Annotated in this window: 50 protein-coding genes and 2 tRNA genes (2 of these 52 running past the window's edge); 21 read left to right on the top strand and 31 right to left on the bottom strand. The window is 72.9% G+C overall.

Going from position 1 to position 55,743, the window contains the following annotated elements; translation table 11 throughout:
* A protein-coding gene (locus tag ACIP9H_RS10225; protein WP_401580541.1) for an SOS response-associated peptidase crosses the window boundary here: on the bottom strand, window positions 1-123 show its beginning. 693 nt of this gene lie to the left of the window's left edge; the window shows 123 of its 816 coding nt (coding positions 1-123); the start codon lies at window positions 121-123; the stop codon falls past the left edge of the window.
* 54 nt (window positions 124-177) lie between these two features.
* On the opposite strand from ACIP9H_RS10225, the gene ACIP9H_RS10220 reads away from it, so the two are divergent.
* The 4 genes from ACIP9H_RS10220 to ACIP9H_RS10205 all read left to right on the top strand — a co-directional run bounded on the left by ACIP9H_RS10220 (window position 178) and on the right by ACIP9H_RS10205 (window position 3,713).
* Window positions 178-873 (top strand): M50 family metallopeptidase, encoded by a 696-nt coding sequence (locus ACIP9H_RS10220; RefSeq protein ID WP_401958596.1) that lies wholly within the window; start codon window positions 178-180, stop codon window positions 871-873.
* Window positions 874-971: 98 nt separating this feature from the next.
* The gene (gene aroA / locus ACIP9H_RS10215; RefSeq protein ID WP_401580545.1) at window positions 972-2,318 is read left to right on the top strand and encodes a 3-phosphoshikimate 1-carboxyvinyltransferase; all 1,347 of its coding nucleotides are present in this window, start codon (window positions 972-974) and stop codon (window positions 2,316-2,318) included.
* Between the two features lie 4 nt (window positions 2,319-2,322).
* On the top strand, window positions 2,323-3,324 hold the full coding sequence (gene rsgA, locus ACIP9H_RS10210) for a ribosome small subunit-dependent GTPase A (protein WP_401580547.1): 1,002 nt from the start codon (window positions 2,323-2,325) through the stop codon (window positions 3,322-3,324).
* Window positions 3,325-3,389: 65 nt separating this feature from the next.
* On the top strand, window positions 3,390-3,713 hold the full coding sequence (locus tag ACIP9H_RS10205; protein WP_401580549.1) for a DMT family transporter: 324 nt from the start codon (window positions 3,390-3,392) through the stop codon (window positions 3,711-3,713).
* A 16-nt stretch (window positions 3,714-3,729) separates the two neighbouring features.
* Here ACIP9H_RS10205 and ACIP9H_RS10200 read toward each other — a convergent pair whose 3' ends face one another.
* Window positions 3,730-4,368: a TetR family transcriptional regulator gene (locus ACIP9H_RS10200; RefSeq protein ID WP_401580551.1), complete on the bottom strand. Its 639-nt coding sequence runs from the start codon at window positions 4,366-4,368 to the stop codon at window positions 3,730-3,732.
* 123 nt (window positions 4,369-4,491) lie between these two features.
* On the opposite strand from ACIP9H_RS10200, the gene hisN reads away from it, so the two are divergent.
* Together hisN and ACIP9H_RS10190 are read left to right on the top strand one after the other, a co-directional pair.
* Entirely contained in the window at window positions 4,492-5,289 is a 798-nt protein-coding gene (hisN, locus tag ACIP9H_RS10195; RefSeq protein ID WP_360907232.1) for a histidinol-phosphatase, read from the top strand.
* A gap of 154 nt (window positions 5,290-5,443) precedes the next feature.
* The gene (locus ACIP9H_RS10190; protein WP_401580553.1) at window positions 5,444-5,842 is read left to right on the top strand and encodes a cyclic nucleotide-binding/CBS domain-containing protein; all 399 of its coding nucleotides are present in this window, start codon (window positions 5,444-5,446) and stop codon (window positions 5,840-5,842) included.
* 80 nt (window positions 5,843-5,922) lie between these two features.
* Here ACIP9H_RS10190 and ACIP9H_RS10185 read toward each other — a convergent pair whose 3' ends face one another.
* Entirely contained in the window at window positions 5,923-7,383 is a 1,461-nt protein-coding gene (locus ACIP9H_RS10185; RefSeq protein ID WP_401580554.1) for a catalase, read from the bottom strand.
* Window positions 7,384-7,515: 132 nt separating this feature from the next.
* On the opposite strand from ACIP9H_RS10185, the gene ACIP9H_RS10180 reads away from it, so the two are divergent.
* Window positions 7,516-7,926 (top strand): Fur family transcriptional regulator, encoded by a 411-nt coding sequence (locus tag ACIP9H_RS10180; RefSeq protein WP_360907238.1) that lies wholly within the window; start codon window positions 7,516-7,518, stop codon window positions 7,924-7,926.
* Here ACIP9H_RS10180 and ACIP9H_RS10175 read toward each other — a convergent pair.
* From ACIP9H_RS10175 to ACIP9H_RS10155, 5 genes are all read right to left on the bottom strand, one after another.
* Entirely contained in the window at window positions 7,896-9,161 is a 1,266-nt protein-coding gene (locus ACIP9H_RS10175; RefSeq protein ID WP_401580556.1) for a hypothetical protein, read from the bottom strand. The genes ACIP9H_RS10180 and ACIP9H_RS10175 overlap by 31 nt on opposite strands.
* Window positions 9,162-9,368: 207 nt before the next feature.
* A tRNA-Met gene (locus tag ACIP9H_RS10170) sits at window positions 9,369-9,442 on the bottom strand.
* 385 nt (window positions 9,443-9,827) lie between these two features.
* Window positions 9,828-11,702 carry a tetratricopeptide repeat protein gene (locus ACIP9H_RS10165; RefSeq protein ID WP_401958588.1) on the bottom strand — a complete coding sequence of 625 codons (1,875 nt, stop codon included), beginning with the start codon at window positions 11,700-11,702 and terminating at the stop codon, window positions 9,828-9,830.
* 189 nt (window positions 11,703-11,891) lie between these two features.
* A tRNA-Met gene (locus tag ACIP9H_RS10160) sits at window positions 11,892-11,965 on the bottom strand.
* Between the two features lie 41 nt (window positions 11,966-12,006).
* Window positions 12,007-14,940 (bottom strand): UPF0182 family protein, encoded by a 2,934-nt coding sequence (locus tag ACIP9H_RS10155; protein WP_401581133.1) that lies wholly within the window; start codon window positions 14,938-14,940, stop codon window positions 12,007-12,009.
* A gap of 145 nt (window positions 14,941-15,085) precedes the next feature.
* Here ACIP9H_RS10155 and ACIP9H_RS10150 point away from each other — a divergent pair, with 145 nt between their 5' ends.
* Window positions 15,086-15,640 carry a PPA1309 family protein gene (locus ACIP9H_RS10150; RefSeq protein WP_360907242.1) on the top strand — a complete coding sequence of 185 codons (555 nt, stop codon included), beginning with the start codon at window positions 15,086-15,088 and terminating at the stop codon, window positions 15,638-15,640.
* A gap of 42 nt (window positions 15,641-15,682) precedes the next feature.
* Here the strand turns inward: ACIP9H_RS10150 and ACIP9H_RS10145 are convergent, their stop codons facing one another.
* The 3 genes from ACIP9H_RS10145 to ACIP9H_RS10135 form a co-directional block, all read right to left on the bottom strand.
* Window positions 15,683-16,750, bottom strand: a complete 1,068-nt coding sequence (locus ACIP9H_RS10145; protein WP_401580558.1) for a PDZ domain-containing protein — start codon at window positions 16,748-16,750, stop codon at window positions 15,683-15,685.
* Window positions 16,751-17,159: 409 nt separating this feature from the next.
* Entirely contained in the window at window positions 17,160-17,609 is a 450-nt protein-coding gene (locus tag ACIP9H_RS10140; RefSeq protein ID WP_401580560.1) for a molybdenum cofactor biosynthesis protein MoaE, read from the bottom strand.
* A gap of 87 nt (window positions 17,610-17,696) precedes the next feature.
* On the bottom strand, window positions 17,697-18,800 hold the full coding sequence (locus ACIP9H_RS10135; RefSeq protein ID WP_401580562.1) for an SDR family oxidoreductase: 1,104 nt from the start codon (window positions 18,798-18,800) through the stop codon (window positions 17,697-17,699).
* Between the two features lie 128 nt (window positions 18,801-18,928).
* On the opposite strand from ACIP9H_RS10135, the gene ACIP9H_RS10130 reads away from it, so the two are divergent.
* Window positions 18,929-20,383, top strand: a complete 1,455-nt coding sequence (locus tag ACIP9H_RS10130) for a zinc-dependent metalloprotease (RefSeq protein ID WP_401580564.1) — start codon at window positions 18,929-18,931, stop codon at window positions 20,381-20,383.
* Window positions 20,380-20,907 carry an NUDIX hydrolase gene (locus ACIP9H_RS10125; RefSeq protein ID WP_401580566.1) on the top strand — a complete coding sequence of 176 codons (528 nt, stop codon included), beginning with the start codon at window positions 20,380-20,382 and terminating at the stop codon, window positions 20,905-20,907. Before ACIP9H_RS10130 ends, ACIP9H_RS10125 begins: the two co-directional genes overlap by 4 nt.
* Before the next feature lie 30 nt (window positions 20,908-20,937).
* Here the strand turns inward: ACIP9H_RS10125 and ACIP9H_RS10120 are convergent, their stop codons facing one another.
* The 4 genes from ACIP9H_RS10120 to ACIP9H_RS10105 all read right to left on the bottom strand — a co-directional run bounded on the left by ACIP9H_RS10120 (window position 20,938) and on the right by ACIP9H_RS10105 (window position 24,747).
* On the bottom strand, window positions 20,938-21,699 hold the full coding sequence (locus ACIP9H_RS10120; RefSeq protein ID WP_401580568.1) for an AIM24 family protein: 762 nt from the start codon (window positions 21,697-21,699) through the stop codon (window positions 20,938-20,940).
* 16 nt (window positions 21,700-21,715) lie between these two features.
* Window positions 21,716-22,399 carry an AIM24 family protein gene (locus tag ACIP9H_RS10115; protein ID WP_360907256.1) on the bottom strand — a complete coding sequence of 228 codons (684 nt, stop codon included), beginning with the start codon at window positions 22,397-22,399 and terminating at the stop codon, window positions 21,716-21,718.
* A gap of 11 nt (window positions 22,400-22,410) precedes the next feature.
* Window positions 22,411-24,084 (bottom strand): TerD family protein, encoded by a 1,674-nt coding sequence (locus ACIP9H_RS10110; protein WP_401958582.1) that lies wholly within the window; start codon window positions 24,082-24,084, stop codon window positions 22,411-22,413.
* A gap of 87 nt (window positions 24,085-24,171) precedes the next feature.
* On the bottom strand, window positions 24,172-24,747 hold the full coding sequence (locus ACIP9H_RS10105) for a M48 family metallopeptidase (protein WP_401580572.1): 576 nt from the start codon (window positions 24,745-24,747) through the stop codon (window positions 24,172-24,174).
* Window positions 24,748-24,955: 208 nt separating this feature from the next.
* Between ACIP9H_RS10105 and ACIP9H_RS10100 the strand changes: the two genes are divergently transcribed.
* Together ACIP9H_RS10100 and ACIP9H_RS10095 are read left to right on the top strand one after the other, a co-directional pair.
* On the top strand, window positions 24,956-26,086 hold the full coding sequence (locus ACIP9H_RS10100) for a TOMM precursor leader peptide-binding protein (protein WP_401580574.1): 1,131 nt from the start codon (window positions 24,956-24,958) through the stop codon (window positions 26,084-26,086).
* Between the two features lie 21 nt (window positions 26,087-26,107).
* Window positions 26,108-27,478, top strand: coding sequence for an ABC1 kinase family protein (locus ACIP9H_RS10095; protein WP_401580576.1), 1,371 nt, complete (start codon window positions 26,108-26,110; stop codon window positions 27,476-27,478).
* Between the two features lie 17 nt (window positions 27,479-27,495).
* Here the strand turns inward: ACIP9H_RS10095 and ACIP9H_RS10090 are convergent, their stop codons facing one another.
* The 5 genes from ACIP9H_RS10090 to ACIP9H_RS10070 all read right to left on the bottom strand — a co-directional run bounded on the left by ACIP9H_RS10090 (window position 27,496) and on the right by ACIP9H_RS10070 (window position 31,182).
* Window positions 27,496-27,654: a hypothetical protein gene (locus tag ACIP9H_RS10090; protein ID WP_360907266.1), complete on the bottom strand. Its 159-nt coding sequence runs from the start codon at window positions 27,652-27,654 to the stop codon at window positions 27,496-27,498.
* Between the two features lie 125 nt (window positions 27,655-27,779).
* Window positions 27,780-28,091: a hypothetical protein gene (locus ACIP9H_RS10085; RefSeq protein ID WP_360907268.1), complete on the bottom strand. Its 312-nt coding sequence runs from the start codon at window positions 28,089-28,091 to the stop codon at window positions 27,780-27,782.
* Window positions 28,088-28,435: a WhiB family transcriptional regulator gene (locus ACIP9H_RS10080; protein ID WP_319665065.1), complete on the bottom strand. Its 348-nt coding sequence runs from the start codon at window positions 28,433-28,435 to the stop codon at window positions 28,088-28,090. The genes ACIP9H_RS10085 and ACIP9H_RS10080 overlap by 4 nt, the downstream gene beginning before the upstream one ends.
* A gap of 104 nt (window positions 28,436-28,539) precedes the next feature.
* The gene (locus tag ACIP9H_RS10075; protein ID WP_401580578.1) at window positions 28,540-28,842 is read right to left on the bottom strand and encodes a hypothetical protein; all 303 of its coding nucleotides are present in this window, start codon (window positions 28,840-28,842) and stop codon (window positions 28,540-28,542) included.
* Window positions 28,843-28,995: 153 nt separating this feature from the next.
* Entirely contained in the window at window positions 28,996-31,182 is a 2,187-nt protein-coding gene (locus ACIP9H_RS10070; protein WP_401580580.1) for an ATP-dependent DNA helicase UvrD2, read from the bottom strand.
* Window positions 31,183-31,372: 190 nt separating this feature from the next.
* Between ACIP9H_RS10070 and ACIP9H_RS10065 the strand changes: the two genes are divergently transcribed.
* Entirely contained in the window at window positions 31,373-31,630 is a 258-nt protein-coding gene (locus ACIP9H_RS10065; protein WP_360907274.1) for a glutaredoxin domain-containing protein, read from the top strand.
* Window positions 31,631-31,717: 87 nt separating this feature from the next.
* Here the strand turns inward: ACIP9H_RS10065 and nudC are convergent, their stop codons facing one another.
* Genes nudC through ACIP9H_RS10050 form a run of 3 tightly spaced genes read right to left on the bottom strand, consistent with a single transcriptional unit; the run spans window position 31,718 to window position 37,563 of the window.
* Window positions 31,718-32,689, bottom strand: coding sequence for an NAD(+) diphosphatase (gene nudC, locus ACIP9H_RS10060; protein ID WP_401580582.1), 972 nt, complete (start codon window positions 32,687-32,689; stop codon window positions 31,718-31,720).
* A 52-nt stretch (window positions 32,690-32,741) separates the two neighbouring features.
* Window positions 32,742-34,130 carry a M20/M25/M40 family metallo-hydrolase gene (locus ACIP9H_RS10055; protein ID WP_401580584.1) on the bottom strand — a complete coding sequence of 463 codons (1,389 nt, stop codon included), beginning with the start codon at window positions 34,128-34,130 and terminating at the stop codon, window positions 32,742-32,744.
* A gap of 10 nt (window positions 34,131-34,140) precedes the next feature.
* Window positions 34,141-37,563: a UvrD-helicase domain-containing protein gene (locus ACIP9H_RS10050; protein WP_401580585.1), complete on the bottom strand. Its 3,423-nt coding sequence runs from the start codon at window positions 37,561-37,563 to the stop codon at window positions 34,141-34,143.
* A gap of 39 nt (window positions 37,564-37,602) precedes the next feature.
* Here ACIP9H_RS10050 and ACIP9H_RS10045 point away from each other — a divergent pair, with 39 nt between their 5' ends.
* Window positions 37,603-37,767, top strand: a complete 165-nt coding sequence (locus ACIP9H_RS10045) for a hypothetical protein (RefSeq protein WP_401958573.1) — start codon at window positions 37,603-37,605, stop codon at window positions 37,765-37,767.
* A 250-nt stretch (window positions 37,768-38,017) separates the two neighbouring features.
* Here ACIP9H_RS10045 and ACIP9H_RS10040 read toward each other — a convergent pair whose 3' ends face one another.
* A complete protein-coding gene (locus tag ACIP9H_RS10040; protein WP_401580591.1) occupies window positions 38,018-41,308 on the bottom strand; it encodes an ATP-dependent helicase in 3,291 nt (1,096 codons plus the stop codon).
* Window positions 41,309-41,530: 222 nt separating this feature from the next.
* Window positions 41,531-41,920 (bottom strand): MGMT family protein, encoded by a 390-nt coding sequence (locus ACIP9H_RS10035; RefSeq protein ID WP_401580593.1) that lies wholly within the window; start codon window positions 41,918-41,920, stop codon window positions 41,531-41,533.
* 218 nt (window positions 41,921-42,138) lie between these two features.
* On the opposite strand from ACIP9H_RS10035, the gene ACIP9H_RS10030 reads away from it, so the two are divergent.
* Together ACIP9H_RS10030 and ACIP9H_RS10025 are read left to right on the top strand one after the other, a co-directional pair.
* Window positions 42,139-45,090 carry a YbhN family protein gene (locus ACIP9H_RS10030; RefSeq protein ID WP_401580595.1) on the top strand — a complete coding sequence of 984 codons (2,952 nt, stop codon included), beginning with the start codon at window positions 42,139-42,141 and terminating at the stop codon, window positions 45,088-45,090.
* A gap of 50 nt (window positions 45,091-45,140) precedes the next feature.
* Window positions 45,141-45,740, top strand: a complete 600-nt coding sequence (locus tag ACIP9H_RS10025) for an NIPSNAP family protein (protein ID WP_401580597.1) — start codon at window positions 45,141-45,143, stop codon at window positions 45,738-45,740.
* Window positions 45,741-45,772: 32 nt separating this feature from the next.
* On the opposite strand, the gene ACIP9H_RS10020 is transcribed toward ACIP9H_RS10025, so the two are convergent.
* Window positions 45,773-46,825 (bottom strand): ATP-dependent DNA ligase, encoded by a 1,053-nt coding sequence (locus tag ACIP9H_RS10020; RefSeq protein ID WP_401580599.1) that lies wholly within the window; start codon window positions 46,823-46,825, stop codon window positions 45,773-45,775.
* Window positions 46,826-46,900: 75 nt separating this feature from the next.
* Between ACIP9H_RS10020 and ligD the strand changes: the two genes are divergently transcribed.
* The 3 genes from ligD to ACIP9H_RS10005 all read left to right on the top strand — a co-directional run bounded on the left by ligD (window position 46,901) and on the right by ACIP9H_RS10005 (window position 49,778).
* Complete coding sequence (gene ligD, locus ACIP9H_RS10015) at window positions 46,901-47,941, top strand: non-homologous end-joining DNA ligase (protein ID WP_401580601.1); 1,041 nt, start codon at window positions 46,901-46,903, stop codon at window positions 47,939-47,941.
* A gap of 235 nt (window positions 47,942-48,176) precedes the next feature.
* The gene (locus ACIP9H_RS10010; RefSeq protein ID WP_401580602.1) at window positions 48,177-49,238 is read left to right on the top strand and encodes a phosphotransferase family protein; all 1,062 of its coding nucleotides are present in this window, start codon (window positions 48,177-48,179) and stop codon (window positions 49,236-49,238) included.
* A gap of 207 nt (window positions 49,239-49,445) precedes the next feature.
* A complete protein-coding gene (locus ACIP9H_RS10005; RefSeq protein WP_401580604.1) occupies window positions 49,446-49,778 on the top strand; it encodes a hypothetical protein in 333 nt (110 codons plus the stop codon).
* 13 nt (window positions 49,779-49,791) lie between these two features.
* Here ACIP9H_RS10005 and ACIP9H_RS10000 read toward each other — a convergent pair whose 3' ends face one another.
* Window positions 49,792-50,079, bottom strand: coding sequence for a hypothetical protein (locus ACIP9H_RS10000; protein ID WP_401580606.1), 288 nt, complete (start codon window positions 50,077-50,079; stop codon window positions 49,792-49,794).
* A gap of 203 nt (window positions 50,080-50,282) precedes the next feature.
* Here ACIP9H_RS10000 and ACIP9H_RS09995 point away from each other — a divergent pair, with 203 nt between their 5' ends.
* Both ACIP9H_RS09995 and ACIP9H_RS09990 read left to right on the top strand, forming a co-directional pair.
* Complete coding sequence (locus ACIP9H_RS09995) at window positions 50,283-51,128, top strand: hypothetical protein (RefSeq protein WP_401580608.1); 846 nt, start codon at window positions 50,283-50,285, stop codon at window positions 51,126-51,128.
* Window positions 51,129-51,230: 102 nt separating this feature from the next.
* Window positions 51,231-51,443, top strand: coding sequence for a hypothetical protein (locus tag ACIP9H_RS09990; RefSeq protein WP_401580610.1), 213 nt, complete (start codon window positions 51,231-51,233; stop codon window positions 51,441-51,443).
* Between the two features lie 313 nt (window positions 51,444-51,756).
* Here ACIP9H_RS09990 and moeZ read toward each other — a convergent pair whose 3' ends face one another.
* The 4 genes from moeZ to ACIP9H_RS09970 form a co-directional block, all read right to left on the bottom strand.
* Entirely contained in the window at window positions 51,757-52,935 is a 1,179-nt protein-coding gene (moeZ, locus tag ACIP9H_RS09985; protein WP_401580611.1) for an adenylyltransferase/sulfurtransferase MoeZ, read from the bottom strand.
* 106 nt (window positions 52,936-53,041) lie between these two features.
* Entirely contained in the window at window positions 53,042-53,803 is a 762-nt protein-coding gene (locus tag ACIP9H_RS09980; protein WP_401580612.1) for a spherulation-specific family 4 protein, read from the bottom strand.
* Window positions 53,791-54,705 carry an NAD-dependent epimerase/dehydratase family protein gene (locus tag ACIP9H_RS09975; protein WP_360907310.1) on the bottom strand — a complete coding sequence of 305 codons (915 nt, stop codon included), beginning with the start codon at window positions 54,703-54,705 and terminating at the stop codon, window positions 53,791-53,793. The genes ACIP9H_RS09980 and ACIP9H_RS09975 overlap by 13 nt, the downstream gene beginning before the upstream one ends.
* A 52-nt stretch (window positions 54,706-54,757) precedes the next feature.
* A protein-coding gene (locus ACIP9H_RS09970) for a hypothetical protein (RefSeq protein ID WP_401580614.1) crosses the window boundary here: on the bottom strand, window positions 54,758-55,743 show its 3' portion. The gene runs 160 nt beyond the window's last position; the window shows 986 of its 1,146 coding nt (coding positions 161-1,146); its start codon lies off the right edge, out of view; the stop codon is at window positions 54,758-54,760.

Genomic DNA, 55,743 nt, shown 5'->3' with positions numbered 1-55,743 from the left:
GGTGCTGTCGGTGGGAGCGACGTTCCAATTGGGGTCCAGCGCCTCGGTGGGGTCCCATTTGCGCACGTCGAAGAGGTCGACGAGGTCCTCGGGCCGCCGGCTCGCTGCATATCGACCGCACATGAGTGCCAGATTGCCACGGCGCGGGCACAGCCCGCCGTCGTAGGGTGCGGAACCGTGCAGCTCATCGACTCGCTCTTCGGCACCCAGCCCGCGCCCTCCGTCTGGGTGGTCGGCGCGACCGCCGCCCTCGCCCTGGCCGCGGTCCTCCCGCACGCCATATGGCGGCTGTCGCGCAACGCCGTCACCATTGCGCACGAAGGCGGCCACGGCCTGGTCGCGCTGTTGTCCGGACGCCGCCTGCAGGGCATCCGGCTGCACTCGGACACCTCGGGGCTGACCGTCTCCCGCGGCAAACCGCACGGCCTCGGCATGGTCCTGACCGCGGCGGCCGGCTACACCGCGCCGTCGCTCCTCGGGGCGGGCGGCGCGCTGCTGCTGGCGGCCGGGCACATCACGCTGCTGCTCTGGAGCGCGACCGCGCTGCTCCTGCTGATGCTGGTCATGATCCGCAACGCCTACGGGGTGCTGACGGTCTTCGTCACCGGCGGCCTCTTCCTCCTGGTGTCGTGGCAGACCGGGCCGCAGGTGCAGGCGGTCTTCGCGTACCTGGTGGTGTGGTTCCTGCTCCTGGGCGGCGTGCGCCCGCTGCTGGAGCTCCAGCAGAAGAGGCGCGGCGGAGCGGCGCCGAGCTCGGACGCGGACCAGCTGGCGCGCCTCACCCACACGCCGGCCGCCCTGTGGATGCTGCTCTTCTACGCGGTCGCGCTGTTCTCCCTGTTCGGGGGCGGCCGCTGGCTGCTGGGGCTGTAGTCCGCGTGTAGCCCTTGCGGGCGGACCCCTGTTTCCGTCAGGTTTCGTCCGCTTTGTGCGCGATTCAGCCTCACGTTCAACCACTAGGCTTGGTTTCCATGACCGGTACTCCCGCGCACACCGCCCTGTGGCCCGCACCGCACGCGTCCGCCCCCGTCGACGCCACGGTCACCGTGCCCGGATCCAAGTCGGTCACCAACCGCGCCCTGGTGCTGGCGGCCCTGGCCTCCGAGCCCGGCTGGCTGCGCCGGCCGCTGCGCAGCCGGGACACCGTGCTGATGGCCGACGCGCTGCGGGCCATGGGCGTCCAGATCGACGAGGTGGTCAACCCCTACGGCGGCGAGGCGTGGCGGGTCATCCCCGCCGGGCTGCACGGCCCCGCGACCGTCGACGTCGGCAACGCCGGCACCGTGATGCGCTTCCTGCCGCCGGTCGCCGCCCTCGCCGACGGCCCGGTGCGCTTCGACGGCGACCCGCGTTCGTACGAGCGGCCCCTGCACGGCGTGATCGACGCCCTGCGCGCGCTCGGCGCCCGCATCGACGACGAGGGGCGCGGCGCGCTGCCGCTGACCGTGCAGGGCGGCGGGGCGCTGGACGGCGGCCCGGTCTCGATCGACGCGTCCTCCTCCTCGCAGTTCGTCAGCGCCCTGCTGCTGTCCGGCCCGCGCTACAACCAGGGCGTGGAGGTCCGCCACACCGGCCCCACCCTGCCGTCGATGCCGCACATCCGGATGACGGTGGAGATGCTGCGGCACGCCGGCGCCAAGGTCGACACCCCGGAGAACGGGGGCGAGCCCAATGTGTGGCGGGTCGACCCGAGCGCGCTGCTGGGTGTGGACGTCACCGTCGAGCCGGACCTGTCCAACGCCCAGCCGTTCCTGGCGGCGGCCCTGGTCACCGGCGGACGGGTCGTCATTCCCGACTGGCCTTCGCGTACCACGCAGCCGGGCGACGCGCTGCGCGAACTGTTCACCCGGATGGGTGGTTCCTGCGAGCTGACCGACGCCGGCCTGGTCATGACCGGCTCCGGCCGGGTGCACGGCATCGACGCCGACCTGTCGGAGGTCGGCGAGCTCACCCCGGGCATCGCCGCGGTCGCCGCGCTCGCGGACTCCGAGTCGGTGCTGCGCGGGGTCGGCCACCTCCGGCTGCACGAGACCGACCGGCTGGCCGCGCTGACCAAGGAGATCAACGGCCTCGGCGGCGACGTCACCGAGACCGAGGACGGCCTGCGCATCCGCCCGCGCCCGCTGCACGGCGGCGTGTTCCACACCTACGACGACCACCGCCTGGCCACCGCGGGCGCGGTTCTCGGCCTGGCCGTGGACGGCGTGCAGGTGGAGAACGTCGCCACCACCGGCAAGACACTCCCGGACTTCCCCGACATGTGGACGGCCATGCTGGGCACCGCACCCGCCGCCCCCGCGTCCCCGGTGCGGGTCTGAGGACATGCGCCGCTACGGCAAGCACACCGACGAGGACGACGTCCGGTCCCGCCCGAACCCCAAGGGCAACCGGCCCCGCTCCACTCTCCGCCCCAAGCACGAGGACGCCGAGGAGGGCTTCGTCCTCACCGTCGACCGCGGCCGGATCACCTGCCTCGTCGACGACCGCACCGTCACCGCGATGAAGGCCCGTGAACTCGGCCGCAAGGGCATCGTGGTGGGCGACCGGGTGGGCATCGTCGGTGACCTGTCGGGCGACAAGGACACCCTGGCGCGGATCGTGCGGGTCGAGGAGCGCTCCTCCGTGCTGCGCCGCACGGCGGACGACACCGACCCGTTCGAGCGCGTGGTCGTCGCCAACGCCGACCGGCTCGCGATCGTCACCGCCCTCGCCGACCCCGAACCGCGGCCGCGGCTGATCGACCGCTGCCTTGTGGCGGCCTACGACGCAGGGCTGGAACCGCTGTTGGTGCTCACCAAGTCCGATCTGGCCCCCGCGGAAACGCTGCTGGAGACGTACGCGCCGCTCGGCGTGCCCTATGTGGTCACCAGCCGCGAGAACTTCGACGAGGACGCGACCGCGGCCGTGCGCGAGCACCTGGAGGGCCGGGTCACCGCCTTCGTCGGCCACAGCGGGGTCGGGAAGACCACCTTGGTCAACGCCCTGGTGGAGCGTCAGCGCGCCACCGGCCATGTCAACGCCGTGACCGGGCGCGGCCGCCACACCACCACCTCGGCGCTGGCGCTGCCGCTGCAGGGCGAGGACGGCTGGGTCATCGACACCCCGGGGGTGCGCTCCTTCGGCCTGGCGCACATCGACCCCTCGCGGGTCATCCATGCCTTCCCGGACCTCGAGCCGGGCACGGAGGGCTGCCCGCGGGCCTGCAGCCACGACGAACCGGACTGCGCGCTGGACGCCTGGGTGGCCGACGGACACGCCGAACCCGCCCGGCTCTTCTCGCTCCGCCGGCTGCTCGCGACGCGGGAGCGCAAGGAAGGGGACTGACGGCCGATTTCCGGGCATGCTGTGTGATGATCGCTCATCGACAGACGGAAACGGGAGGGCGTTCGATGGCCTGGCTCCTCGTGGTGGTCGCAGGTCTCCTCGAAACCGGCTTCGCGGTCTGCCTCAAGCTCTCCCACGGGTTCACCCGGCTGTGGCCGACCATCGCCTTCTGCGTCTTCGCGCTCGGCAGCTTCGGGCTGCTGACGCTGTCGCTGAAGAAGCTGGACGTCGGTGCCGCGTACGCGGTGTGGACGGGCATCGGGGCGGCGGGGACGGCGATCTACGGCATGGCCTTCCTCGGTGACGTCGTCTCGACGCTGAAGCTGGTCTCCGTCGCGCTCGTCGTCCTCGGCGCCATCGGGCTCCAGTTGTCCGGCTCCGCGCACTGACCCGCCCTCCCCGGGTTCAGGCGGCCCCGGTCCATCCGCGGCCGAGCATCCCGCGCACCAGCCGGGCCACGCGCAGGCACGCGTCCTCGTCGGTGGCCAGCGGCGCCATGACGTAGGACACGCCCACGCGCACCGCCGCCTCGCACGCCCAGGCGAGATCGGCGGAGTCCAGTTTCGGGAAGCTCCGCTCCATGACCGCGGCGGCGCCGGCGCGCAGTGCCGCCAGCACCTCGGTGGGGGTCAGCGGCAGGTCGCTCTTGCGCGCCCGCGCCCCGGGCGACCGGGGCACCGGGACGCGGGTGATGGCGGCGGCCGGGACGCGGCCCCCGCGGCACCCCGTCAGGACGGCGCGCACCAGGGGGTTGCGGCGGGCCTGCTGCAGGAGCAGGCCGGTCGCCGCGGCGAAGCAGTCGCCGGGGTCGCCGCCCTGCTGGGCGGCGGCGGTCAGGGCGCGCTGGACACCTGCGACGAGTTCGTCGGCCTCGCGCCGCGCGAGGGCCCGCGCGAGGCCCTCCTTGGTGCCGAATTCGTTGTAGAGGGTCTGCCGCGACACTCCGGCGGTCGCCGCGATGTCCACCATCCGGATCGTCGCCCACGACTGGGCGGACAGCGCGGCCAGTGCCGCGTCCAGCAGGGATGCACGCGCTGTCGGCATGATCCGCCTCCACGCCGTCGTCATGCGGCCGTGGGCAAAGAATTGACGCGCTGTCGGTTCGTGTCAACCCTTCACGCGCACCCTGCGTGACCTCGACAGGCCCCGATCGATACTGTTCGCTCCATGCCGGACTTCAACGACGACCTGCGCCTCGCGCACATCCTCGCCGACGCGGCCGACGCCGCGACCATGGAGCGCTTCAAGGCCTTGGACCTGAAGGTCGAGACCAAGCCCGACATGACGCCGGTCAGCGAGGCCGACAAGCGCGCCGAGGAGCTGATCCGCAGCCAGCTCGGCCGCGCGCGGCCGCGCGACGCCGTCCTCGGCGAGGAGTACGGCTTCGAGGGCACGGGCCCGCGCCGCTGGATCGTCGACCCGATCGACGGCACCAAGAACTACGTCCGGGGCGTGCCGGTGTGGGCGACGCTCATCGCCCTCATGGTGCGCGGCGAGAACGGCGACGAGGGCGTGGTCGGCGTGGTCTCCGCGCCGGCGCTGGGCCGCCGCTGGTGGGCGGTGAAGGGCGGCGGCGCGTACACCGGGCGCAGCCTGTCCTCCGCCACGCGGCTGCGGGTGTCCCGGGTGAGCCGGCTGGAGGACGCCTCGTTCGCGTACTCCTCGCTCGGCGGCTGGGAGGAGCAGGGACGGCTGGACGGCTTCCTGGACCTGACCCGCTCCTGCTGGCGCACGCGTGCGTACGGTGACTTCTGGCCGTACATGATGGTCGCCGAGGGTTCGGTGGACTTCTGCGCGGAGCCCGAGCTCAGCCTGTGGGACATGGCCGCCAACGAGGTCATCGTCCGGGAGGCGGGCGGTCGTTTCACCAGCCTGGACGGCACGGACGGCCCCTACGGGGGCAATGCGGCGGCCTCGAACGGACTGCTGCACGAGCAGATGCTCGGTTTCCTCAACCGCGCCTGAACCGCACGGCCCGGGCCGCCCCCGGTGTACCACCCATCACCCTCCGCACGCCCCTTGCTGCGCGCCGTTCCGCATGTGAACATGAGAATGCGTGAGCTTGTGAATTTGTGAAACAGTTCTCAAGACGGCCCACGACGCAGCCAAGGGGTATCCCATGCTCGTACGCGAAGCCATGAGCACGGTCGTTCTCACGATCGGCCCGGCTCACACCCTCCGCCAGGCCGCCCGGCTGATGTCCGCCCGCAGGGTGGGTGCGGCGGTCGTCCTCGATCCCGACACCTGCGGGCTCGGCATCCTCACCGAGCGCGACATCCTCAACGCCGTCGGTGCCGGACTCAGCCCCGACAACGAACTCGCCGCCGCCCACACCACCACCGACGTCGTCTTCGCCGCACCCCAGTGGACCCTCGAGGAGGCCGCCGCCGCCATGGTGCGCGGCGGTTTCCGTCACCTGGTGGTGATGGAGGACCGCAACGCGGTCGGCATGGTCTCCGTACGCGACATCGTGCGCTGCTGGCATCCCGCGCACTCGGCGGCCGCCTTGGCGGGCTGAGGGCGCGGGGACATGGATCGGAGGGGTTCGGGCGTCTGGACGTACCCGAACCCCTCCTGGTCTGTTAGGGCAAGCGCCCGTCAGCCGCGCAGGGCCTGGACCGCGGCCTCCAGCCGCTTGCCGTAGTCCTCGTCCGCCCGGCGGAAGTTGTCGATCGCCCGCTCGGCGATGTCGTCGCGCGACACCTTGGCGATGAAGCCGGCGAGGTTGGCGATCAGACGCTCCTTCTCACCCTCCGACATCAGCCGGTAGAGGTCTCCCGCCTGGACGAAGTCGTTGTCCTCGGCGTGCGAGGGCGCCTCGTGGTTGCCGGTCCAGCCGGTGACCGCGGTGGCCGACCAGAGCGGGGCGCCCGTCTGGGCCGGTCCGCCGAAGCTGTTGGGCTCGTAGTTCTTGGCGCCGCCGTGCCGGCCGTCGTAGGCGTAGCCGTCGCGGCTGTTGGTGCGCGCCTCGGTGGCGTGCGGACGGTTCACCGGCAGGTGGTCGGCGTTGATGCCGACCCGGTAGCGGTGGGCGTCGCCGTAGGCGAACAGGCGCCCCTGCAGCATCTTGTCCGGGGAGGGGCCGATGCCGGGCACGAAGTGCGCCGGGGAGAAGATCGACTGCTCGACCTCGGCGAAGATGTTCTGCGGGTTGCGGTTGAGCTCCAGTTTGCCGATCTCGATCGGCGGGTAGTCCGCGTGCGGCCACACCTTGGTGAGGTCGAACGGGTTGAAGCGGTAGGCCGCCGCCTCTGCCGCGGGCATGATCTGCACCTGCACGGTCCAGGTCGGGAACTCGCCGCGTTCGATCGACTCGCGCAGGTCGCGCTGGTGCGAGTCGGGGTCGAGCCCGGCGACCCCGGCCGCCTCCTCGGCGGTCAGGTTCTTGATGCCCTGGTCGGTCTTGAAGTGGTACTTGACCCAGAAGACCTCGCCCGCCTCATTGGTCCACTGGTAGGTGTGCGAGCCGTAGCCGTTCATGTGGCGGTAGCTCGCCGGGATACCGCGGTCGCCGAACAGCCAGGTCACCTGGTGCGTCGACTCGGGCGACAGGCCCCAGAAGTCCCAGACGTTGTCCGCCTCCTGGGAGCCGGTGTACGGGTCGCGCTTCTGGGTGTGGATGAAGTCGGGGAACTTGATGGCGTCCTTGATGAAGAACACCGGGGTGTTGTTGCCGACGAGGTCGTAATTGCCCTCCTCGGTGTAGAACTTCAGCGCCCAGCCGCGCGGGTCGCGCACCGCGTCCGCCGCGCCGAGGTTGCCGGCGACGGTGGAGAACCGCAGGAAGGTCTCCGTCTGCTTGCCCACCTCGGACAGGAACGCCGCACGGGTGTACCGCGTCACGTCGGCGGTCACCGTGAAGGTGCCGTAGGCGCCGGCGCCGCGCGCGTGCACCACGCGCTCCGGGATGCGCTCGCGGTTGAAGTGGGCGAGCTTCTCCAGCAGCAGTTGGTCCTGGATCAGGACAGGTCCGCCGACCCCCGCGGTCTCGCTGTTCTGGTTGTCCGCGACCGGGGCGCCTGCCTCGGTCGTCAGCGGGCCGGTCTTGTGAACCGTCACGTCCTTCTCCCTGCGTTCGTCTGTGCGACGGCTGTCGCCGGAACCGATCCTACGATGGACAAGGTCTAAGTCAAGAAGAGGGTCAGAGTCATACGGATTCAGAAACCGGACCGCCGCTGTTAAGCTGGCTGCATGAGTGACCTGCTGGAACGACTGCGCGGACGCGGCTGGCGGATGACCGCGCAGCGGCGTGTCGTGGCCGAGGTCCTCGACGGCGAGCACGTCCACCTGACCGCCGACGAGGTGCACGCACTGGCCGCGACCCGGCTGCCCGAGATCTCCCGGGCGACGGTCTACAACACCCTGGGCGAACTGGTGTCGCTGGGCGAGGTCATGGAAGTCGCCACCGACGGCCGCGCCAAGCGCTACGACCCGAACGCGCACCACGCCCACCAGCACCTGGTCTGCTCCCGCTGCGGCACCATCCGGGACGTCCACCCCGCCGGCAACCCGCTGACCGACCTGCCCGACAGCGAGCGCTTCGGGTTCACCGTCTCCGACGTCGAGGTGACCTACCGGGGCCTGTGCCCCGACTGCGCCTGACGCTGCGCCGAGCGGCGGAGCCGTTCCGCCGCCTTCCGCACGGCGGGCTCCGGCCGCGTCCGGCCGAACCACACCGTCTCCGGCGGCACCTCCCCGGCGACCCTGGCCAGCGCCTCGAAGGCCTCCCTGGCCACGCCCGGGTCCGCGTCCGTCGCCAGCGGCCCCAGCAGGCCCAGCAGCCCCTCACGCGGCGCCAGACGGCCCACCGCACGCACCGCGGCCCGCCGCACCACCGGCGGCCACGGCGTCCGCGCCTCCCGGACCAGCCGCAGCAGCAGCGGCACGTCCGTCCCGTCCCCGCACTCCCCCAGCCCCAGGGCCAGTCCGGCGACCAGCCGCGGCGGACTCTGCGGCCCGCAGCGCACCAGCTGCCTGCGGTACGTCAGCGCGGGCGGCTCGCCCCTGCTGTACAGCCGCCACCTGGCCTGCGCCCGCACGATCCGCGCCGGGTCCGCCAGCGGCGCCGTCAGGCGCGCCGCCGGCACGTCCTCCGGCAGCGCCGCCACCGCCAGCTCCCGCACCGCCGCGGACCGGGCCCACAGCAGGCGGCCCGCCTGGTCCGGGTCGAGCTCCAGCAGCCGCTGCGCACACAGCCGCCGGCACACCTGGTCCGGATCGCGCAGCGCGGTGCGGACCAGATCGCCGCGGACGAACTCCCCCAGCTCCAAGGCCAGTTCCACCCCGAACCGCCGGGTCGCCGGTTCCGCGTCGGCCGCCAGCGCCCGCACGGCCCGCCGCGCCTCCGGAGCCGCGAGCACCTCCCGGTACGCCTCCAGTGCCCCCGCCGCCCGGCGCCTGCCCCGCAGCCGGAGCAGTATCCGCACCGCCGCGGCGGCCTCGTCCGGCGCGGCCCGCAGCGCCAGCGCCGCCACGGCCCGCTCCCGCACCCGGTCCACCCAGTCCGCGGTCCGCAGCGCCAAGGCGGTGGCCACCAGCGGACCGCCCGTGTGCGCCAGGCCCTCCACGGCGGCCTGCCGCGTACGGCCGTCCCGGTCCATCGCGGCCAGCAGCAGCCGCAGCGGATCGGCCTCCCCCGCCGCCGGCGACCACTGCCCCTCCGCAGCCCGCACAGCACGGTCCAGCGACAGCCAGAGCCCCGGTTCCGCCTCCTCCAGCGCCTTCAGCGCCGCCCCCCGGTCGTACGCGCCATCCTCACCGGCCCCCGCCGCCGCGCGCAGCTCCGCCAGCAACTCGGCCACCGCACCGGCCGCGCACAGCCGCCCCCACCGCGTCACGTCCCTGAGTTCCGTCGGCCGCCGCTTACGCCGCCTGCGCAGCAACCCCGCCTCCTCGCGCCGCCGCCCTCGCCACGCCTCCAGCATCCTCCGGCGCCCGGGACCCGCGACGAAAGGTTCGCACGCTTTTGCCCGATCCATGCCTGGGCTGTACCCACGGCATACAAGAAGGCCCGGAAGCCATTGGCTTCCGGGCCTTCTCATCAGTAGCGGGGACAGGATTTGAACCTGCGACCTCTGGGTTATGAGCCCAGCGAGCTACCGAGCTGCTCCACCCCGCGTCGTTGTGTCCTTAGAGTAACCCCCCGCCCCTGAGCAGCGCAAATCCATTCCGGCCGGGTCCTACACCTCGGGCCGTATGTCGGCGCTGCGCCTACGGCTGCCCGATCACGGTGCCGTCTCATCCACCCACCGGGGATCAGGCGCGAGAGCTCACGGAGGGGGCGGGGCTGTAGGGGTGGCGTTCTGGACTGTGGAGCATATTTGGGTGCGTGACCCGGAGTGCGCAGCAGAAAGCGCCTGAGGCACCTAAATGTGCTGTCCAGAACGGCAGCCCCGGAGGGCCCACACCCGGCCCCCAACGACTCGCGTCGGGGTGCGTGACTTCACAGGGCACACGGGCGGGAGGGCGGGGGAAAAACCCGGTACAGCGAAGCGCAGCGCCCCTCACGCCGACATCTCGTGCTCCAACGCATCCGTGAGCCGCGCCGCCCGCTCCGCCACCTCCACAGGCCCGCACTCCACCGCCCGCGCACACCACGCCCGCGCGTCCGCGAGCTGCCCGTGCCGGGCGGCCAGCAGCGCCAGCCGCAGCGCCGCACGCCCGTGCCCCGCGTCGGCGGCCCGGGTCCACCACATCGCCGCCTCCGGCTCCGCGCCCTCGCGCGCGAGGAGGAGCCCGAGGTTGAACGCCCCATTGCGGCTGCCCCCTTCTGCCGCCTCGCGGTACCAGTGGGCGGCGTCCACGACGTCCCCCCGCCTGGCGGCGCACATGCCGAGCCGGACCTGGGCACGCCGGTGCCCCTGGCCGGCGGCGCGGGCGTACCACTCCTCCGCCTCTGCGGCCGCGTCCTCCGTGCCCTGCGCGTCGAGCAACGCGCCCAGCCGGAAGGCGCCTTCGGGGCTGCCGCCGCCCGCGGCGCACCGCAGGTGCCGCTCGGCGCCGTGCGGGTCCCCGTCCTTCTGGAGGGCGATCGCGACCTGGAGCGCGGCCTCGCTGTGGCCGCTGGCGGCCGCCCGCTCGTACCAGCGCCGCGCGGTGCCGTCGTCGCCCCGGCCGGCGTACAGGATGCCGAGGTTGAACGCGGCGTCGACGCTGCCGGCCTCCGCGGCCTTGGAGAACCACGGCTCGGCGCCCGCCGCGTCCCCGCGCTGCAGCAGCAGCACGGCGAGCGCGTTGGCCGCCTCGCGGTGGCCGGTGTAGGCCGCCTTGCGGTACCACTGCTCGGCCTGGGCGGTGCGTCCCTGGCCGGCGCAGAGCAGGCCGAGGTTGAAGGCGCCGTTGACGTCGCCGGACTCCAGCGCGGCCCGGTACCACCGCTCGGCGGTCTGGGTCTCGCCCTCCTGCGCGTGGAGGGCGCCGAGCGCGTTCGCGGCGTTGCCGTCACCGGCGTTGGCGGCCCGCCGCCACCAGGTGGCGGCGCCGTCGACGTCGCCGGCGTCGCGCAGCAGGAAGCCGAGCGCGCAGGCGGCCCGGGGCTCGCCATCACGCGCGGCGGTCAGGTACCAGCGCTTGGCCTCCTCGTACTCGCCGCGCTCCTCCAGCAGCGTGCCGAGGCGCAGCGCGGCCCGCCGGTGCCGGCGGGCCGCGGCCTGCCGGTACCACTGCTCGGCCTCGCGCTCCTCGCCGCGCTCGGCGCAGATGCGGGCCAGCCGGTACGCCGCCTCGCGGTGCCCGTGCTCGGCGGCGGCGTGGAACCAGCGCTCGGCGCCGACGTCGCGCCGGTGGTCGAGCAGGTCGGCCAGCGCGTAGGCGCCCAGGGTGTGCCCGGACTCGGCGGCCTGCCGAAGCCAGTACTCGGCGCCGGGCTCGTCGCCGCGCTCGCGGAAGTGCCGGCCGAGCGCGTGCGCGGCCGCGGCGGAGCCCGCGACGGCGGCGATGCGCCACCAGCCCGCCGCCTCCTCGGCATGGCCGCGCTGGTGCAGCAGCAGCCCGAGGTTGTTGGCGGCCGGCCGCTCTCCCCCGGCGGCGGCCGCGCGCAGGTACGGCTCGGCCCCCTCCAGGTCGCCACGGCGCAGCAGCAGGGTGCCGAGAACGCTCGCTGCGGCGATGTCGCCGTGCTCGGCGGCCCGCCGGTGGCGCGCCTCGAGTTCGGCCTCCTCGCGGGCCTCCAGGCTCTCCTCGTCCGGCAGTTCGGACTCGATGAGCCGCTCCTCCTCGTCGGCGCCCATGCGCGGGCCCGGCAGCAGTTCCGCGACGGTCGGCGCGAAGGCGCCTGTCTGCGCGGGAACGAACGCGGGCAGGGTCGTCCCGCCCGCGGACCCACTGTCAGGAATCCGACGAGTTTTCAGCAGCCTTGCACCATCCCCCATGAGGTCCATCGTCGCACCACCCGTACCCGCAGTACACCTGGTATGCAACAACCCTGCGGGGTTGAGACCGTCCCAGGAGGTCACTTCAGCGTTTTGTCGACTTCCCGACATCAGCCTCGACGAAACCTCTGCGCGCGCAGTTCCCCCGTACAAGTGAAAGGGCCCGGAGCCTAGTTGACTCCGGACCCTCTCGAACAGTAGCGGGGACAGGATTTGAACCTGCGACCTCTGGGTTATGAGCCCAGCGAGCTACCGAGCTGCTCCACCCCGCGTCGTTGTGTCCCAACCGTACCACGACGCGGGGAGTGCCTGCTCAGCCCCTTTTCTCCGGCTGTTCACCGGCCGGCTTCCCGGCTTGCTTCTCGGCCTCCTGCGCCCGTTGCAGCGCTGCCGCCAGATCCTTCTGGGCCTGGCCGTACGCAGACCAGTCGCCGGCCTTCAGCGCCTTCTGGCTCGCGTCGTACGCCGCCTGGGCGTCCGCCAGTGCCTGGGCGACCGTCGCGTCGGCCGGTGGCGGCGTGGTGCCGGTGCCGCCGCCGGTCCCCGGTGGCGGCGTGGTCCCGCCGTCCGCTGTGTTGAACACCGCGTTCAGCGCCTGTCCAAGGGTGTCCTCGAACTCCACCCGTCCGCTGTACCAGACCAGCACCTTCTTCAGCAGCGGGTAGTCGAAGTCGGCACCGCGCAGGTAGACCGGCTCCACATAGAGCAGGCCGCCGTCGAGCGGGATGGTGAGCAGATTGCCGTACTCGACGGTGGAACCCCCGCCGCCGCTCAGCAGCTTGATCTTCTGCGCGACGTCGGGATCGGAGTTGAACTGGCTCTGCACCTGACGTGGACCGTACACCTGGGTGTTCGACGGCAGCTTGAGCAGTCGGATCGTGCCGTAGTCCTCGCTCGTGGCGTCCGCGTCGACCGCCATGAAGGCGCCCAGGTTCTCCCGCCGGTTGAGCGTGTAGGTCGTCGTCAGCGAGAACTTCTGGGCGTCCTGGCCCGGCATGCGCAGGCTCAGGTAGTACGGCGGCACCGCCTTGCCCGTCTTCGTCGCCGGGTCGTTGGGGACCTGCCACACCTCGCTGCCGCTGTAGAAGGTCGACGCCTTGGTGACGTGGTAGCGCGTCAGCAGTTGGCGCTGCACCTTGAACAGGTCCTGCGGGTAGCGCAGATGGGCCATCAGAGCGGCGCTGATGCTGCTCTTCGGCTGCACCGTGTGCGGGAAGGCCTTCATCCAGGTCTTCAGCACCGGGTCCTTGTCGTCCCACTGGTAGAGCGTGACGTCACCGGTGAAGGCGTCCACGGTCGCCTTCACCGAGTTGCGGATGTAGTTGACCTGGTTCTGCTGCGCCAGCACCGCGCGCTGCCCGTCGGTCAGCGAGTCCGCCGTGGTGTCGCCGAGCGTCGTCCGCGACGAGTACGGGTAGCCGTTGCTCGTCGTGTAGGCGTCCACGATCCACACCACGTGGCCGTCGACGACCGCGGGGTAGGAGTCGCCGTCGATCGTCAGCCAGGGCGCGACCGCCTCGACACGCTCCTTGGGTGTGCGGTTGTACAGGATGCGCGAGTCGTCGCCGACGGCGCCGGAGTAGAAGATCTGCGGGTCCCCGAAGGCCACCGCGTACGCGGCCCGGGTCACCGGGTTCTTCAGCCCGACACCGCTCTTGCCGGTGTAGGTGTACGACTTCTCGCCGTCGTCGTCGGTGTTGTAGTCGATCTCGGGCGTGGTCTTGTCACCGACGATGGACCACTGCTTGGTCTCCTCGCCGTAGTAGATCCGCTGCTCGTACTCTCCGAGATCGCCGGTGGTCGGCAGGTCGGACTCGGTGAAGACCGGCTCACCGCCCGTTGTCTCGCCGCCCTCGGTCGCGGTCGTGCCCTTCGCGGCAACCAGGCCGTAGCCGTGGGTGTACTTGAAGTGGTCGTTGATCCAGCTGTGCTGCGGGATGCCCGCGAGGTTCAGCTCGCGCAGGCCGACCACGGTGTCCTGCTCCTTGCCGTCCACCTTGTAGCGGTCGACGTCGAGCGTGGAGGGGAAGGCGTAGTAGCCGCGCACCTTCTGCAGTTGCTGGAAGGTCGGCGAGACCACGTTGGGGTCGAGGAGCCGGATGGACGCGGTGGTGTCGGCGTCCGCGCGCAACTTCGCCCTGTCCGCGTCGCTGGCGGTCTCGGTGTCGGCCGGGTTGGTGCCCGCGTAGTCGGACACCTTGGTGCCCGCGATGTCGTACGCCTGCCGCGTGGCGTCGATGTTCTTCTGGATGTACGGCTGCTCCTTGGCGGCCTCGTTCGGCTGCACCTGGAACTTCTGCACGATCGCCGGGTACAGCCCGCCGATCAGGATCGCCGACAGCACCATGAGGCCGAAGCCGATCAGCGGCAGCGACCACGTACGCCGCCACAAGGTGGCGAAGAACAGCAGGGCGCAGATGATGGCGATCGCGAAGAGGATCGTCTTGGCCGGCAGGTAGGCGTTGGCGTCGACATAGCGCAGCCCTGTCCAGTCCCCGGATTTGAGGTTGCCGGACTTGACCGCCAGCGAGTACCGGTCGAGCCAGTAGGCGACCGCCTTGAGGGTCACGAACAGGCCCAGCAGCACCGACAGGTGGCCGGTCGCCGCGGCGGTGGCGCGGCCGCCCGGGGAGGTGATGCGCAGCCCCCCGTACAGGTAGTGCACCAGGGCGGACGCCAGCAGCGAGAGCACGACCGCCGCGAAGCCGAAGCTCAGCAGGAAGCGGTACCAGGGCAGGTCGAAGGCGTAGAAGGAGACGTCGACATGGAACTGCGGGTCCGTGGTGCCGAACGGGGTGGCGTTCGTCCACAGCAGCCATGTGCGCCACTGACTGGAGGCGGACGCCCCCGCGATCAGGCCCACCAGGGCGCAGACCGCCAGCAGCACCCACCTCTTGTAGGGCGCGATGCCCATCCGGTAGCGGTCCAGGCTCTGCTGCTCCAGCGACATCGCGCTGAGCGGCGGCCGCAACCGGTGCGCCAGGTAGACGTTGATGCCGACGGCCACCGCCATCAGCAGGCCGAAGACGAAGAACAGCCCGATCTTGGTCCACAGTGTCGTGGTGAACACCGAGGAGTAATGGACGGAGCGGTACCAGAGCCAGTCGGTCCAGAAGCCCGCGAACATGACGAAGGCCATGGCCAGAACGGCCAGGACCCCCAGCGTCATGAGCAGTGTCCGGGCTCGCCGCGAGGGGCGCCCCGCTCTGATCCGCGGCCCGTGCGGACCCCCGCCACGGTCCGGCATCTGGAATACCAAGGTGCGCACCTCAAGAGTCGGTCTCCGGCGGACGCCCGGCCGGCGCCCACTGATGCAACTTACTCACGGTTTACACAGTTCCCCAAGGTGCTCGATTGGGGATGCGGGTCACAGAACAGGCAGGATGTTGAGCATGTCCAATATTGAGTCCGGCGGCGCCCCGCTCGCCGCGAACCCGCTGACCCAGGCCGTGCTGGAGATCGACGACTACGCGTCCGGTCTGGGCTGGGACCAGCCCGCCCGGCTCTTCGCGCTGGTCGACACGGACCGGCTCCGTGTACAGGAGCCGGGGCTCGCCGACGAACTCGGCCTCGCCGAGCAGACGGCGGGGGCGCTGACCCCGATCGAGCAGGACGAGCTGCCGGCCGGCACGCCGCTCGACGAGTTCCTGGCCACGATCGCCTGGCCCGAGGTGGTCAGCGGCTGCGCCCTGACCGTGGAGCGGCTGATGCTGCCGCCGTCCGCCGAGCAGGCCATCCCGGAGGACCTGGACGAGGCCGCGCTGGGCGAGTGGGTCGCCGCGCACCCCGAGCGCCAGGAGGTGCGGATGACGGTGGCCGTGCTGCGCGACGGCACCAGGGAGTCGGCCGTGCGGCTGCGCTCCAAGGACTCGGCGACCGAGGTGTTGACCGGCGCCGCCCTGGTGCCGGGACTGGCGGAGGCCCTGTCGGCGACCTTCGAGGAGTGACGGCGCGGGGGGAGGCCCGCGCCGCCCCCCGCCCGGACGGGCTCAATTCGCCGAGCAGCTCGGCAGGTCGGCGGTCTTCCCCTCGCGGATGTCCTTGAGGGCGTCCATGGCGTCGCCGATGGTCTTGACCTTCACCAGGGTGAGGCCGCTCGGGGTGTCCTGGGCGGCCTCCGCGCAGTTGTCGGCGGGGGTCAGGAAGTACTCGGCGCCCTTAGAGCGCGCGCCGATGGTCTTCATGTCTATGCCGCCGATGGGGCCGACCTTGCCGTCGTCGTCGATCGTGCCGGTGCCCGCGACGAACTTGCCACCGGTGAGGTCCCCGGGGGTGAGCTTGTCCACGATGCCGAGCGCGAACATCAGGCCGGCACTCGGGCCGCCGACGTCCGCGAGCTTGATGTCGATCGTGAACGGGAGCGTGTGCCCGACGCCGGCCTGGATGCCGACGATCGCCCGCCGCTTGCCGTCGTCGTCCGAGGTGCCCGTGGTGATGGTGACGTCCTTGGTGGCGTCGCCCTTGGCCCCCTTGGGGATGACGGTGAAGACCACCTTCTGGCCCGGCTGGTGCTTGGTGACGAGCGTCGCGACGTCGCCCGCCGCCTTGACCGGGGTGCCGTCCACCGCCTTGATCACCTCACCGGCGTGCAGCTTGCCCTCCGAAGGGGCGTCCTTCACGACGGTGGAGACGATCACCTGGGAGCCGACCGGGATCCCCAGCTCCTTCAGGGCGGCGACCTTGGCGCTGTCCTGGGACTGGGTGAACTCCTCGGCGTTCTCCTGGTCGGCCTGCTCGGCCGTCTGGCCCTGCGGGTAGAGCGTGTCGTGCTCGACGACCTTCTGGTCGTGCGCCAGCCACCCGGCCACGGCCTCGACCAGGTTCATGGAGTAGTCCGCACTCGTCACCCGCACGGTGGTCATGTTCAGGTGACCGCCGGCGGGATACGTCCGGTGCCCCGAGATCTGCAGCACCGGGGCGCCGTCGTGCTCACCGAGCGTGTTGACGGTCGGCCCCGGCGACATCTCCGCGTACGGAACGCGCATCAGCAGCCCGACACAGAGCAGTGCTATGAGCGTCAGGGTCGACGCGAGCAGCGTCGCGGTGCGGCGTGGCATGGAACGACAGTACGGTACGAGACCGGCAGGCGCTCCGCGGACCCTCAGACGCTGCCCGACTCGGAACGCTGCATGGCCTCGCGGAAGCGCTCATAGCCGGCGAGGGACGCGCCGTCCCCTGTGGAGCGCGTACGCGCCGCCCAGCTTCCCCAGACAGTGGCGGCGACTGCGGCAACCACCGGAATGAGCAACCATGCGAGCGCCGCCACTGAGGCCTCCCGTATTGCGCGAGAGGATCGCGCAGTCGATCAAGAAACTATGAGCAGACTAATCGTTTGCTGCTATAACGTTCCGGGCGGGTCCGGGGTTACGCAACCGCAGGCAGATCGTCCGACAGTCGATGAACACCAGTTCGACTGGGGGGCCGCACCGCCTCCTCGACGATGCCGCCCGACCCCCGTTCCCGCGCTCAGTGCGCGCAGGAACCCACCCATTCCTCGGTGCCGTCGGCGAACTCCTGGTGCTTCCAGATCGGCACCTCGCGCTTGAGGTCGTCGATCAGCCGCCGGCACGCCGCGAAGGCCTCCGCCCGGTGCGGGCAGGCGACGGCGACCACGACCGCCAGGTCCCCGACACGGAGGTCGCCGACCCGGTGGACGGCGGCCAGCGCACGGACGGGGAAGTCGGCGGCCACCTTCTCCGCGACCCGTCGCAGCTCCGCCTCGGCCCCGGGGTGGGCGGAGTAGCCCAGGGCCGTGACCTCGGCGCCCGAGGGGCCGTCGTGGTCGCGCACGGTGCCGACGAACAGGGCGGTGCCCCCGGCGGAGGCGTGCCCCACCGCACGGAAGACCTCGTCCAAGGACAGCTCGGTGTCGCGGACGGCGATGAGCCTGATGGGTTCCTCGTGCGTCTGTGCCATGGGACTCATGCTCCCTCATCTACCACTATGCGGAAACTGTTTTCCACCACACCGTTCCCGCCGCACCCTCCCCGCCCAGTGCGGCCCTCACACCCCCCGGCGCTTGCGCGCCCGCCGCACCATGGCCGCGGTACCGACCAGCGCGACCGTGGCGCCGGCCGCGCCCAGGGTGGCGGCGTCCTTGCGCCCCAGCCGCCGTCCGACGACGGAGTTGCGGCCCGCCACCTCCTCCAGGAGAACGGCGAGCACCTCCTCGTTCGTCCACTGCGGCCGCCAGCCCGACTCGTGCAGCCTGCTGCCGCTGACGACCCAAGGGTGCATCGTGTACGCCAGGTCCCCGGCCGGCGACGGAGTGAGGCCGAGTCGGTGCAGCCGGGAAGCCGCGCCCAGCGCTATGGCCGGCGGCAGCTCCATGCGCCGGATTCCGGAGAGCTCCTCGACCTCCTCCTGCTCCAGCCAGCCGTCGCAGCCCACCGTCATCTCGCCGTCGACCTTCTCCAGCGCCGCGTGCTCCAGCGCCGTCACCAGGTCGTCGACATGGCAGAACTGCCAGCACGGCCGGCTGCCCGCCACCACCAGCAGCCGCGGCGACTCGAAGTAGCGGGTGAGCGCGGTGTCCGTGCCGCCCACGAGGACCGCCGGGCGCACCACCGTCACATGGAGCCCGGGGTGGGCACGCGGCGCCCGCCTGCCCAGCCGCTCGATCTCCAGCAGGTCGCCCACGAAGGACGCCTCCGCGGTGGCGCGCAGCGGCGCGTCCTCCGCGAGCGGCACGTCGTTGTCCGGCTGGGCGCCGTAGACCATCGCCGAGGTGCACAGCACCACCCGCCGCACTCCCGCCGCGGCCGCGGCCGTGAGCACGGTCTGCGTGCCGCGCACATTGAAGGCGCTGCGCGCCTTGGGGTCGGACTCCAGGTCGAGGTCGAGCGCGAGATGGACGACGACGTCCACGCCGCGCAGCCGCTCGGCGATCGCCGGGTCGCGCACGTCCAGCACGCGCCATTGCGCGCCGGGCACGTCGCCGCGCCGTTCGTCGATCGCCACCACCTTCTTGACCTCGTCGGACTCGGCCAGCCGCAGCGCCAGCCGCAGCCCGACGCCGGAAGCGGCGCCGGTCACGGCGACCACCGGGCCGGCGGCGGCCCTGCCGCCGCTCCGCTCTGGGCGAACGGTCGGTTCTGGGGAACTCACCAGGTGTCTCCCACGGTTGTTTCCGGTACGAGGTGCGCGGTCCGCAACCACGGTCCGTACGCAGCCATCCTGCCTGACGGGTGTCTAGGCTGGAGGTACAGCCCACAACACACAGAGCCGAGGAAACCGTGAGCGACATCCCATTCGGATTCGGAGTCCCTCCCGAGGAGCCCGAGGACGGGGGCGCGGACGACCGCAAGAAGCCGAGCGGTTCCGGCGGGGGCTCCCAAGGTCCGGCCAATCCGTTCGGGTTCGGCGGCGGCAACCCGTTCGGTGCGGGCGGAGAGAACCCCTTCGCCGCGATGTTCGGCTCGCTCAACCCCAATGACCTGGGCGCGGCGTTCCAGCAGCTGGGGCAGATGCTCTCGTACGAGGGCGGCCCGGTGAACTGGGAGATGGCCAAGGACATCGCCCGGCAGACCGTCGCCCAGGCCGCTTCCGGCGGCGTGAAGGACCCCAGTGTGGGCCCGGCCGACCGCGCGAAGGTCGAGGAGGCGCTGCGCCTGGCCGACCTGTGGCTGGACGGCGTGACGTCCATGCCGTCCGGGGCCGGTTCGGCGGTGGCGTGGAGCCGCGCGGAATGGGTCGAGACGACGCTGCCGGTGTGGAAGGAGCTCGTCGACCCGGTCGCCGAGCGTGTCGGCAACGCCATGGGCGACGTGCTCCCCGAGGAGATGCAGGCCATGGCCGGCCCGCTGATCGGCATGATGCGCTCCATGGGCGGCGCCATGTTCGGCACGCAGATCGGGCAGGCCCTGGGCACGCTGGCGGGTGAGGTCGTGGGCTCGACCGACATCGGCCTGCCGCTCGGCCCGGCGGGCAAGGCCGCGCTGCTCCCGACCAACATCGCCACGTTCGGCGAGGGACTGGGCGTGCCCCTGGACGAGGTCCGGCTCTACCTGGCGCTGCGCGAGGCCGCCCACCAGCGGCTGTTCGCGCACGTTCCCTGGCTGCGAGCGCACCTGTTCGGCGCCGTCGAGGGCTACGCCCGGGGCATCAAGGTCGACACCGCCAAGCTGGAGGACGCGGTCGGCCAGCTCGACCCGTCCCACCCCGAGGCGCTCCAGGACGCGCTCCAGCAGGGCATGTTCCAGCCCGAGGACACCCCGCAGCAGAAGGCCGCGCTCGCCCGTCTGGAGACGGCGCTCGCGCTCGTCGAGGGCTGGGTCGACGCGGTGGTGCACGCCGCCGCTGCCCCGCACCTGCCCTCGGCCGCGGCCCTGCGGGAGACCCTGCGGCGGCGCCGGGCCTCCGGCGGCCCCGCCGAGCAGACCTTCGCCACCCTGATCGGGCTGGAGCTGCGGCCGCGCCGGCTGCGGGACGCCGCCCGCCTCTGGGCGTCGCTGACCGACGCGCGCGGTGTCGACGGCCGCGACGGCCTGTGGGCGCACCCCGACATGCTGCCGACGGCCGCCGACCTGGACGACCCCGACGGCTTCGTCCACCACGAGCAGCTGGACTTCGCCGAGCTCGACAAGATGCTCGGGGAGGCCGCCCGCGGCAAGGACGCCGAGAACCCCGGCGGCGCCGAGGACACCGAAGGCACCGAAGGCACCGACAGCAAGGACGACGACCAGAAGTGAGCCTGTTCGACGACGCCGTGCGCGTCCTCAAGGAGTGGGACGCGCCCGACACCGCCCAGGAAGGCCTGCGGCTGGAGTACCTGTCGCACCTCGACGCGCATCCCGACGGCCTGTGGAAGTCGTGCTCCGCCGGGCACATCACCGGCAGCACCCTTGTGCTGGACCCGGAGGGCGGCCGTGTCCTGCTCACCCTGCACAAGAAGCTCAAGATGTGGCTGCAGATGGGCGGTCACTGCGAACCGCAGGACACCACACTGGCGGGGGCCGCGCTGCGCGAGGGCGTCGAGGAGTCCGGCATCGCCGGGCTGACGCTGCTGCGACCAGGGCCGGTCAACCTCGACCGCCATCTGACGCCCTGCGCCTGGCATCTCGACGTGCAGTACGCCGCGGTGGCGCCGCCCGGCGCCGTGGAGGCGATCAGCGAGGAGTCGCTGGACCTCAAGTGGTTCGCCTACGACGAGATCGCCGAGGTCGCCGACGGATCGGTACGGACGCTGCTGGCCCGCACCCGCGCGCTGATGTGAGCCGGCGCGCGGGCCCGGGCCGGGGCGGCGTCAGCGGTTGGTGAAGATGTTGCCCTGGTTCTGGCCGTGCGCACCGTGCTGGCCGAAACCGTACTGGGCGGCCATGCCCTGACCGACCTGGGCGTTCTGCGGCGGCATCAGCTCGCTGGGCTGCACCAGGACGTAGCCCTGGCCCAGGAAGTTGAGCTCCCAGCCCTCACCGGTGTTGCCGCGCCGCCGCCACACGCCGGAGGAGCTGGTCTGCGCCTGCATCTGCACACGCAGCGAGGACGACCAGGCGACCACCGCGTCGGAGTCGGCGGAGACGTACTTGTCCGGGGTGACGGGCATCAGCAGCGGCCGGCCGGAGGTCATGAGCGCGACCTTGCCGTGGCCGGAGATGTTGAGGTTGTACGCGCCGCTGCCCGAGATGCCGAACTGGCTGTCCACCGAGATGACTTCCCAGTGCAGTCCCGAGTCGAGCGCCAGCACATAGGCGCCGTCCACGGTCAGCCCGTCGTGGTCCACGTCCACGACGTGGATCTGCTGGGCGAGGTTGGCGAGGTAGACCGTGCCCTGCCCGGAGCAGCGCATCAGGTCCAGGCCCTCGCCGGTGCGGTAGCGGGCACCGCGCTGGGCGTGGCTCTGGTACTCGCCGTCGAACTCGATCAGGCCCTGATAGGCGACCATGGCGCCCTTGCGGGCCAGGCAGTCGTTCCTGCCGTCGAGCTTCACCCGCAGCAGGTACGGGTTCTGCAGGGCGTACTGGTCCTCGGTCTGGACCTCGGTGTAGCCGAAAAGCGGGCTCTGCATGATGGATCGCTCCCCCTCAGCCCCGGACTCGGAGGCGGTCGGTGCTGTCTTCGCTGGGCTGTACGACGACGAAGCCCTGGCCGGAGAAGCCGATCTGGAAGGCCTCGCCGCTGCCCCGCCCGATCAGGGAGGAGGCTTTGAAGCTGCGCTTGGACTTGGTCTTCAGCCCGCTCGACCAGGCCACCAGGGCGTCCGGGTCGACATAGGTCTCGTCCTCGCCGCGCCCGCAGTCGACGACGACCGGCGTGCCGCGCGAGGTGATCGCCACCCAGCCGGTGCCGGAGACGCCCACGTTGAACAGGCCCTGCCCGGCGAACTTGGCCAGCCCCTTCACCCGCTCCACGCCCCACTGCAGATGCGCGTCGAAGGCGAGCAGATTGGTGCCGTTGACCGACAGGGACTCGTTGTTGAGGTACAGGCAGACGACGTCGGCGCCGTAGTCGGCGAGGTACAGCAGCCCGTCGCCGGTGCACTTCATCAGCGGGGCGCCCTCCCCGGTCAGCCACTGCGACGCCATCTGGCGCACGGCGGGCGGGTTGGGCTCGTACTGGACGAAGCCCTCGTAGGCGACCATCGATCCGGTGCGCGCGAAGAGGTCCTGGCCGGTCTGCATGGCGACCTTCAGCATGCTGCTGCCGTGGTTCTCCATACGGGCGGTCACCGGTGCCGGGGAGTACCCGGAAATCAGAGTCTGGTCCATGGCGGGCTCCCTCAGACCTCGTACGGCTGGACGACGATGAAGTTGCCGGGGGCGCCGCGGAACTGGAGGTTCACGGTCTCCCCGCTGTGTCCCGGATAGGCGTTCCGGCGCAGCCGCACTTGGCTGGAGAGCACCACCTGCGACGCGGCGGACCAGGCGACGATCGCGTTGCTGTCGGCGTACGTGGTGGGTGTGACCGGCAGCACCACCGGCGTGCCGTGGGTCTTGACGACGACAGTGCCGGTGCCCTGGAACTGCATCGTGAACAGGGCACCGCCGGGGATGCCGTGGCCCTCGATGCGGCGCACCTCGTGCTGCAGGGACTCGTCGAAGGCGAGCACGTTCTCCGCGGAGACGCAGATCGCGTCGCCCTGGAGCTCGATCGGGTGCAGATAGGAGGCGTCCTCGGCGAAGAACACCTGGCCGCGGCCGGTGCAGCGCATCAACTGCATCTCCTGGCCGGTCATGTTGCCGACGATGCGGCCGGCGAACCCGGCACCCTTGTAGCCGAATTCGACCTTGCCCTGGTACAGCACCATGCTGCCCTGGCGGGCGAGCACCGGCTGGCCGCCGGCCTGGGAGAGGTCGACGCGGACGAGCTTGGCGTTCTGCTGCGTCCAGCGCTGGCCGGTCGGCACCTCGCGGTACTTCTGCATGGCGGCGGCGAGGCCGGCGCCGGGAGTCTGCGGGACCTGCGGCGCGCCCGGGGCCTGGCCGTACGGCGCGGGAGCGGCCGGCGGCTGGCCGAACGGGGCCTGCGTCGGCTGTCCGTACTGGGCCTGGCCGAAGGACGGCGCGGCCGGGGGCTGCCCGAACGGGGGCTGGCCCGGCACCTGGCCGGGAGCGGGATACCCGGGAGGCCCTGGCGGCGCCTGCGGCGGCGGGACCTGGCCGAAGGGCGGCTGCCCCGGCACCTGCGGCGGGGCCTGGGGCTGCCCCTGGGGTGGTGCGGTCATCGGCGCCGCCATGGTGGGCGCCGCGTGGACCGGGGGTGCGGCCGGCGCCTGGGGCGCGCCGAACGCGGGCGCCGGCTGCGGAGCCGGGGGCGCCGGTGCGGGAGCGGGCGCCGGGGGTGCCGCGAAGCCGGGTGCGGGACCGGCCGGCGGGGCGAAGCCCGGGGCCGCCGCGGGCTGCTGCGGCACGGCGGGCTGCTGCTCCTCGGCGACCTCGCCGCCGAAGTTCTTCAGCAGCGCGTCCAGTCCCCCGTCGAAGCCCTGGCCGACCGCCGCGAAGCGCCAGACGTCCTTGAGGTAGATGTCCGCCAGCATCACCGCGCGCTCGGTGCTGAACTCGGCGCCGCTGAAGGCGTAGCGCGCCACTTCCTCGCCGCCCGCGACGATCCTGATGTAGCCGGGGCCGACCTGGGACATCTGCCCGGAGCCGTCGAGGGTCGCGGTGAAGCTGAGCTTGTGGATCCGCGGCGGGATGCGGTCCAGCGTCACCCGGAAGGACTCGGAGTCGCCGGCCTGCGCGCCGAGCTGCTGAATCGACTCCTCGGGCGACTTGGGCTGGTTGTAGAAGACGAAATAGCGGTCGTCCGAGAGCTGTTCCGCGGCGTCGAGACCGAAGCAGCTGATGTCGAACGACAGGCCGGGTCCGCTGATCTGAACACCGACGTACAGATCCGTCCCTGCCGTGAGATCACTGATCTTGGCCTTGTGGCCGCGCTGGAATTCCCTGGCCATTGCGAACGACCGCCCCCCATCCGTACGTACGTGCCTCTGCGTTGCGCCAGGCTATCCGCTGGCTCCGACGACGGACCATTCCCCGGGCTATTCCTCGCGTGCCGTCGGAGGGTCCGGGAGGCCGGCCGCCGCGACCACCCCTTCCAGGTATCCGCGCGCGCGTTCCGTGCGCGGATAGGTCTCCAGCACCTTCCAGAAGTCCGGTCCGTGGCCCGGCACCAGGAGGTGCGCGAGCTCATGGAGGAGAACGTAGTCGACGACGTACTCGGGCATGCCCTGAAGCCGGTGGGACAGGCGGATGCTGCCCTCGGCCGGCGTACACGAGCCCCACCGGGAGTTCTGGTTGGTCACCCAGCGGACGGTGCGCGGGGCGGCGCGGCCCCCGAGGTACTGGGCGGACAGCTGCGCGGCCCGGGCGGCGAGCTGCTCGTCGCCGAGCATCTTGCGGCTCTCCTGGGCGGCGAGCTTGTCGAGCATGACCGTCACCCAGCGCTTCTCCTCGGCGGCGGACATCCGCGCCGGGATGAGGACCACGGTGACGTCGCCCTCGCGGTACGCCGAGACCGTGCGGCGTCGACGGGCGCTCCGGCGCACTTCCACCGCGCTGGTCCGGGAGACGCGCGGGGGCTGGCTGGAAAGGCTGTGGGAGGGGTCGGCGGACACGGCACGAACTTACCCGCACGGGGTCCGTGAAGTCCCGCCCCGGGGTGTGCTCACCTGAAAAAAGACGAGACCCTTGGATTTACCGATCAAATGATCATTGCCGCTACCTGTGGATAACTTTCGCGGCCGGTTCGCGGATTCCGTGCATGCTGGTCGTCACGGATTCACCGGGATCTCCCACCGGAGGTCCCCGTCCACGGGGGTGGCGATGCGTCCCATGCTCAAACCCGCCATGCGCCGCAGCTGGCGCAGCCGGGAAAGCCTGCAATTCGGGGTCGACCCGGCCCATGCCGTCGTGCTGGACTCGGTGGACGGCGCGGCGTCCGCCTTCCTCGACCTGCTCGACGGCACGCGGGGGATCGGCCCACTGTCCCGGGAGGCCGAGTCCCTCGGGCTGGAGCCCCGGCAGGCCCGGCGGCTGCTCGGGCTGCTCGCCGAGGGCGGCGTGCTGGACGACGCGTCCTCGCACGCGGAGCTGTCGGAGGCGATGAGTCACCGCTCGGCCGCGCTGGACCGGCTCCGGCCCGACCTGGCGGCGCTGTCCGTCGTCCACACCGATCCCGGTGGCGCGGCCGCCCGGATACGGGACCGGCGCGGCACGCGGGTCCGCGTGGTGGGGGCAGGGCGCGTCGGCGGCACGATCGCGGCGGTGCTCTCGGCGGCGGGGGTGGGCCGGGTCGACGTCCGCGACGACGGCCGGGTCGAACCGTGGGACACCGCGCCGGGCGGCATCCCCGCCGACCACATCGGCGAGCGCCGCGACGCGGCGGCGCGCGGTCTGGTCCGGCGGGCGGCACCCGATCCGCGGGCCGGTGCGGTCGGCAGACGGGGGCCGGCCGCCCGGCCGGACCCGGGGCTCGCGCTGGTCGTGCTCGCACCGAGGGACGGGCTGGCGGCCTACGCGCCCGATCCCCGTGAGGCCGAGCCGCTGCTGGCGGCGGGGATCCCCCATCTCTACGCCGGGGTGCTGGAGGGCATGGGGGTCGTCGGTCCGCTGGTGGTGCCGGGGAGCACCGGCTGCGCCGGCTGCCTCGGGCTGCGGATGGCCGACGCGGACGCGGCGTGGCCCCGGGTACTGGCGCAGCTGCGGTCCGGTCGGGGCGGGGTGCCGGCCTGCGACGTGGCGCTGGCCACGACGGTCGCGGGGGTGGCGGCGGCCCATGCCCTGGCGTTCGTCGACGGGGGACGGCCGCCGAGCTGCGGCGCGCGCTGGGAACTGGGGCTCGCCCGGCTGGCGAGCGAGATGCGTCCGGTCCCCGCGGACCGCCGGTGCGGATGTGGTGCGACCCGGGAACTGGGTGCCGCTGTCGGGGAAGGGCGGGGGACAATGACGGGGTGACCGACCGGAAAGTGGGGGCGCATGTCTGATCTTCCGCGTAAAGCGGTGACCCGTACCGCCAAGTTGGCCGCGCTCCCCCTGGGATTCGCGGGCCGGGCGACACTGGGGCTGGGCAAGCGGCTCGGAGGCCGCCCCGCGGACGAGGTCTCGGCCGAACTCCAGAAGCGGACCGCCGAACAGCTCTTCGCGACCCTGGGATCCCTTAAAGGCGGGGCGATGAAGTTCGGGCAGGCACTGTCCGTCTTCGAGGCCGCGCTGCCCGAGGAGGTCGCCGGACCCTACCGGGCGGCGCTGACCAAACTGCAGGACGCTGCGCCGCCGATGCCCACCCGCACCGTGCACGGGGTGCTGGCGGAGCGGCTGGGCGAGGACTGGCGCGAGCTGTTCACCGAGTTCGAGGACCAGCCCGCGGCGGCCGCCTCCATCGGCCAGGTGCATCGCGCCGTGTGGCACGACGGCCGCAAGGTCGCGGTGAAGGTCCAGTACCCCGGCGCGGGCGACGCCCTGCTGTCGGACCTGAACCAACTGGGCCGGGTGGCCCGGCTGTTCGGGCCCCTCATCCCCGGTATGGACATCAAGCCCCTGATCACGGAGCTGCGCGACCGGATCTCGGAGGAACTGGACTACGAATTGGAGGCCCAGGCCCAGCACGCGCACGCGGCGGAGTTCGCCGGCGACCCCGACGTGTTCGTGCCGGATGTGGTGCACCGCACGGAACGGGTGCTGGTCACGGAGTGGATGGACGGGGTGCCGCTGGCGGAGGTGATCTCCCGGGGCAGCCAGGAGATGCGCGATCGCGCGGGGCAGCTGCTGGCGGGCTTCCTGTTCGCCGGCCCCGCCCGCACGGGGCTGCTGCACGCCGACCCGCACCCCGGCAACTTCCGGTTGCTCACGGACGACGGCCCCGCGGCCGGCTGGCGGCTGGGCGTGCTGGACTTCGGTACCGTCGACCGCCTTCCGGAGGGGCTCCCGGTACCGATAGGGACGGCCCTGCGCATGGCGCTGGCGGACGACGCCGAGTCGGTGCACGCGATGCTCCGCCAGGAGGGTTTCGTCAGGCCGACCATCGACCTCGACCCGGACGCGGTACTGGACTATCTGCGTCCGATCATCGAGCCCGCGGCGGTGGAGGAGTTCACCTTCGCGCGCGACTGGATGCGCGCCCAGGCCGCGCGGATCGCCGATCCGCGCTCGCCCGCGCACCAGTTGGGCAAGCAGCTCAATCTGCCGCCCTCGTACCTGCTGATCCACCGGGTGACGCTGAGCACCATCGGGGTGCTGTGCCAGCTGGCGGCCACCGTGCGGCTGCGGGACGAGTTGCTCGAGTGGCTGCCCGGCTTCGCCGGCGACGGCGAGGCGCCCCTGCCCGAGGTCGAGGACGCCTCGGCGTAGGGCAGGGGACCGGACCGCTACCACCAGGCGGAGTCGAGCCGGCCCTCGATACTGCGGATGTTGCCGCGCGCGCAGTCGTCGCAGAAGTACACGCGGCTGCCGTTCTCCACGGAGCAGGTCCAAGTGAGGGGGAGCCCCTGGGCGACCGCGCCGCAGCGGGCGCACGTCGTCGTCATGGGAGCAGTCCCGACCCGATCGCCTTGAGTCTTCTGGTCCACTTCGTGACGATATCGTGGGGCCGGTCGAAATCGACCGGCCCCGCGGTTGTGTGTCGTTACGGATGTGTGACCGCGTGTTACCGCTACTGCATCACGGCCATCGCGAGCGCCCGGCGGGCGCGCAGCGAGGCTCGTTCGGCGCGGCGCTGCAGTCGGCGGGCCCTGAGCGCGCGCAGCGCCATGCGTTCGTGCTCGGCCTCGTAGAGGCGCTCTTGCATATGGGCGCGAGCCAGGGCTTCTGGCATGAGTTGCATTTCAAGGTTCCTGTTCTGGCGCGCGGTCGGCGCGTCGGCAGTGGGTGCGGGGCGTTCGCTGGTGGGCGGAATCATCGGGGCCTGTTTCATCGGGTCGCGCGTGAGGGGTCGATCGATCGTTCCGACGGCTGGGCGCTTCATGCCATGACCGCGTTCTTGCGCGGACGGCCACGGGGCCGCTTGCGGGGCACCACGACACCCTGGACGAACAGCTCTCCACCCCAGACACCCCAGGGCTCGCGGCGGTCCTTCGCGCCGGCGAGGCAGGCCTCACGGACCGGGCAGGTCTGGCACAGCGACTTGGCGTACTCGACGTCGGCCGGGGATTCGGCGAAGAAGACCTCCGGGTCGAAGGTCCGGCACGGGACGGGGACGCCGAGGCGCTCGATCTCGTCGTCGAGCTCGGTGAGGGGGATCAAGGTGACCTCCGGGTCAGGCGGGCGAACTGGGGTGGGTACGGACGGTGCGTGCGAGGTGATGTGCACGATCGCTTCGTTCCTCATCTGTTTGTCTTGGGGTGGGAAAACAGAAGGGCCGCGGATCCCGGTCTGGGATTCCGCGGCCCTGAAGGCGCCGGCCTGATCGTCTGTCAGGCTGGATCACTCCAGGGTTCGAGCCCGCGGAAGGCCCACTTCGGGTGCTGCTGCGTCTTCGGGTTTCCGGCACCATTGGCTGCCGCAAAGGCATAGCCCTTGGCCATTGCCATTACCGCTTCCGCCGGCGCCTGGGTCGGTCGCTCGCCCGCGCGCTCCCGCAGGGAGAGAGCGGGGGTGCCCAGGACGGACAGACGACCGGACAGGCTGCTGGACAGACCGGTGCCGACAAGCGAGGCACCGAGCGGGCAGGCGGCGATGACCGTGCGATCGGTCGTGATGTCGGTGTAAGTGATCACTGGTCTCGCCTCCTCTCAGGCGTCTCGTGGGCTGGTCCGGACAGATTGTGCTGGGTCAGTACATCACGGATTCCACCGCTCCGGGAAGGTCCTCCACGAAGCCGCGTCGTCCGCGCTCACGCAGGCTATGGGGATTTCCTCGGGGCGCGCAAACTATTTTCCGGAGTCTTCTGCAACAGCTTCATCACCCGTCCCGGAGCCGGTGCACAGGGCCAGGACGTCGGCGCCGAACTTGTCCAGTTTGCGGGCTCCGACTCCGGAGATAACCGACAATTCTGCCTCCGTGGAAGGCCTTACCTCGGCGATGGCGAGCAGCGTCTTGTCGGTGAAGACGCAGTAGGCGGGCTGACCGAGCGCCTTGGCCTGCTCGACCCGCCACTCGCGCAGCCGCTCGTACAGCGCCTCGTCCATGTCGGAGGGGCAGTCCTCGCAGCGCATCAGCTTGATCTCGCCCGCGTCGGAGAGCGCGCGGCCGCAGACCCGGCAGTGCACCGGTCCACGCTTCCGCCGGCCGCCCGCGCCGCGCTCCACACCGCCCCCGGCGGCCGGGCGGGCGCCCGCCCGGCCCCTGGCGGCCGTGCCCGGCCGCAGTCCGTCCAGGAAGCGCGAGGGCCGCCGGCCGCCGCGGCCGCCCGGGGAACGGGACAGCGCCCAGGACAGCCCCAGGTGGAAGCGGGCGCGGGTGACGCCGACGTAGAGCAGCCGCCGCTCCTCCTCCACCTGTTCGTCGGTCTTGGCGTAGGTGATGGGCATCGTGCCCTCGGTCAGGCCGACCAGGAACACCGCGTCCCACTCCAGGCCCTTGGCGGCGTGCAGCGAGGCGAGCGTGACGCCCTCGACGGTCGGGGCGTGCTGCGCGCCGGCCCGTTCGTCGAGCTCGGCGACGAAGTCCGCGAGCACGGCGTCCGCGCGGGCGCGGGCGAAGTCCTCGGCGAGGCGCACGAGCGCCGCCAGCGACTCCCACCGGTCACGCACCGCGCCGGAGCCCGCCGGGGGCTCCGGGGACCAGCCGCGGGTGCCCAGCACCGCCCGGACGTGCCCGGGCAGGTCCGCGTCCTCCAGCGGATCGCTGGCCCGGGCCGCGCCGCGCAGCAGCATGCCCGCCTCGCGGACCTCGGGCCGCTCGAAGAAGCGCTCGGCGCCGCGCAGCTGGTAGGGCACCCCGGCGTCGGCGAGGGCCTGCTCGTACACCTCGGACTGGGCGTTGACCCGGTAGAGCACGGCGATCTCGCTGGGCCGCACTCCGTCGTCGATCAGTTCCCGGATCCGCCGCGCGGTGCCCTCCGCCTCGGCGGGCTCGTCCGCGTACTCGGTGTAGGACGGCTCGGGGCCGGCCTCGCGCTGCGAGACGAGCTCCAGCCGGTGCTGGGCGGCCTGGCCGCGGGCCTGGGACAGCAGTCCGTTGGCGAGATGCACCACCTGGGGGGTGGAGCGGTAGTCGCGGACCAGTTTGACCACGGTGGCGTCCGGGTGCCGGGTGCGGAAGCCGAGCAGGAACTCGGGGGTGGCGCCGGTGAAGGAGTAGATGGTCTGCGAGGCGTCGCCGACCACGCAGACGCTGTCCCGCCCGCCGAGCCACAGGTCGAGCAGCCGCTGCTGCAGCGGGCTGACGTCCTGGTACTCGTCGACGACGAAGTGCTGGTACTGGCCGCGGACGGCTTCGGCGACGTCCGGGCGGTCCTCCAGGACGCCGACCGTGAGCAGCAGCACGTCCTCGAAGTCGATGACGCCGCGGTCGCGCTTGAGCTGCTCGTACGTGGTGTAGATCCGGGCGATCTCCGCGGCGTCGCGCGGGACCTCGCGGGCGGACTTGGCGGCGGCCGCCGGATAGTCCTCGGGGACGGTCTGGGTGACCTTGGCCCACTCGATCTCGCCGGTGACGTCGCGCAGCTCGTTGCGGTCCAGCCGGATGCGCGAGCGCGCCCCGGCCTCCGCCACCAGCTGGATCTTGCGCTCGGCCAGCCGCGGCATCTCGCCGCCGATGGCGCGCGGCCAGAAGTACTGGAGCTGCCGCAGCGCGGCGGAGTGGAAGGTGCGCGCCTGCACGCCGCCGGCTCCCAGCTGCCGCAGCCGGCCGCGCATCTCGCCGGCCGCCCGGGCGGTGAAGGTGACCGCGAGCACGCTGGCGGGCTGCAGGATCCCGGCCCGCACCCCGTACGCGATGCGGTGCGTGATCGCGCGGGTCTTGCCCGTCCCGGCGCCGGCCAGCACGCACACCGGCCCGTGCAGCGCGGTGGCGACCGCGCGCTGCTCGGGGTCGAGCCCGGCGAGCACGGCGTCCGGGGAGTCCGGGACGGCGGGGAACTCCGGGAAGAGCGGGGTATGCGTGGGAGCAGTCACCCCGCCATGCTGCCAGGTCCCGGGAGGCACCCGGGAAAGTTATCCACAGCTGAGGTCCGATCGTCGGATCGGATGCGAATGCAAGGAATGCGAGACCCTGGGGACGGCGTTTCCAGGACGCCATCCCGACCGGGGCCCAAGACCCCCAGGCCCCAGACCCGAGATCCCCAGACCTGAGGAGCGAACACCGATGTCCGGCACTGTGACGATGTACAGCACCACGTGGTGCGGCTACTGCCGCCGCCTGAAGGGCCAGCTGGACCGCGAGGGCATCCCCTTCAAGGAGATCAACATCGAGCAGGACCCGGAGTCGGCGAAGTTCGTCGAGACCGTCAACGGCGGCAACCAGCTGGTCCCGACGCTGCTGGTCACCCCGGAGAGCGGCGCGGACCCGATCCCGCTGAGCAACCCGAGCCTCGCCCAGGTCAAGCAGGCCCTGGCGAGCTGAGGCCCGGCCCGGCGGGCCCGGTCGCGGAAGTCCCCGCGGCCGGGCCCGTCCGCTTCTCCGGCCCCCGTGAAGGCGCCGGGACGCCCGTCAGGGCCGTGTCGGCAGCGGCTTGCCGTACCAGCGCTCGATGAGCCGGGCCGCGATGGAGATGCCGTGCGGCGGCAGCACCTCGCCCGTCTCCATCGCCTTGCGGAACTCCTCGCGGGAGAACCAGCGCGCCTCGTGCAGCTCCTCGCCGTCCACCGTGATCTCCGACGACGAGGCCCAGGCCATGAATCCCAGCATCAGGCTGGACGGGAACGGCCACGGCTGGCTGGAGACGTACGACACCCCGGCCACCGTCACCCCCGCCTCCTCCGCGACCTCGCGGACGACGGCCTGCTCCAGCGACTCCCCCGGCTCCACGAACCCCGCCAGGGTCGAGAACCGGCCCTCCGGCCAGTGCACCTGGCGGCCCAGCAGCGCGCGGTCCTGGTCGTCGGTGACCAGCATGATCACCGCGGGGTCGGTGCGCGGGTAGTGCTCGGCCCCGCAGGCCGGGCAGCGCCGGATGTGACCGGCCGCGGCGACCACCGTGCGCTCGCCGCAGCGGGAGCAGAAGCGGTGCATCCGCTGCCAGTTCTCCAGGGCGACCGCGTGCACCATGAGGCCGGCGTCGCGGTCGGAGAGCAGTGCGCCCACCTCGCGCAGCCCGGCCGGGCGGGCCACGTCGTCCATCCGGCCCGGGAGGGTGTCCTTCTGCAGCGCGAAGTAGCGCACCCCGTCCTCGTCGATGCCGAGGAAGTAGCGGTGCACCTCGGCCTCCGGCGCCTCGAAGGAGGGCATCATGACCAGTTCGGTGCCGCCGTCCGGGGTGTCCTCGACCAGTACCTGGCCGCCCGAGACGACGAAGACCCGGGTGGTGGGGTGGCTCCAGGCGGCCGCCAGCCATGCCTCGTCGAGACGGTGGAGGGCGGCGCGGTCGATGCCCGACCAGCGGGCCAGGGGTGGGAGGGCCGCCGGGTCGGGCACCGGGCCGGAGCCCTTCCCGGTGCCGGAATTACCGGACGTACCAGGCATTTCGGACAAAGCTGCTGTCAACTCCCCGTAACGCGCGGATTCTTGCGGATGCTCACCGGGTCGCGAACTCGCTCCACAGGTACGCGGAGGTCTCCACGCCCTTCAGGAGCAGGTCGATCTCGACCTTCTCGTTCACTGAGTGCCAACCGTCGGACGGCACGGAAATTCCCAGGAAGAGGACGGGCGCGCCGAGCACGTCCTGCAGGTCGGCCGCCGGTCCGGAACCACCCTCACGAGTGAACAGGATCTCCTTGCCGAAGGCCCGCCCCATCGCGCGGGTCAGCGCGCCCAGCGCCGGGTGGTCCAGCGGGGTCAGGCACGGGCGGGTGGCGCCCCAGAAGGTGATCTCGTGCCGGATGCCGTCCGGGACGCGTGCGGCGATCCAGTCGGCGACGAGCCGCTGCACCACGTCCGTGTCCTGCCCTGCGACGAGCCGGAAGGACAGCTTCAGCTGGGCGGAGGCCGGCACGATCGTCTTGCCGCCGGGACCCTGGTAGCCGCCGCCGATGCCGTTGACCTCGGCGGTGGGGCGGGCCCAGACCCGCTCCAGGGTGGAGTGGCCGGCCTCGCCGCTCGCCGCGTACGACCGGGCGGTGCGCAGCCAGCGCTTCTCGTCGAAGGGCAGCCGCGCGAACAGTTCCCGCTCCCGCCCGGCCAGTTCCACGACGCCGTCGTAGAAGCCGGGGATCGCCACCCGGCCGTCCGCGTCGTGCAGCCCCGCGGCCAGCCGGGCGGCCTCGGTGGCCGGATTGGGGACGGCGCCGCCGAAGGAACCCGAGTGCACGTCCTGGTCGGGGCCGCGCAGGTCGACCTGGCAGTCGACCAGGCCGCGCATGCCGGTGCAGACGGTCGGGGTGTCCTCGTCCCACATGCCGGTGTCGGAGACGATCACCGTGTCGCACGCCAGCCGGCCGGCGTGGGCCCGCACCAGGCCCGCGAAGTGCGGTGAGCCGGCCTCTTCCTCGCCCTCGACCAGCAGCTTCAGGTGCACGGCGGGCGTGCTGCGGCCGGTGGCGGCCAGGTGGGCGCGGACACCGAGCGTGTGGAAGAACACCTGGCCCTTGTCGTCGGCGGCGCCGCGCGCGTACATCCGCCCGTCGCGGACCACGGGCTCGAAGGGATCGCTGTCCCAGCCGTCCTCCCGGGCCGCGGGCTGCACGTCGTGGTGGCCGTAGACCAGCACCGTCGGCGCGTCCGGGTCGTCGCAGGGCCACTCGGCGAAGACCGCCGGCGCGCCCGCGGTCGGCCACACCTCGGCGACCGGGAACCCCGTCTCCCGCAGCTTCGCGGCCAGCCACCGGGCACTGTCCTCGACGTCCGCGGACCGCTCGGGATCGGCCGACACGGACGGGATGCGCAGCCAGTCGGCGAGTTCGCCGAGAAAAGCCTCACGGTGGGTCGCGATGTACGTACGGACGGCGCTGTCCGGGGTGGTGCTCATGGCGACGAGCCTATCGGGCGGCGGCCCCGGACCCCTCGTCGCCTCCGGGCTCCCCCAGCAGCAGACGCTCCAGCGCCGCCCGGCCGGGCAGCACGGACGGGCGGACCAGTTCGCCGGTGCGGACGTGGAGGAAGGCCGCCGCGATCTCCTCCGGTGGCACGCCGTGCTGCTCGGCCCAGGCGAGCCGGTAGACGGCGAGCTGCAGCGGGTCGGCGGTGCCGGCGCGGCCGGTCTTCCAGTCGACGATCTCGTAGCGGCCGCCCTCGCGGTAGACGGCGTCGATCCGGCCGCGGATCACCCGGCCGGCCAGGCTGAGCTGGAACGGCGCCTCGACCCGGTAGGGCGTGCGGTCGGCGTACGGGGTGCCGAGGAAGGCCTCCTTGAGCGCGGCGAGGTCGTGCTCGTCGGCGATCTCGTCGTCGCCCTCCATGCCCGGCAGGTCCTCGGGGGCGATCAGCGGCAGTTCCTCGAACCGGGACTCCACCCAGGCGTGGAAGCGCGTGCCGCGGCGCGCGCCGGGCCTCGGCGGACGCGGCATCGGGCGGGCGAGCTCGCGGGCGAAACCGTCGGGGTCGGCCGCCAGGCGCAGCAGCTGGGACGCGGTCAGCGTCGGCGGGAGCGGCACGTCGCGCACGGTGGCACGGGCCCGGCGCAACTCGGCGGCGAGGGCGTCCAGGTCGCGGTCCCAGGAGGCGGCCAGCCGCGCCTCCTCCGGCAGCAGCGGCGTGCGGCCGCCGTGCCCGTGCTCGGGTTCCGGCTCGGGTTCGGGTTCGGGCTCCGGTTCCGGCCCGGGCGTGGGCCGCGGCGCGGGGACGGCGGGCCGCTCGGCGGGCCAGTCCTCCCAGTCGCCGGGTTCCTCGTCCTCGACGCCGTACGGCAGCTCCTCGTCGTCGAAGGGCGGCTCCTCCTCCGGGGGCGGCCAGTCGGGATCGGCCGGTGCGGCGCCGGCGGGTGCCTGCCGCAAGGAGGCGTCCAGGTGGTCGAGCACGCGGCGGGCCGCCTCGCGGCGCCGGCCCAGGGCCTGCGGGTCCAGGGGCAGCGGCCAGGCGGGCTCGGTGCCGCGGGTGAGGGCCGGGTTGGTGTCGTCCTCCCCCGGCGGGTCGGCCCAGTGCTCGACCTCGCCGTGGCCGGCCTCGCAGTGGGCGCGCAGCGCGTCCAGGAACGCCGACGGCCCGAAGGGGCGCTTCTGCGAGGGACCCCACCAGTGGCCGGAGCCCAGCAGCAGGGAGCGGGGGCGGGTGAAGGTGACGTAGCCGAGGCGCAGTTCCTCCACGCGGTTGTGCTCGGCCATCGCCGTCCTGAACTCGGCCAGGCCCGCCCGCGACCACTCCTGGACGTCGGGGAGCGTGGCGGCGTCCCCGCGCAGGGCATGCGGCAGCACCTTGGGGTTGGTGTGCCACAACTCCCGGCCGCGTTCGCTCGGGAAGCCCTTGCGCACCAGTCCCGGGACGGCCACGACGTCCCACTCCAGGCCCTTGGACTTGTGGGCGGTGAGCACCTTGACCGTGTTCTCGCCGCCGGGCAGCGAGCTGTCCAGGCCCTTCTCGTACTGGGCGGCGGTGCGCAGGAACGCCAGGAAGGCCTGGAGGGTCGCCTCGCCGTCAAGGGAGGCGAAACCGGCGGCGACGTCCAGGAAGGCGTGCAGCGTCTCGCGGCGCCGCGCGGCCAGGGCGTGCGGCGACGCGGAGAGCTCGACCTCCAGGCCGGTGACGGCCAGCACCCGGTGCAGGACGTCCATCAGCGGGTCGGCCAGGGCGCGGCGCAGTTCCCGTATCTCGGTGGCCAGCCGCGCGAAACGCACCCGGGCCTCGGGGGAGAAGGGCAGGCGGTCCTCGGGTTCCCCGTCGACGAAGGTCTCCAGGGCGTCGGCCAGGGAGACCACCTCGGCCGGATCGACGCCCTGGACAGCGGCCGCCAGCCGGTCGGCGATGTCGCCGCGGCCCGGCACCAGCAGCCGCGCCCGCCGCCCCAGCAGCGCCAGGTCGCGGGCGCCGACGCGCCAGCGCGGCCCGGTCAGCAGCCGTACGAGGGCGGCGTTGGCGGTGGGGTCCTGCAGCACCTCGCAGACCGCGACCAGGTCGGCGACCTCGGGCAGGTCCAGCAGCCCCGACAGGCCCACGACCTCCACGGGCACGTCCCGGGCGACGAGCGCGGCATGGATGTCGGCGAAGTGGCCCGCGGCCCGGCACAGCACGGCGATCTCGCCCGGCGCGGTGCCCGTGCGGACCAGGTGGGCGATGGAGTCGGCGATCCAGTCGATCTCCTGCTCCTGGGTGGGCAGCAGCGCGCAGCGCACGACACCGTCCAGCTCGGCGCCCGGCGCGGGCCGCAGGGCCTCCACGCCCTCGTGGCGTTCGCGCAGTTCGGTGGCGAGCTCATTCGCGAGGTCCAGCAGACGGCCGCCGCTGCGCCGGTTCTCCGACAGGGACTGGCGGCGGGCGGGCGTGCCGTCGGTGTGCGCGAAGTGGCGGGGGAAGTCGTCGAGGTTGGCGACCGAGGCGCCGCGCCAGCCGTAGATGGCCTGGCAGGGGTCGCCGACGGCGGTGACCGGGTGGCCGGTGCCGTCGCCGAACAGGCCGGAGAGCAGGAGCCCTTGGGCGACGGAGGTGTCCTGGTACTCGTCGAGCAGCACCACCGCGTACTGCTCGCGCAGGATCCGGCCGACCTCCGGGCGGGTGCGGGCGAGTGTCGCGGACAGCGCGATCTGGTCGCCGAAGTCGAGCAGGTCGCGCTTCTCCTTCTCCGCCCGGTAGGCCGCCGCGAGACCGGTGAGGTCGGTCCGGGCGCGGGCGGTCTCGGGGAGGCGGCGCAGATCGGCGTTGGTGAGCCGGATGCCGTCGAGTTCGTCGAGCCACGCGCGGTCGTACGCGAGCAGCCGCTCGGGCGGCACCAGGTGCTCCGCGAGCTCGCCCTCCAGGGCCAGCAGGTCGCTGACCAGCCCCGGGATGCCCTTGGTGAGCGCGGGGAAGGGACCGGACGCGGCCCGCAGCACCTTGGCGGCCAGCTGGTAGCGCGTCGCGTCGGCGAGCAGCCGCGCGGTCGGCTCCAGCCCGATGCGCAGCCCGTGCTCCTTCAGCAACTGCCCGGCGAAGGCGTGGTAGGTGGAGATCTGCGGCTCGCCGGGGGCATGGCCGGGGTCGGCCGGGTCCGGGTCGGTGACGCCCGCCCGGACCAGCGCCTTGCGCACGCGCTCGGAGAGCTCCCCCGCCGCCTTGTTGGTGAACGTCAGCCCCAGCACCTGCTCCGGCGCGACCTGCCCGGTGCCGACCAGCCACACCACGCGGGCCGCCATCACCGTCGTCTTGCCCGACCCGGCACCGGCCACGATCACCTGCGGCGCGAGCGGCGCGGTGATGCACGCCAGCTGCTCCGGGGTGAACGGGATGCCCAGCAGCTCCTTGAGCTGCTCGGGGCCGGTGATACGGGACGACACAAAGGGGAGGCTATCGGGCGCCACCGACAGGGGTCCGCCGTGGCCGAGACGCGGGGCTGCCACCCGATCGGGGGCATCGTCGCCGAAGGGCGCGCCACCGCGCCTGCGGCCTCGGGCCCGGTCCCGCTGCCTCTCGCGCTCGGCGACCCGGAGATCGACACGGCGGCCGCACTCGTCTCGATGCGCGACGAGGAGCGTTGGTGATCTACCTCGACTCGGCGGCGATAGTGAAGACGGTCCACCAGGAGCAGGGCACCGGGGAATTGGGCAACTGGCTGAACGACCGTCCCGACGAGCCCATGGTGTCGTCGTCACTCGTCGAGGTGGAAGTGCCGGGCGTCTTGCGCCGGTCCGCCCCGCAGGCGCTCGCGGGCGTCCCCGGTGTGCTCGCCAGGCTCACCGGTCACCGAGGCACCAGGCGCCTGACGCGCCGCGGACCGCGGGCCGCGGCGCGTCATTCCACGACCTGGCGGCCCTCCGGGCGGGCGCTGCAGGCCGCCTTGAAGGCGCAGTTGTCGCAGTGCTGGCCGCTGGAGGGGGTGAAGCGCTCGTCCAGGACGCGGGCGGCGGCGTCGGCGAGCAGGCCGTCGGCCCACTCCCCGGTCAGGGCTTCCTGGGCCTGCACGGTGGGCTGCGCGTCGCCGCCGTCCCTGCGGGCGGCACCCAGGCGCAGTTGCACGAGTTCGGCGCCGCCGGGGGCGGGCCGGGTGTCGTGGAAGAGCCCGTCGACCGCGCCCTCGCGCACGGCGAGCTGGTAGACGGCCAGTTGGGCGTGGCGCTCGACCTCGGCGGCGGTGGGCTTGCTCTTGCCGGTCTTGAAGTCGACGACATAGGCGTTGCCCTCGGCGTCCGTCTCGACCCGGTCCATGCTGCCGCGGATACGGACGGAGACCTCGCCGGTCTCCAGGGTGACGTCGAAGCCGTGCTCGGAGGCGACGGGGAGCCGGCCGCGCTCCATGACGTGCCAGTGCAGGAAGCGTTCCAGTGCGGCGCGCGCGTTCTCCTTCTCCTGCTGCGACTTCCAGGGCGCGTCGAAGGCGAGGGCGTTCCAGACCGAGTCCAGCCGCTCCATCAGGACGTCGAGGTCGGCCGGGGTGCGGCCGGAGGCCACCTCGTCGGCGAGGACGTGCAGGACGTTGCCGAAGCCCTGGGCGGCGGTGGCCGGGGGCTCGGCCTTCACCTCGCGGCCGAGGAACCACTGCAGGGCACAGGTGTTGGCCAGCTGGTCCAGGGCGCTGCCCGACAGCGCCACCGGCTGGTCGCGGTCGCGCAGCGGGACCTCCGAGCGGGTCTGCTCGTACAGCCCCCACCAGCGCTCCGGGTGCGCGGCGGGCACCAGGGGCTGGCCCGCGTCCTCCAGGGCGGCCAGCCGGGCCAGCCGCAGGGCGGCGGCCTCGCGCAGCGCCGGGGAGGCGGCCGGGTCCACGGTGGTGGCGCGCAGTTCGGCCACCAGGGGGGCGACGGCGAGCGGGCGGCGGGCGCGCTGGGTGACGTCGACCGGTTCGACGCCGAGCTCGCGCAGGAAGCGGGAGGGCTGGTCGCCGTCGTCGGCGGCTGCCTTCACGGCGGTGACCACCAGGCGGTCGCGGGCGCGGGTAGCGGCGACGTAGAACAGCCGGCGCTCCTCGGTGAGCAGCGCGCCCGGGGTCAGCGGCTCGGCGAGGCCGTCCCGCCCGATGCGGTCGGCCTCCAGCAGGGAGCCGCGGCGGCGCAGGTCGGGCCAGAGCCCCTCCTGTACGCCCGCGACGACCACGAGCGGCCACTCCAGGCCCTTGGAGCGGTGCGCCGTCATCAGCCGTACGGCGTCGGGGCGGACGGCGCGGCGGGTCAGCACGTCGGCGGCGATGTCCTGGGCGGCCAGTTCCTCCAGGAAGTTCAGCGCGCCGCGGCCGCCGGTGCGCTCCTCGGCCCGCGCCGCGGTGTCGAACAGCGCGCAGACCGCGTCCAGGTCGCGGTCGGCGTTGCGGCCGGCCGCGCCGCCGCGCAGCGCGGCCCGCTCCAGCCGCCCCGGCCACGGGGTGCCGTCCCAGAGCGCCCACAGGGCGTCCTCGGCGGTGCCGCCGTCCGTGAGCAGCTCGCGCGCGGTGCGCAGCAGTCCGCCCAGGCGCTGGGCGCCGCGGGCGAAGGACGGATCGTGTGCGACGAGGCGCTCGGGTTCGGCGAGCGCCTCGGTGATCAGCTCGTCCGACGGCCTGGGCACGGCCACGCCGGCGGCCCGCTCCTCCTCGCGCAGGGCGCGGCCCAGGCGCCGCAGGTCGGCGGCGTCCATGCCGCCCAGCGGGGAGCCGAGCAGGGTCAGGGCGTCCTCGGCGCCCAGCCACGCGGGTGGGGTCTCGGCGGGGACGGCGGCCTGTGCGCACACGCGCAGGGCGAGCAGCAGCGGTGCCACGGCGGGCTCGTCGCGCAGCGGCAGGTCGTCGCCCTCGATGTCGACGGGGACGCCCGCGGAGGTGAGGGAGCGGCGCAGCGAGGGCAGTGAGCGGGAGCCGGCGCGGACCAGGACGGCCATGTCCGACCAGCGCAGGCCGTCCTCCAGGTGCGCGCGGCGCAGGACGTCGGCGATGCCGTCGAGTTCGGCACCGGGCGTGGGGTAGGTGCGGACGGCCAATGCGCCGCCGTCGCGGTCCGGGACCGGTTCGCGGTGGGCGCGTACGGCGGCGGCCGGCAGCCGGGTCAGCGGCATGCGGGCGGTGAGCAGCCGGGTGGCGGCGAGCAGCCGCGCGCCGGAGCGGCGGGCGACCCGGAGGACGCGGACGTCGGCGGGGCGGCCGTCGCGGTGCCGGAAGGCGTCGGGGAAGCCGAGGATGCCGTTCACGTCGGCGCCGCGGAAGGTGTAGACGGACTGGTCGGGGTCGCCGAACGCCACCAGGGTGCGGCCGCCGCCGGCCAGCGCGTGCAGCAGCCGCACCTGGGCGGGGTCGGTGTCCTGGTACTCGTCGACGTACACGGCCTCGTACGCCCCGGCAAGGTGGCGGGCGACCTCGGGCCGGCCCGCGAGGAGCACGGCGCGGTGCACGAGCTCTGCGTAGTCGATGACGCCCTGGAGGTCGAGGACGTCGAGGTACTCGGCGAGGAATCCGGCGGCCGCCGTCCAGTCCGGGCGGCCGGTGCGGCGCGCGAAGGCGGCCAGGGAGCGCGGTCCGAGGCCCAGTTCGCGGGTGCGGGCGAGCACCGCGCGGACCTCGTCGGCGAAACCGCGGGTGGTCAGCGCGGCCCGCAGCTCGTCGGGCCAGCGCACCCGGCCCCGCCCGGCGCGCTCGAGCTCGGGCTCGCCGGAAAGCAGTTCGCGCACGGCGAGGTCCTGCTCGGGGCCGGACAGCAACCGCAGGGGGTCGGCGAAGAGCTCGGGGGCCTGGTGGGCGCGCACCAGGGCGTAGCAGAACGAGTGGAAGGTGGTCGCCACCGGAGCCGCCGCGCCACCCATCCGGGCGGCCATGCGGTCGCGCAGTTCGCCGGCCGCCTTGCGGCTGAAGGTGAGCACGAGGACGCGCTCGGGGTCGGTGCCGCGCCGCACCCGTTCGGCGACGGACTCCACCAGGGTGGTCGTCTTGCCGGTGCCCGGTCCGGCGAGGACGAGCAGCGGTCCGCCGGAGTGCTCAACCACCGCACGCTGCGAGGCGTCCAGTTCAGGGGGCGTCACCCGTTGCGGCGGGGTCCGTAGCAGTCGGTAGCCGCCCGACGGCCCGACCGTCCCCCCGGAGCGCCGCGCGGCGGCGTCCGTCTGCCGAGTGGAGGAGGAGGTCACGTGGTTCGCCGGTTCCGTGTGCGTTCATGTGCTGTTGGTGTGCCGGGCCGGGAGCGGCCGGGTGCCGACGCTACGCCACCGGCCGGCGGCGCCGTGACGCGTCCCGCCCTTCCGGTACCGATGCGGGAGCCGGGGCGCGCCGCCCGCCGTACTCCTTACGGACGGCCGATGGCATCTTCGGCGCCCGGATGGCGGAAGCTGGAGGGTGTGAGCGCGCGCTGTTCAGTCCGTACCGCCGGGGCCGTCGCGGCCGTCGGGGGCCGCCGTCCCGTCCCAGCGGGCCCGGCGCATGTCGAGGCGGGGTATGTGCCCCTTCGCGGCGTGCGGGGCCGGGCGCAGCGGGGTGCCCTCCTCGCGGTAGTGGGCCAGGGCGTCGAGCTCGTGGCCCGGCAGGAGGCCGCCGTCCGAGCGCACCACGCGCCACCACGGAACGGCGCCCCCGTACAGCGCCATCACGCGGCCGACCTGCCGGGGGCCGCCCTCCCCCAGCCACTCGGCGACATCGCCGTAGGTCATGACCTTCCCGTGCGGAATCCGCTCGGTCACGTCCAGGACACGCTCCGCGTAGGCGGGCAGCTCCGGGGCGCCGTCGGCCGTCTCCTCCTCGCTCATACGTCACATCGTGCCCGAGGGCACCGACAGTCGGGGCGGACGGGAGCGCGCGCGGGGGTGCCGATGGCGGCGAATTGCCCCCTCCTGCGCCCATGCGCGGGCGGCTCGTGCCACCATCATCCGGGCGGTGACTGGTGATACGAGATCAAAAAGAGACAGACGGCAAGCACGACGTGAGCGGGAACGAAGCCGCTGGCGCGGTCGGCGCTGCCTCTGACGTGCCTCTGACCAGCGAGAACGCTGCCCCCGCGGCATCCGCGGACACCGACGCGGTCGCCGTCGTCCCGGGCGCGGCGGCCGAGCAGGTCGCCGCCGCCGGCGCGGCCGGCACCCCTGAGGGCCAGGACGACGGGGACCGGCACAAGGAAAAGCCGTCGACCGGTCCCGCTGAGCCCACGGGGCCGGCGGAGCCCGCCCGCAGCGGGCGGGACGGGGAGCCGGCGACCGGGAGCAGCACCGGGAACGAGGCGAAGGTCACACCCCCCGCCGGCTCCCCCGGTACCGGTGACGGCGACGCCTCCTCGGACGCGGGCGCCGACGACGCGCACGCCCCCCACGACTCCCACAACGCCGAGGACTGCCCGCACACCGACCCGGTGGCCCGTGACGAGCCGCTGCTGCCCGCTCGCGTGCACCGGCCCGTCGACCTCATGAGCTTCCTGTTCGGCGTCCTCGGCATCGCACTGGTGCTGGGCATCGCCGGCTTCGCCCACGCGACGACCTCCGGCGTGGAGCAGGACATCGCCCAGGGCGCCACGCACGCGCCCGAGCCGCTGATCACCATCGCCGGGCTGCTGGCGACGGTGGCGGTGCTCATCGTGCCTGTCGCGTTCGCCGTGGAACGGCTGATCAAGCGGGACGGGCTGCGCATCGCCGACGGTGTGCTCGCGGCCGTCCTCGCGCACGGCGTCTCCCTCGCCACCGACCTGTGGGTCTCGGACGCGGCGCCGGTCGCGATCCGGGACGCGCTGACCCGGGACGCGCCGGGCGGCGGTCTGACCGACCCGGTCCACGGCTATCTCGCGCCGGTCATCGCCTACATGACCGCGGTCGGCATGGCGCGCCGCCCGCGCTGGCGGGTGGCGCTGTGGTCGGTGCTGTTCCTGGACTCCTTCGCCGTGCTGATGGGCGGCTACACCACGCCGTTCTCGATCGTCGTCACCGTGCTGATCGGCTGGACGGTGGCCTACGGCACGCTCTACGGCGTCGGCTCGCCCAATGTGCGTCCGACCGGCCAGAACCTGCTGGCGGGCCTGCGCCGGGTCGGTTTCGCGCCACTGACCGCGGTGCGGGCGGAGGACGAGTTCCCGGACTCCCCGGAGTCGGAGCGCGGCCGCCGCTACCTGGTGGCGCTGGAGGACGGCCCGCTGCTGGACGTCACAGTGGTGGACCGCGAGCAGCAGGCGCACGGCTTCTTCTACCGCATGTGGCGCCGGCTCCAGCTGCGCGGCATCACCCAGCGCCGCAGCCTCCAGTCGCTGCGGCAGGCGCTGGAGCAGGAGGCGCTGCTCGCCTACGCCGCCATCTCCGCCGGCGCGAACGCCCCCCGGCTGATCGCCACGTCCGAGCTCGGCCCGGACGCGGTGATGCTGGTCTACGAGCACATGGGCGGCCGCTCGCTGGACGCCCTGTCCGACGCGGAGATCACCGACGGGCTGCTGCGCGGCGCCTGGGAGCAGGTGCGGTCGCTCCAGTCGCGGCGTATCGCGCACCGCAGGCTGGTCGGCGAGTCCTTGCAGGTGGATCGTTCCGGCAGGGTCTTCCTGACCGATCTGCGCGGCGGGGAGATCGCGGCCGGCGACCTCGTGCTCCGCATGGACGTGGCGCAGTTGCTGACCACCCTGGCGCTGCGCGTCGGCCCGGAGCGCTCGGTGGCCTCCGCCGTGGCCGTCCTGGGCCCGGACGCGGTCGCCGACTCGCTGCCCTTGCTGCAGCCCATCGCGCTGAGCCGCACCACCCGCGCGACGCTCAAGCAGCTCGCCCGGGAACGGGCTCAGCGCGAGCGCGAGGCGGTGCTCGCCGCCTCCAAGGCGCGGCGGATGGCCACCGCGGACCCGGGAGCCGAAACCGATCAGGTCAGCGGGTCCAAGGAGACCGCCAAGGAGACCAAGGCGGCGCGGCGGGCCGAGAAGAAGGCCCTGGAGGACGCGCTGGAAGAGGCCCGCGAGGAGGACCTGCTCACGCGTATCCGGCACCAGGTGCTGCTGATCCGTCCGCAGGCCCCGGTGGAGCCGGTGCGGCTGGAGCGGGTGCGGCCGCGCACCCTGGTGAGCATCATCGCCGGCGCCTTCGCCGCGTACTTCCTGCTCTCCCAGATCAGCAGCATCGACCCGGCGACCCTGCTGGCCGAGGCGAACTGGGGCTGGATCATCGTCGCGGTGCTGGCGTCCGCGGCGAGCTACGTCGCGGCGGCGATGGCGCTGTCCGGCTTCGTGCCGGAGAAGCTGTCGTTCCTGAAGACGACGCTGGCCCAGATCGCGGGCTCGTTCGTGAAGCTGGTCGCGCCCGCCGCCATCGGCGGTGTGGCGCTCAACACCCGCTACCTCCAGAAGTCCGGGGTGCGGCCGGGGCTGGCGGTGGCCAGCGTCGGCGCCTCGCAGCTGATCGGCCTCGGCTCGCACATCATGCTGCTGGCGGTCTTCGGCTACATCACCGGCACGGAGAAGACCCCGTCCCTGTCACCGTCCCGGACGGTGATGGCCGGCGTGCTGACCGTCGGAGTGCTCTTCCTGATCGTCACCGCGGTCCCGTCCCTGCGGCGCTTCGCGTCCACGCGGATCAGGGCGCTGTTCGCCGGTGTGGTGCCGCGCATGCTGGACGTCCTCCAGCAGCCGCTGAAGCTCACCACGGGCATCGGCGGCACGCTGCTGCTGACGCTCTTCTTCGTGCTGTGCCTGGACGCCAGCGTCCGGACCTTCCACGGCGAGGTGAACTTCGCGGCGGTCGCCGTGATCTTCCTGGCCGGCAACGCGCTCGGCTCGGCCGCGCCCACCCCCGGCGGTCTCGGGGCGGTCGAGGGCGCGCTGATCGCGGGCCTGACGACCATCGGACGGCTGGACTCGGCGACGGCGACCTCGGCCGTCCTGCTGTTCCGCGTGCTGACCTTCTGGCTGCCGGTGCTGCCGGGCTGGCTGGCGTTCACCCAGCTCACCCGACGGCAGGCGTTGTGAGGCCGGCCCACTGACAGGAGATGTCAGTGGGCCGCCCCTACGGTCCCGCCATGGAGACCTCGCAGATCGTCGAACTGCGCCAGTACACGCTGCACCCGGGCGGACTCGGCACCCTTCTCCCGCTCTTCGAGCGGGAGTTCGTCACCGGCCAGGAGGCCGCGGGCATCCGCGTCGGCGGGCGCTTCCGCGACCTGGACGCCCCGGACCGCTTCGTGTGGATGCGCGCCTTCCCGGACATGGCGGCCAGGACCCGCGCCCTCCAGGCGTTCTACGGCGGCCCTGTCTGGCGGGCGCACCGCGCGGAGGCCAACGCCACCATGGCCGACTCGGACAACGTCCTGCTGCTGCGCGGCCCCGGCTACCGCGTTCCGGACGATGCTGGGCTGGTCGTCGCGACGATCTGCCACCCGGCCGATCCGGCCGGCTTCACGGCCCCGCCGTCCGCCCGCGCGGTGCACCGCACCGAGCACGCCGAGAACGGCTTCCCCGCGCTGCCCGTGCGCACCGGCGAGGACGTCGTCGTGTGGTTCTCCGCCCACGCCGACGCCGACGCCCACCGGGCGGCCCCGTCCGCGCCGCTGCCCGCCGGCGCCCTGCGGCGGCCCTTCCAAGAGCTGCGGCTGGTCCCGGTGCGCGGCCCGCTGGGCTGACCGTGCCCGGGGGGGTCTGCCGTCCGCGAGCGCTAGCCGAGGATGTCCGCCAGGTCGTAGCCCACCGGTTCCTCCAGTTGCGCGTACGTGCAGTCGGCCGGGTCGCGGTCCGGGCGCCAGCGGCGGAACTGGGCGGTGTGCCGGAAGCGGTCGCCCTGCATGTGGTCGTAGGCGACCTCCAGGACGCGTTCGGGGCGCAGCGGGACCCAGGAGAGGTTCTTGCCCGCGCTCCAGCGGCTCTGGGCGCCGGGCATCCGGCCGCCCGGCTCGGCCTCCGCCCACTCGGCCCACGGATGCCCCTCGACACCCGTCATGCGCAGCGGCTCCAGTTCCGCCGCCAGTTCCTCGCGGCGGCGCATCGGGAAGGACGCGCTGACGCCGACGTGCTGGAGCCGCCCCGCGGCGTCGTACAGGCCGAGCAGCAGGGAGCCGACGACGGGGCCGGACTTGTGCCAGCGGAAGCCGGCCAGGACGCAGTCCGCGGTGCGCTCGTGCTTGACCTTGAACATGACGCGTTCGTCCGGGCGGTAGCCGACGTCCGGGGGTTTGGCGACGACGCCGTCCAGCCCGGCGCCCTCGAACTGCTCGAACCACTGCCGGGCCAGGTCGATGTCGGTCGTGGAGGGCGCCACGTGCACCGGCGGCCGCACCGGGCCGAGCGCGTCCACCAGCGCCTGGCGGCGCCAGCTCTGCGGGTCCGTCATCAGCGAGCGGTCGCCGAGCGCCAGCAGGTCGAAGGCGACGAGGGAGGCCGGGGTGCGCTCGGCGAGCTGCCGCACCCGGGAGTCGGCGGGGTGGATGCGCTCCAGCAGCGCGTCGAAGTCCAGCCGGCCGTCCCGGGCGACGACGATCTCCCCGTCGACGACGCAGCGCGCCGGCAGCGCGGCCCGCGCCGCCTCGACGACCTCGGGGAAGTAGCGGGTCAGGGGTTTGCCGGTGCGGCTGCCGATCTCGACCTCGGCACCGTCGCGGAAGACGATGGCACGGAAGCCGTCCCACTTGCCCTCGTAGAGCATGCCGGGCGGGATCGCGGGCGCCGATTTGGCGAGCATCGGCTTCACGGGCGGCATCACCGGGAGGTCCATGCCGCGATTGTCCGCCCGACAGGCGGCGCACGCCCGTCGGGCCTACGGTGTGCGCATGGGAGAGGCGGTGGCGGCATGGGCGAGGCTGTCGAGCTGACCGTCGGCGAGCGGACGGTCCGGCTCTCGAACCCGGGCAAGGTGTACTTCCCCGAATCCGCGTTCACCAAATTGGACCTGGCCCGCTACTACCTCACCGTCGGCGACGGCATCCTGCGCGCGCTGCGCGACCGGCCGACGACCATGGAGCGCTACCCGGACGGCATCGGCGGCGAGTCGTTCTTCCAGAAGCGCGCGCCCAAGAACACGCCCGACTGGATCCCCACCGGCCGCATCCGCTTCCCCTCCGGCCGGTACGCGGACGAGATCTGCCCCACCGAAGCCGCCGCCGTCCTGTGGGCCGCCAACCTCGGCTGCCTCACCTTCCACCCGTGGCCGGTCCGCCGCGGCGACCTCGACCACCCCGACGAGCTGCGCATCGACCTCGACCCGCAGCCCGGCACGGACTTCGCCGACGCCGTCCGGGTCGCCCGCGAGCTGCGCGGGCTGCTGGAGGAGCTGGGCCTGCGCGGCTGGCCCAAGACCTCCGGCGGGCGCGGGGTGCACGTCTTCGTGCCGATCGCGCCGGAGTGGACGTTCACCGGGGTGCGGCGGGCGGCGATCGCCATCGCGCGGGAGATGGAACGCCGGATGCCCGAGCAGGTGACCAGCGCGTGGTGGAAGGAGGAGCGCGGCGAGAAGATCTTCGTGGACTACAACCAGACCGCCCGCGACCGCACCATCGCCTCCGCGTACTCCGTCCGGCCCCGGCCCGGCGCCCCGGTCTCCGCGCCGCTGCGCTGGGACGAGCTGCCCGACGCCCACCCCCGCGACTTCGACCTGGCCAGCATGCCGGTGCGGTACGCCGAGGAGGGCGACGTCCACGCGGACATGGAGGGGCAGGCCTTCCGCCTGGACGCGGTGCTGGAACTGGCCGATCGCGACGAGAGCGACCGCGGGCTCGGGGACATGCCGTACCCGCCGGACCACCCGAAGATGCCGGGCGAGCCGCTGCGCGTGCAGCCGAGCCGGGCCCGCAGCAAGCCCGGTGACGCCACGTCCGACACATCCGGGACCTGACGGCCCTCTTCCCGTCACGGGAACTCTGACGCATCATCAGTCAGCTGCCTGCGCACAACCCGCACGACCCACCGGCGCGCGAACCGGCCCGGCCGGCCGTCGTGCGTCCGACCGGGGAGGGAGTCACCGATCATGCCGCGCGTTGCGCCAGGGACGGCAGGGTCGGCTACGGCATCTTTGAGCTCGGCAGCATCGGCCGCCACACCCCCAGCGGTTCCACCGGCAAGGAGGCCCTGTGACCACGGTGCGCACGACCACCCGTGACCCCGAACTGCTGTGCCGCCGACTCGATCACTGGCTGAACGCCAAGCACCCCGGCGCCCGCTGCCGGAACGTGCGCGTGCCCGCCGCCGTCGGCCCGTCGGGCGAGACCGTCCTGTTCGACCTCGCCGTCCCGCATCCAGCCGGCACCGCCCGGCAGCGGGTCCGGCCCTGCGTACTGCGGCTGGCGGCGGGCCCGGAGGGGCCCGCGGCCATCCCGTCGTACGACATGGCCGCCCAGTACCGAACCCTCCGGACCGTCGCGGCACGGACCCGCGTCCCCGTCCCCGAGCTGCTCTGGCTGGAGCCCGACCCGGAGCCCCTGGGCGCGCCGTTCTTCGTCATGGAGCGGGTCGCCGGGCGCGTCCCGCCGGACGTCATGCCGTACACGTACGGCTCCAACTGGCTCTTCGACGCCACCGAGGAGGAACGGGCACGGCTGGAGCGCGCCACGGTGGACGTGCTCGCGCAGATCCACTCGGTGCCGGCGGAGGGCGGGCTGCGGGAGCACGTCGAGGCGCAACGCGCCCTCTACGCCCGGGTCGTCAAGGGGCGGGCCCCCTCCCCCATGATCGAGCGGGCCTTCGCCCGGCTGGCGGACATCTGGCCCGCCGACCCCGGGCCGTCGGTGCTGAGCTGGGGCGACGCCCGCATCGGCAACATCGTCTACGACGCCGACTTCGCACCCGTGGCCGTACTGGACTGGGAGATGAGCGGCGCCGGGCCCCGCGAACTGGACCTGGCCTGGCTGGTGCACCGGCACCGCTGCTTCCAGGAACTGGCGACCGCCTCCGGCTTCCCCGGCCTGCCCGGCTTCCTGGAGGGCGGCCGGGTCGCCGGGATCTACGCGCAACTGACCGGGCACACCCCCCGCGACCCGGAGTTCCACACCCTGTACGCGGCCCTGCGGCACGCCGTGCTGATGCTGGACGAGGGCTACCGGCAGGTGGCCGCCGGGGAGCGGGAACTGCCGGCCGACCCGGACGACCTCGTCCTGCACCGCGGATCGCTGGAGGCGCTGACCGCGGGCCGCTGACGCGGGCGGGCGCCGCGGCGGCTCGGGCCGTCGCGGCGCCCCGCCGCCACCCGCCATGCCCCTCGCCCCCGCGGCCGTCATCGCCCAGGGCTTCCCCGGCCTCCGCGACGGCGCCAACCCGGGCCTGCACCGGGCGTCGGGCGGGGTAGCCCGGCGCAGGCTCTCGCGGCCCTCGCCGGCCCCACCACGGCTGCCGAGATCACTGCCGTGACGTCTCCGATCGCGCTCAGCAAGACCCTCGGCCACGTGGCCTCGTTGAACGTCGGCAAGGGCCGGCAGATCCAGCAACTCAAGCCGGGCCGGCTCCTGGTCGCCCACGGGCAGCCGCTGGTGTGGCAGGAGCGCCGCACCAAGCAGGAGACCGTGCTCACCGGCCCGTTCACGCTCACGCAGCGCGACAAGAAGCTGCCGCTGAACGGCGGCAGGTTCGCGTTCTACGAACTGACCACGGCCGACGGGAGCCACGAGGTCGCGCTGCCGAAGAAGGACGCCCCGCTGGTCATCGCCGCGACAGGCCGGGCCGCACCTGCCCCTGGGTGACTCGCACCGCCCGTCAGGCAGCCTTCGCCCGGCTGACGACCAGAGCGAACAGGGCCGCCCCGATGGGCACTCCGGCAATCTCGCCCATCGGGAACCCCACAGGGAGCGTGGGACAGAGCCACGACTGCACCGCCAAGCCGACCACGGCCGACACGATCACGGCCAGGAGCGCGAAGGCACATCCCACGCGCCGGCGTGGTGGCTCGGTGAGGTAGAGCCCGAACATCGGCGCGGCGGCGAAGACCCCGACCGCGAGGGTGAGTGCCCTGTCGACACTGTGGCCTTCGAAGCACCACACCACAGCGCGGACGTCACACCCTCAGGCAGCGAGGCCGTGCAGGGTACGACCCGCGACGGAGACGGCCGCGCGCCAGGTTCGACGGCGCCCCGGTGATCGACTGGCTCATGGAAACGCCCGGCCGAAGTCGCTACGCCGGCCGCGTGGGCGCCCGGGCCGGTGTCCGTCCCCGTCGCTAGCATCGCGGCATTCTCTGGGGAGGAAGCATGGGTTACTCGGGCGACTTCGTTCTGGCGCGCAGCGATTCCTCGTTGCGGGACCTGCCGGCATTCGATGACCCGGAGTGGTGCATCGAGGAGCAGGCCGATTACTTCCACGAGTGCCGGCCGCGCCCCGGTGGCTGGCAGACGCTGCAGGTGAACGACTATCTGCCGGAGAACGACGACGACCGTTGGCTGCATCGGCTGGTCGCAGCGACCGGCTCGCCCGTCATGATCGCGAGCGTCATGGACAGCGGTGTCTGCCACGTCCGCGGTCTCACCCCGTCCGGGGTCGCCTGGTCGACCTTCCTTGATCCGGTCGAAGACGGGAGGGTCCGCTCGTTGCTCGCGGATGTGCCCAAGGCTGCGGATCGGATAGCCCTTTGGGCGGCCGAGGGCGCGTTCATTGCGGATCGGGAAGCACTGCGTGCGGTCTTGACCAAGAGGGCGGATCCGCTCGTGGAGGACCTCTTCTTCGAACTGGTCGACGCGTGCGGACTGCCACTCGCAGAGCCTGCCCGGGACGATCCCGCAGTGCACCCGGGCCACCGCCCCGAGCAGAACTGCCCACGCGGCGCGCGACTGGAAGCAGCGGTGCTGAGCCTTCCCCGCGACGGGGTCCTCGTGCTGGGGTGTGCCGTGGAGGCGGACTGCTACGCCCAGGTGTGGCTTCGGCCCGACGGCACCTACGAACTCGAATACCGTGATCGCAGTCCTGCCGAGCACTACCAGACACGGACACTCTCAGCAGAGAAGGTCGTCGCGGCTCTGACGGGCTGGGAGACGGGCGGGATTGCCTGGCGGAATGCCTTCCAATGGAACTCGATCGGCTCCTGGTTCAGCGACTCCTAGCCACGCGCGGCCTTCACCCGGAGTGCAGGTGATACCCCTTTGTCCGCCGTCGAGGCCGCGGCCGCTACGATCCCGCCCAGACGAGTGGGGAGGAAGATCTTCGTGGCTATGGGACTCGCGGGGCTGCCCGACAGAGAGTGGATGATCAAGGACGCGAAGGGCCGGAAGTACAACTACGACTCGGAAGAGGAGGCGTTCGAGGAACTCCCCGAGTACGGTGAGGGCGCCACTGTGTGGACCCGCGAGGTCTATCGAGCGCTGTTCGTGACCAAGTCGATCGACGGCTGGAAGCAAGTCCCCAACCCCCGCGTATAGCGTCCCCCTCGCCTCCCCGATCGATCGGGGACTGCCTGGCAGCCGCGGTGGCTGATGGGGAGCAAACGAGAACGGCCCCTGACCGACTTGGCTCAGTCAGCCACAGCGTGGTGTACGCGGTCATGAGTGGCAAGAGGAAAGTCCGAGACCAGGTCAGCGAGTTCCGCACGGTTGGCCGGCGCGATGGGCGCGGCGGGGCGATCGCGGGTCAGGCCCGAATGAGACCGCGCGGCGCCGGCCGCCGGAAACGGCAGAAGCCCGCGGCGTCGCAGCCGCGGGCTTCCGGGGGCCCTGCCGGTCAGCGGGACGGTGATCAGTAGACGGGCTTCTCCGGCTCGATCGTGTTGACCCAGCCGATGACGCCGCCGCCGACGTGGACCGCGTCGGCGAAGCCCGCGGACTTCAGGACGGCGAGGACCTCGGCCGAGCGGACGCCGGTCTTGCAGTGCAGGACGATCTTCTTGTCCTGCGGGAGGTCCTGGAGGGCGTTGCCCATCAGGAACTCGTTCTTGGGGATCAGACGGGCGCCGGGGATGGAGACGATCTCGTACTCGTTCGGCTCGCGGACGTCGATGATGTCGATGTTCTCGCCGTCGTCGATCCACTCCTTGAGCTGCTTGGGAGTGATCGTCGAGCCCATGGCCGCCGCCTGCGCCTCCTCGGAGACGACGCCGCAGAAGGCCTCGTAGTCGATGAGTTCGGTGACGGTGGGGTTCTCGCCGCAGACCGCGCAGTCGGGGTCCTTGCGGACCTTGACCTGGCGGTACTGCATCTCCAGGGCGTCGTAGATCATCAGCCGGCCGACCAGGGGCTCGCCGGTGCCGGTGAGGACCTTGATGGCCTCGGTGACCTGGATGGAGCCGATGGACGCGCACAGCACGCCCAGCACGCCGCCCTCGGCGCAGGAGGGGACCATGCCCGGCGGCGGGGGCTCCGGGTAGAGGCAGCGGTAGCAGGGGCCGTGCTCGGACCAGAAGACCGAGGCCTGGCCGTCGAAGCGGTAGATGGAGCCCCAGACGTACGGCTTGTTCAGCAGCACGCAGGCGTCGTTGACCAGGTAGCGGGTCGCGAAGTTGTCCGTGCCGTCGACGATCAGGTCGTACTGGCTGAAGATCTCCATCACGTTGTCGGCCTCGAGCCGCTCCTCGTGAAGGACGACCTCGACGTACGGGTTGATGCCCTTGACGCTGTCGCGGGCGGACTCCGCCTTGGAGCGGCCGATGTCGGCCTGGCTGTGGATGATCTGGCGCTGCAGGTTGGACTCGTCGACCTCGTCGAACTCCACGATGCCGAGCGTGCCGACACCGGCGGCGGCGAGGTACATCAGGGCCGGCGAGCCGAGCCCGCCGGCGCCGACGCAGAGCACCTTGGCGTTCTTCAGCCGCTTCTGCCCGTCCATCCCGACGTCGGGGATGATCAGGTGGCGGGAGTACCTGCGGACCTCGTCGACGGTGAGCTCGGCGGCCGGCTCGACCAGGGGTGGCAGCGACACGGGGACTCCGTTTGTCGATCGATCACTACGGGTGGTTCTACCCGTAACACTGCCACGCCCGTCTTCATTCCAAGACCGCCGTCCCGAGGACCGAGACGCGATCCGGTCACATACTGGGCGGCGGCTGGCTCTGCAGCAGCCGCGACGCCTCCGCCCAGTACGCGGGCAGCCCCTCCCAGGCCGCGTGGTCGGTGCGGTCGGTGAAGTAGACGGTGGCGGCGCCCTGCCAGCGGGCGATCCGCATGGCGTTCTCCAGGTGCGGGGCGGGGACGCCGTGCACGAGGTGGCAGAAGCGCTCGGGCGGGTGGGCCGCGGTCCACTCCGGTGCCTCGGACCAGCGGTACTGGGTCCAGGGCCCGGCGAACGTGACGAGCTGGTCGGCGATCTCGGCGTAGCCCTCGTAGGGGTGGCTGCCGTGGCCGAGGACCACGTGGCCGCGGCTGCCGCCCTCGACCGCGAGCAGGGCGCGCAGCGTGGTGATCAGCCGCCGGCAGTCCTGGAGCTCGGCGGAGGTCGTCGGGGCCCGGTCGACGTAGAAGCCCTCGACGCGGTACCAGTCCAGGAAGCGGTGCGCGTCGGCGACGAGCTGCCCGAAGGGGCGGGCCCCGTGCCGTGCGTCCAGGTAGCCGAGGACGGGTACGGCCGCGTCCCGCAGCCGCACGGCCGCGTCGGTGTACAGGGGGTCCACGCGGCTGCCGGGCCCCCGCGAGACGTTGACGACCACCCAGTGCAGCGGCGCCTCGGGGCGGGCGAGTTCGGCCCACTCCGCGGGGGCGACCAGCGGGTGCGCGTACGCGGGCACGCCGAAGCCGAGCCCGTCGCAGCGGCCGATCGGCCGGCGTGTTCCGGCCGAGGTCAGACCCGGCATGCCGCCTCCATCCAGACGTCGGCGAGTGATTCCTCCAGGGCGATTCTGGGCCGCCAGCCCAGGCGGTCGCGCGCGGTGCGGACATCGGCCTGCTGCCAGGCCCCGCAGCCGTCGGGGTAGTGCGGCGGGCCGCCGCCGGCGATCTGCGGCTCCTCGACCTCGTGCAGCGCGCCGGTGTAGCCGGCCGCGGCCGCCAGGCCCGCGGCGACGTCGCGCAGCGGGACCGCGCGGCCGGTGCCGATGTTGACCATGCCCTGCGCGGCGGACAGGGAGGCGGCGTGCACGGCGCGGGCCACGTCGCGGACGTCCACGAAGTCGCGCTGCACGCCCAGTCCGGTGAGTTTGAGCTCCCCGTCGCCGGTCTGCATCGCCCGGCGCAGCGCCTCCGCGAGGCGGCCGATGGGCGAGGCGGCGGGGGTGCCCGGGCCCACCGGGGTGAACACGCGCAGGACGACCGCGTCCAGCCCGGACCCCAGCACCAGTTCGGACGCGGCGAGTTTGCTGACCCCGTACGGGCCGCCAGGCCGGGGCACCGCGTCCTCGGCGGTGGAACTGCCGGCGGGCGAGGGTCCGTACTCGGCGGCGCACCCGACCTGCACCAGCCGCGCCGAGGTGGCGCTGCGGCGCATGGCCTCGCAGACCGTGGCCACCGCGATCGTGTTGTGCCGGGTCAGTTCGCGGGCGCCGCCCCGGATCGCTCCCGCGCAGTTGACGACGACGCCGGGGTGCACCGCGTCCATGAAGCGGGCGAGCGCCCCCGGGCTCCCCGACGACAGGTCGAAGCGCACGTCCGCGTCGTCGCTGCGGCCCAGCGCGGTGAGCTGCACGGCGGGGTCGGCGAGCAGCCGTTCCGCCACATGACGGCCGACGAATCCGTCGGCCCCGAGCAGGAGGACTCTCATCGCGCGTGCCTCCGCCGGGCGTGCGCTGGGATCGGGGGTCGGTGGTTCATCGTCAGTTGCTCCTTGACTGCTTCTTCGTGCCTCGCGGGGCGGGGCGGGTCATCGCGGGCGCCGCCGCGAAGGTGTGGGCCGAGGCCCGGGACAGCGCGGACAGCGCGTAGGCCGCCAGCGCCGGGGCCGCCGCGGCGCACGCGACGGCGGCAACCTCGGCGGGGGCCAGCGACAGCCGGCCGAGCGGGACCGCGGCCAGGCCGACGGCCTCGGCGGCGCAGGCCAGGCCGGTGGCGACCGCGCCGGCGTCGGGGTAGCCGTGGATCGCCAGCAGGCGGCCGGTGAACAGCAGCAGGGCCAGCGCGGCGGGCCCGGCGAGGGTGGCGGGGGTGAAGGGGGCGCCGACGACGGCGCGTGCGGCGCACAGCAGGGCCGTGACCGCGGCCAGGTGGAGCGCCAGGGTGCCGAGGAGCAGCGGGCGCACCGCGGCCCCGAACTCCTCCAGGCTGCGGCTGCGCAGCAGATGGCCCCGGGCGCGTACGGCGAAGCGGTGCGCGCACCAGGCGGCGGGCGCGAGCGACAGCGCCAGGGCGGTCGTGACGGCCCCCGCGGCCGGCTGCCGGACGCCCTCGGCGAAGGCGGCGAACCCCAGCAGCCAGCAGGCCCACAGGGTGCCGCCGGCGCCGTTGCCGTAGGGGGTCCGCAGCGGCCCGGTGCGCAGTGCGGCGAAGAGCGCGGCCAGCAGCAGCGGGCCGGCGACGGCGACGACGGCGAGCGAGTGCAGGGTGTGCAGCGCCCAGGTGGCGGCCGCGCACACCAGGCCGGGGGCGAGGGTCAGCAGCACCGGGGGCCGTACGGGTGTCTCGGCGGCCGGTTCCGGCCCGTCGGCCCGGGGCACCCGGGCGTACAGCTCCTCGGCGAGGGTGAAGACGTCACGATGGCGGAACGAGCCCGCGACCCGGTCGGTGACGCCCTGCGCCTCCAGTCCGGCGACGATCTCCAGCGGGTCCACCGCTTCGGCGCACAGGTGGTGGTGACGGTGCATCA

The sequence above is a fragment of the Streptomyces sp. NPDC088732 genome, assembly GCF_044751205.1.
GTDB lineage: Bacteria > Actinomycetota > Actinomycetes > Streptomycetales > Streptomycetaceae > Actinacidiphila.
The sequence above is the reverse complement of the archived record's forward strand: the minus strand, read 5'-3'. Positions and strand labels throughout refer to the sequence as shown.

What these genes read in the sequence shown, in the direction of transcription:
- aroA (WP_401580545.1), top strand. Translation starts at nt 972, where the DNA reads ATGACCGGTACTCCCGCGCACACCGCCCTGTGGCCCGCACCGCACGCG.
- rsgA (WP_401580547.1), top strand. Translation starts at nt 2,323, where the DNA reads ATGCGCCGCTACGGCAAGCACACCGACGAGGACGACGTCCGGTCCCGC.
- ACIP9H_RS10205 (WP_401580549.1), top strand. Translation starts at nt 3,390, where the DNA reads ATGGCCTGGCTCCTCGTGGTGGTCGCAGGTCTCCTCGAAACCGGCTTC.
- ACIP9H_RS10200 (WP_401580551.1), bottom strand. Translation starts at nt 4,368, where the DNA reads ATGCCGACAGCGCGTGCATCCCTGCTGGACGCGGCACTGGCCGCGCTG.
- hisN (WP_360907232.1), top strand. Translation starts at nt 4,492, where the DNA reads ATGCCGGACTTCAACGACGACCTGCGCCTCGCGCACATCCTCGCCGAC.
- ACIP9H_RS10190 (WP_401580553.1), top strand. Translation starts at nt 5,444, where the DNA reads ATGCTCGTACGCGAAGCCATGAGCACGGTCGTTCTCACGATCGGCCCG.
- ACIP9H_RS10180 (WP_360907238.1), top strand. Translation starts at nt 7,516, where the DNA reads ATGAGTGACCTGCTGGAACGACTGCGCGGACGCGGCTGGCGGATGACC.
- ACIP9H_RS10165 (WP_401958588.1), bottom strand. Translation starts at nt 11,702, where the DNA reads ATGGACCTCATGGGGGATGGTGCAAGGCTGCTGAAAACTCGTCGGATT.
- ACIP9H_RS10155 (WP_401581133.1), bottom strand. Translation starts at nt 14,940, where the DNA reads ATGCCGGACCGTGGCGGGGGTCCGCACGGGCCGCGGATCAGAGCGGGG.
- ACIP9H_RS10150 (WP_360907242.1), top strand. Translation starts at nt 15,086, where the DNA reads ATGTCCAATATTGAGTCCGGCGGCGCCCCGCTCGCCGCGAACCCGCTG.
- ACIP9H_RS10145 (WP_401580558.1), bottom strand. Translation starts at nt 16,750, where the DNA reads ATGCCACGCCGCACCGCGACGCTGCTCGCGTCGACCCTGACGCTCATA.
- ACIP9H_RS10140 (WP_401580560.1), bottom strand. Translation starts at nt 17,609, where the DNA reads ATGGCACAGACGCACGAGGAACCCATCAGGCTCATCGCCGTCCGCGAC.
- ACIP9H_RS10120 (WP_401580568.1), bottom strand. Translation starts at nt 21,699, where the DNA reads ATGCAGAGCCCGCTTTTCGGCTACACCGAGGTCCAGACCGAGGACCAG.
- ACIP9H_RS10115 (WP_360907256.1), bottom strand. Translation starts at nt 22,399, where the DNA reads ATGGACCAGACTCTGATTTCCGGGTACTCCCCGGCACCGGTGACCGCC.
- ACIP9H_RS10110 (WP_401958582.1), bottom strand. Translation starts at nt 24,084, where the DNA reads ATGGCCAGGGAATTCCAGCGCGGCCACAAGGCCAAGATCAGTGATCTC.
- ACIP9H_RS10100 (WP_401580574.1), top strand. Translation starts at nt 24,956, where the DNA reads ATGCGTCCCATGCTCAAACCCGCCATGCGCCGCAGCTGGCGCAGCCGG.
- ACIP9H_RS10095 (WP_401580576.1), top strand. Translation starts at nt 26,108, where the DNA reads ATGTCTGATCTTCCGCGTAAAGCGGTGACCCGTACCGCCAAGTTGGCC.
- ACIP9H_RS10090 (WP_360907266.1), bottom strand. Translation starts at nt 27,654, where the DNA reads ATGACGACGACGTGCGCCCGCTGCGGCGCGGTCGCCCAGGGGCTCCCC.
- ACIP9H_RS10085 (WP_360907268.1), bottom strand. Translation starts at nt 28,091, where the DNA reads ATGAAGCGCCCAGCCGTCGGAACGATCGATCGACCCCTCACGCGCGAC.
- ACIP9H_RS10065 (WP_360907274.1), top strand. Translation starts at nt 31,373, where the DNA reads ATGTCCGGCACTGTGACGATGTACAGCACCACGTGGTGCGGCTACTGC.
- nudC (WP_401580582.1), bottom strand. Translation starts at nt 32,689, where the DNA reads ATGCCTGGTACGTCCGGTAATTCCGGCACCGGGAAGGGCTCCGGCCCG.
- ACIP9H_RS10055 (WP_401580584.1), bottom strand. Translation starts at nt 34,130, where the DNA reads ATGAGCACCACCCCGGACAGCGCCGTCCGTACGTACATCGCGACCCAC.
- ACIP9H_RS10035 (WP_401580593.1), bottom strand. Translation starts at nt 41,920, where the DNA reads ATGAGCGAGGAGGAGACGGCCGACGGCGCCCCGGAGCTGCCCGCCTAC.
- ACIP9H_RS10025 (WP_401580597.1), top strand. Translation starts at nt 45,141, where the DNA reads ATGGAGACCTCGCAGATCGTCGAACTGCGCCAGTACACGCTGCACCCG.
- ACIP9H_RS10020 (WP_401580599.1), bottom strand. Translation starts at nt 46,825, where the DNA reads ATGGACCTCCCGGTGATGCCGCCCGTGAAGCCGATGCTCGCCAAATCG.
- ligD (WP_401580601.1), top strand. Translation starts at nt 46,901, where the DNA reads ATGGGCGAGGCTGTCGAGCTGACCGTCGGCGAGCGGACGGTCCGGCTC.
- ACIP9H_RS09995 (WP_401580608.1), top strand. Translation starts at nt 50,283, where the DNA reads ATGGGTTACTCGGGCGACTTCGTTCTGGCGCGCAGCGATTCCTCGTTG.
- ACIP9H_RS09980 (WP_401580612.1), bottom strand. Translation starts at nt 53,803, where the DNA reads ATGCCGGGTCTGACCTCGGCCGGAACACGCCGGCCGATCGGCCGCTGC.
- ACIP9H_RS09975 (WP_360907310.1), bottom strand. Translation starts at nt 54,705, where the DNA reads ATGAGAGTCCTCCTGCTCGGGGCCGACGGATTCGTCGGCCGTCATGTG.